At 62.9% G+C, this 55,344-nt stretch carries 54 protein-coding genes and 1 riboswitch (2 of these 55 cut by a window edge); of the genes, 25 read left to right on the top strand and 29 right to left on the bottom strand.

Features of this window, described 5'->3' with window-relative positions:
- The 4 genes from DXT74_RS23110 to waaC all read right to left on the bottom strand — a co-directional run.
- Positions 1-330, bottom strand: the 5' portion of a protein-coding gene (locus tag DXT74_RS23110) for a methylated-DNA--[protein]-cysteine S-methyltransferase (RefSeq protein ID WP_043636484.1). The gene continues 531 nt to the left of window position 1, outside the view; 330 of the gene's 861 nt are visible here — the first part of the coding sequence; it begins with the start codon at positions 328-330; its stop codon lies off the left edge, out of view.
- A gap of 89 nt (positions 331-419) precedes the next feature.
- Positions 420-1,022: a CBS domain-containing protein gene (locus tag DXT74_RS03135; RefSeq protein ID WP_114152857.1), complete on the bottom strand. Its 603-nt coding sequence runs from the start codon at positions 1,020-1,022 to the stop codon at positions 420-422.
- 270 nt (positions 1,023-1,292) lie between these two features.
- A complete protein-coding gene (gene waaA / locus DXT74_RS03140; RefSeq protein ID WP_194427305.1) occupies positions 1,293-2,555 on the bottom strand; it encodes a lipid IV(A) 3-deoxy-D-manno-octulosonic acid transferase in 1,263 nt (420 codons plus the stop codon).
- Positions 2,552-3,523 (bottom strand): lipopolysaccharide heptosyltransferase I, encoded by a 972-nt coding sequence (gene waaC, locus DXT74_RS03145; protein ID WP_370551739.1) that lies wholly within the window; start codon positions 3,521-3,523, stop codon positions 2,552-2,554. Before waaC ends, waaA begins: the two co-directional genes overlap by 4 nt.
- Positions 3,524-4,022: 499 nt before the next feature.
- On the opposite strand from waaC, the gene DXT74_RS03150 reads away from it, so the two are divergent.
- The 4 genes from DXT74_RS03150 to DXT74_RS03165 all read left to right on the top strand — a co-directional run bounded on the left by DXT74_RS03150 (position 4,023) and on the right by DXT74_RS03165 (position 6,826).
- Positions 4,023-4,778 carry a glycosyltransferase family 2 protein gene (locus tag DXT74_RS03150; protein WP_194427306.1) on the top strand — a complete coding sequence of 252 codons (756 nt, stop codon included), beginning with the start codon at positions 4,023-4,025 and terminating at the stop codon, positions 4,776-4,778.
- A gap of 84 nt (positions 4,779-4,862) precedes the next feature.
- Positions 4,863-5,285 (top strand): GNAT family N-acetyltransferase, encoded by a 423-nt coding sequence (locus tag DXT74_RS03155; protein WP_194427307.1) that lies wholly within the window; start codon positions 4,863-4,865, stop codon positions 5,283-5,285.
- A gap of 39 nt (positions 5,286-5,324) precedes the next feature.
- Positions 5,325-6,317, top strand: a complete 993-nt coding sequence (locus DXT74_RS03160) for a S66 peptidase family protein (RefSeq protein WP_194427308.1) — start codon at positions 5,325-5,327, stop codon at positions 6,315-6,317.
- A complete protein-coding gene (locus tag DXT74_RS03165; protein WP_043636648.1) occupies positions 6,314-6,826 on the top strand; it encodes a GNAT family N-acetyltransferase in 513 nt (170 codons plus the stop codon). Before DXT74_RS03160 ends, DXT74_RS03165 begins: the two co-directional genes overlap by 4 nt.
- A 153-nt stretch (positions 6,827-6,979) precedes the next feature.
- On the opposite strand, the gene DXT74_RS03170 is transcribed toward DXT74_RS03165, so the two are convergent.
- The 4 genes from DXT74_RS03170 to DXT74_RS03185 all read right to left on the bottom strand — a co-directional run bounded on the left by DXT74_RS03170 (position 6,980) and on the right by DXT74_RS03185 (position 10,226).
- Positions 6,980-8,299: a hemolysin family protein gene (locus tag DXT74_RS03170; protein ID WP_043636502.1), complete on the bottom strand. Its 1,320-nt coding sequence runs from the start codon at positions 8,297-8,299 to the stop codon at positions 6,980-6,982.
- A 105-nt stretch (positions 8,300-8,404) separates the two neighbouring features.
- Entirely contained in the window at positions 8,405-9,127 is a 723-nt protein-coding gene (locus tag DXT74_RS03175) for a uracil-DNA glycosylase (RefSeq protein ID WP_081556404.1), read from the bottom strand.
- Positions 9,128-9,243: 116 nt separating this feature from the next.
- Positions 9,244-9,567 carry a rhodanese-like domain-containing protein gene (locus tag DXT74_RS03180; RefSeq protein ID WP_019103398.1) on the bottom strand — a complete coding sequence of 108 codons (324 nt, stop codon included), beginning with the start codon at positions 9,565-9,567 and terminating at the stop codon, positions 9,244-9,246.
- Positions 9,567-10,226 carry a protein-L-isoaspartate O-methyltransferase gene (locus tag DXT74_RS03185; RefSeq protein WP_043636508.1) on the bottom strand — a complete coding sequence of 220 codons (660 nt, stop codon included), beginning with the start codon at positions 10,224-10,226 and terminating at the stop codon, positions 9,567-9,569. The genes DXT74_RS03180 and DXT74_RS03185 overlap by 1 nt, the downstream gene beginning before the upstream one ends.
- 93 nt (positions 10,227-10,319) lie before the next feature.
- Positions 10,320-10,470: riboswitch (TPP riboswitch) on the top strand.
- A 113-nt stretch (positions 10,471-10,583) separates the two neighbouring features.
- Between DXT74_RS03185 and thiC the strand changes: the two genes are divergently transcribed.
- Together thiC and DXT74_RS03195 are read left to right on the top strand one after the other, a co-directional pair.
- Complete coding sequence (gene thiC / locus DXT74_RS03190) at positions 10,584-12,464, top strand: phosphomethylpyrimidine synthase ThiC (protein WP_370551753.1); 1,881 nt, start codon at positions 10,584-10,586, stop codon at positions 12,462-12,464.
- A 115-nt stretch (positions 12,465-12,579) separates the two neighbouring features.
- Positions 12,580-12,813 (top strand): DUF2789 domain-containing protein, encoded by a 234-nt coding sequence (locus DXT74_RS03195; protein WP_194427310.1) that lies wholly within the window; start codon positions 12,580-12,582, stop codon positions 12,811-12,813.
- Here DXT74_RS03195 and DXT74_RS03200 read toward each other — a convergent pair.
- Positions 12,810-13,721 (bottom strand): 5'-methylthioadenosine/S-adenosylhomocysteine nucleosidase, encoded by a 912-nt coding sequence (locus tag DXT74_RS03200; protein WP_194427311.1) that lies wholly within the window; start codon positions 13,719-13,721, stop codon positions 12,810-12,812. The two genes, DXT74_RS03195 and DXT74_RS03200, sit on opposite strands and share 4 nt — an antisense overlap.
- A gap of 172 nt (positions 13,722-13,893) precedes the next feature.
- Between DXT74_RS03200 and DXT74_RS03205 the strand changes: the two genes are divergently transcribed.
- Positions 13,894-14,655, top strand: coding sequence for an SDR family oxidoreductase (locus DXT74_RS03205; protein WP_194427312.1), 762 nt, complete (start codon positions 13,894-13,896; stop codon positions 14,653-14,655).
- Here the strand turns inward: DXT74_RS03205 and DXT74_RS03210 are convergent, their stop codons facing one another.
- Positions 14,656-15,225, bottom strand: coding sequence for a PTS sugar transporter subunit IIA (locus DXT74_RS03210; protein WP_052370480.1), 570 nt, complete (start codon positions 15,223-15,225; stop codon positions 14,656-14,658).
- 109 nt (positions 15,226-15,334) lie between these two features.
- Positions 15,335-15,817: a hypothetical protein gene (locus DXT74_RS03215; RefSeq protein ID WP_231138263.1), complete on the bottom strand. Its 483-nt coding sequence runs from the start codon at positions 15,815-15,817 to the stop codon at positions 15,335-15,337.
- Here DXT74_RS03215 and DXT74_RS03220 point away from each other — a divergent pair.
- The gene (locus tag DXT74_RS03220; protein WP_194427313.1) at positions 15,816-16,274 is read left to right on the top strand and encodes a GNAT family N-acetyltransferase; all 459 of its coding nucleotides are present in this window, start codon (positions 15,816-15,818) and stop codon (positions 16,272-16,274) included. The two genes, DXT74_RS03215 and DXT74_RS03220, sit on opposite strands and share 2 nt — an antisense overlap.
- 5 nt (positions 16,275-16,279) lie before the next feature.
- On the opposite strand, the gene DXT74_RS03225 is transcribed toward DXT74_RS03220, so the two are convergent.
- The 3 genes from DXT74_RS03225 to pyk form a co-directional block, all read right to left on the bottom strand.
- Positions 16,280-17,479 carry a winged helix-turn-helix domain-containing protein gene (locus DXT74_RS03225; RefSeq protein WP_194427314.1) on the bottom strand — a complete coding sequence of 400 codons (1,200 nt, stop codon included), beginning with the start codon at positions 17,477-17,479 and terminating at the stop codon, positions 16,280-16,282.
- Positions 17,480-17,594: 115 nt separating this feature from the next.
- Positions 17,595-18,371, bottom strand: a complete 777-nt coding sequence (locus DXT74_RS03230; protein ID WP_114152850.1) for an ABC transporter substrate-binding protein — start codon at positions 18,369-18,371, stop codon at positions 17,595-17,597.
- A gap of 113 nt (positions 18,372-18,484) precedes the next feature.
- Entirely contained in the window at positions 18,485-19,891 is a 1,407-nt protein-coding gene (gene pyk / locus DXT74_RS03235) for a pyruvate kinase (protein ID WP_043636530.1), read from the bottom strand.
- 731 nt (positions 19,892-20,622) lie between these two features.
- Between pyk and glpK the strand changes: the two genes are divergently transcribed.
- From glpK to DXT74_RS03270, 7 genes are all read left to right on the top strand, one after another.
- Positions 20,623-22,128, top strand: coding sequence for a glycerol kinase GlpK (glpK, locus tag DXT74_RS03240; RefSeq protein ID WP_043636535.1), 1,506 nt, complete (start codon positions 20,623-20,625; stop codon positions 22,126-22,128).
- Positions 22,129-22,213: 85 nt separating this feature from the next.
- Positions 22,214-22,915, top strand: a complete 702-nt coding sequence (locus DXT74_RS03245; protein ID WP_039753674.1) for an MIP/aquaporin family protein — start codon at positions 22,214-22,216, stop codon at positions 22,913-22,915.
- 124 nt (positions 22,916-23,039) lie between these two features.
- On the top strand, positions 23,040-24,386 hold the full coding sequence (gene glpT, locus DXT74_RS03250) for a glycerol-3-phosphate transporter (protein ID WP_019100342.1): 1,347 nt from the start codon (positions 23,040-23,042) through the stop codon (positions 24,384-24,386).
- Between the two features lie 402 nt (positions 24,387-24,788).
- Complete coding sequence (gene glpD, locus DXT74_RS03255) at positions 24,789-26,306, top strand: glycerol-3-phosphate dehydrogenase (RefSeq protein WP_081556412.1); 1,518 nt, start codon at positions 24,789-24,791, stop codon at positions 26,304-26,306.
- Between the two features lie 321 nt (positions 26,307-26,627).
- Entirely contained in the window at positions 26,628-28,004 is a 1,377-nt protein-coding gene (locus tag DXT74_RS03260; RefSeq protein WP_337882500.1) for a citrate:proton symporter, read from the top strand.
- Positions 28,005-28,265: 261 nt separating this feature from the next.
- Positions 28,266-28,637, top strand: coding sequence for a hypothetical protein (locus DXT74_RS03265; RefSeq protein ID WP_043636545.1), 372 nt, complete (start codon positions 28,266-28,268; stop codon positions 28,635-28,637).
- A 143-nt stretch (positions 28,638-28,780) separates the two neighbouring features.
- The gene (locus tag DXT74_RS03270) at positions 28,781-29,473 is read left to right on the top strand and encodes a B3/4 domain-containing protein (RefSeq protein WP_194427315.1); all 693 of its coding nucleotides are present in this window, start codon (positions 28,781-28,783) and stop codon (positions 29,471-29,473) included.
- 169 nt (positions 29,474-29,642) lie between these two features.
- Here the strand turns inward: DXT74_RS03270 and DXT74_RS03275 are convergent, their stop codons facing one another.
- The 7 genes from DXT74_RS03275 to DXT74_RS03305 all read right to left on the bottom strand — a co-directional run bounded on the left by DXT74_RS03275 (position 29,643) and on the right by DXT74_RS03305 (position 39,072).
- Positions 29,643-30,755, bottom strand: coding sequence for an ABC transporter ATP-binding protein (locus DXT74_RS03275; RefSeq protein ID WP_194427316.1), 1,113 nt, complete (start codon positions 30,753-30,755; stop codon positions 29,643-29,645).
- 11 nt (positions 30,756-30,766) lie between these two features.
- Positions 30,767-32,254, bottom strand: coding sequence for a beta-N-acetylhexosaminidase (gene nagZ / locus DXT74_RS03280; protein ID WP_194427317.1), 1,488 nt, complete (start codon positions 32,252-32,254; stop codon positions 30,767-30,769).
- Positions 32,251-33,120 carry a carbohydrate ABC transporter permease gene (locus DXT74_RS03285; protein WP_194427318.1) on the bottom strand — a complete coding sequence of 290 codons (870 nt, stop codon included), beginning with the start codon at positions 33,118-33,120 and terminating at the stop codon, positions 32,251-32,253. The genes nagZ and DXT74_RS03285 overlap by 4 nt, the downstream gene beginning before the upstream one ends.
- Positions 33,121-33,129: 9 nt before the next feature.
- On the bottom strand, positions 33,130-33,993 hold the full coding sequence (locus DXT74_RS03290) for a carbohydrate ABC transporter permease (RefSeq protein WP_194427319.1): 864 nt from the start codon (positions 33,991-33,993) through the stop codon (positions 33,130-33,132).
- Positions 33,994-34,096: 103 nt separating this feature from the next.
- A complete protein-coding gene (locus DXT74_RS03295) occupies positions 34,097-35,356 on the bottom strand; it encodes a sugar ABC transporter substrate-binding protein (RefSeq protein ID WP_043636557.1) in 1,260 nt (419 codons plus the stop codon).
- A 190-nt stretch (positions 35,357-35,546) separates the two neighbouring features.
- A complete protein-coding gene (locus tag DXT74_RS03300) occupies positions 35,547-36,929 on the bottom strand; it encodes an OprD family outer membrane porin (protein WP_194427320.1) in 1,383 nt (460 codons plus the stop codon).
- Positions 36,930-37,374: 445 nt separating this feature from the next.
- On the bottom strand, positions 37,375-39,072 hold the full coding sequence (locus tag DXT74_RS03305) for a methyl-accepting chemotaxis protein (RefSeq protein WP_043636564.1): 1,698 nt from the start codon (positions 39,070-39,072) through the stop codon (positions 37,375-37,377).
- Between the two features lie 224 nt (positions 39,073-39,296).
- Here DXT74_RS03305 and DXT74_RS03310 point away from each other — a divergent pair, with 224 nt between their 5' ends.
- The 3 genes from DXT74_RS03310 (at position 39,297) to DXT74_RS03320 (ending at position 42,340) form a co-directional block, all read left to right on the top strand.
- Complete coding sequence (locus DXT74_RS03310; protein ID WP_194427321.1) at positions 39,297-41,276, top strand: U32 family peptidase; 1,980 nt, start codon at positions 39,297-39,299, stop codon at positions 41,274-41,276.
- A gap of 144 nt (positions 41,277-41,420) precedes the next feature.
- On the top strand, positions 41,421-41,828 hold the full coding sequence (locus DXT74_RS03315) for a YkgJ family cysteine cluster protein (protein WP_043636573.1): 408 nt from the start codon (positions 41,421-41,423) through the stop codon (positions 41,826-41,828).
- Positions 41,829-41,872: 44 nt separating this feature from the next.
- Positions 41,873-42,340 carry a DMT family transporter gene (locus DXT74_RS03320; protein WP_043636578.1) on the top strand — a complete coding sequence of 156 codons (468 nt, stop codon included), beginning with the start codon at positions 41,873-41,875 and terminating at the stop codon, positions 42,338-42,340.
- A 73-nt stretch (positions 42,341-42,413) separates the two neighbouring features.
- Here the strand turns inward: DXT74_RS03320 and DXT74_RS03325 are convergent, their stop codons facing one another.
- Both DXT74_RS03325 and DXT74_RS03330 read right to left on the bottom strand, forming a co-directional pair.
- The gene (locus DXT74_RS03325; protein WP_194427322.1) at positions 42,414-42,887 is read right to left on the bottom strand and encodes a Spy/CpxP family protein refolding chaperone; all 474 of its coding nucleotides are present in this window, start codon (positions 42,885-42,887) and stop codon (positions 42,414-42,416) included.
- Between the two features lie 183 nt (positions 42,888-43,070).
- Positions 43,071-43,550 carry a Spy/CpxP family protein refolding chaperone gene (locus tag DXT74_RS03330; RefSeq protein ID WP_052370753.1) on the bottom strand — a complete coding sequence of 160 codons (480 nt, stop codon included), beginning with the start codon at positions 43,548-43,550 and terminating at the stop codon, positions 43,071-43,073.
- 228 nt (positions 43,551-43,778) lie between these two features.
- On the opposite strand from DXT74_RS03330, the gene DXT74_RS03335 reads away from it, so the two are divergent.
- The 4 genes from DXT74_RS03335 (at position 43,779) to gstA (ending at position 47,947) form a co-directional block, all read left to right on the top strand.
- Positions 43,779-46,049, top strand: coding sequence for a TerB family tellurite resistance protein (locus DXT74_RS03335; RefSeq protein ID WP_081556421.1), 2,271 nt, complete (start codon positions 43,779-43,781; stop codon positions 46,047-46,049).
- Between the two features lie 64 nt (positions 46,050-46,113).
- The gene (locus DXT74_RS03340) at positions 46,114-46,398 is read left to right on the top strand and encodes a VF530 family DNA-binding protein (RefSeq protein WP_043640436.1); all 285 of its coding nucleotides are present in this window, start codon (positions 46,114-46,116) and stop codon (positions 46,396-46,398) included.
- A 247-nt stretch (positions 46,399-46,645) separates the two neighbouring features.
- Positions 46,646-47,215 carry a DUF4337 domain-containing protein gene (locus DXT74_RS03345; protein ID WP_194427323.1) on the top strand — a complete coding sequence of 190 codons (570 nt, stop codon included), beginning with the start codon at positions 46,646-46,648 and terminating at the stop codon, positions 47,213-47,215.
- Between the two features lie 120 nt (positions 47,216-47,335).
- Entirely contained in the window at positions 47,336-47,947 is a 612-nt protein-coding gene (gene gstA / locus DXT74_RS03350; RefSeq protein WP_043640429.1) for a glutathione transferase GstA, read from the top strand.
- 82 nt (positions 47,948-48,029) lie between these two features.
- On the opposite strand, the gene DXT74_RS03355 is transcribed toward gstA, so the two are convergent.
- A complete protein-coding gene (locus DXT74_RS03355) occupies positions 48,030-48,569 on the bottom strand; it encodes an NAD(P)H-dependent oxidoreductase (RefSeq protein ID WP_043640426.1) in 540 nt (179 codons plus the stop codon).
- Positions 48,570-48,672: 103 nt separating this feature from the next.
- On the opposite strand from DXT74_RS03355, the gene DXT74_RS03360 reads away from it, so the two are divergent.
- Both DXT74_RS03360 and DXT74_RS03365 read left to right on the top strand, forming a co-directional pair.
- Complete coding sequence (locus DXT74_RS03360; RefSeq protein ID WP_043640423.1) at positions 48,673-48,996, top strand: helix-turn-helix domain-containing protein; 324 nt, start codon at positions 48,673-48,675, stop codon at positions 48,994-48,996.
- A 34-nt stretch (positions 48,997-49,030) separates the two neighbouring features.
- A complete protein-coding gene (locus DXT74_RS03365; protein WP_194427324.1) occupies positions 49,031-50,938 on the top strand; it encodes a bifunctional 2',3'-cyclic-nucleotide 2'-phosphodiesterase/3'-nucleotidase in 1,908 nt (635 codons plus the stop codon).
- A 152-nt stretch (positions 50,939-51,090) separates the two neighbouring features.
- Here the strand turns inward: DXT74_RS03365 and speD are convergent, their stop codons facing one another.
- From speD to DXT74_RS03390, 5 genes are read right to left on the bottom strand one after another with little or no spacing between them, the layout of a single operon-like run.
- Positions 51,091-51,492 carry an adenosylmethionine decarboxylase gene (gene speD / locus DXT74_RS03370; protein WP_043640418.1) on the bottom strand — a complete coding sequence of 134 codons (402 nt, stop codon included), beginning with the start codon at positions 51,490-51,492 and terminating at the stop codon, positions 51,091-51,093.
- The gene (locus DXT74_RS03375; RefSeq protein WP_194427325.1) at positions 51,489-51,659 is read right to left on the bottom strand and encodes a hypothetical protein; all 171 of its coding nucleotides are present in this window, start codon (positions 51,657-51,659) and stop codon (positions 51,489-51,491) included. Before DXT74_RS03375 ends, speD begins: the two co-directional genes overlap by 4 nt.
- Before the next feature lie 6 nt (positions 51,660-51,665).
- On the bottom strand, positions 51,666-53,132 hold the full coding sequence (locus tag DXT74_RS03380; RefSeq protein WP_194427326.1) for a DUF4178 domain-containing protein: 1,467 nt from the start codon (positions 53,130-53,132) through the stop codon (positions 51,666-51,668).
- 8 nt (positions 53,133-53,140) lie between these two features.
- A complete protein-coding gene (locus DXT74_RS03385) occupies positions 53,141-54,184 on the bottom strand; it encodes an SPFH domain-containing protein (RefSeq protein ID WP_196783877.1) in 1,044 nt (347 codons plus the stop codon).
- A 40-nt stretch (positions 54,185-54,224) separates the two neighbouring features.
- Positions 54,225-54,626 (bottom strand): DUF350 domain-containing protein, encoded by a 402-nt coding sequence (locus DXT74_RS03390; protein WP_043640409.1) that lies wholly within the window; start codon positions 54,624-54,626, stop codon positions 54,225-54,227.
- A gap of 92 nt (positions 54,627-54,718) precedes the next feature.
- On the opposite strand from DXT74_RS03390, the gene DXT74_RS03395 reads away from it, so the two are divergent.
- A protein-coding gene (locus DXT74_RS03395; RefSeq protein ID WP_043640407.1) for a polyamine aminopropyltransferase crosses the window boundary here: on the top strand, positions 54,719-55,344 show its start. The gene runs 886 nt beyond the window's last position; the window shows 626 of its 1,512 coding nt (coding positions 1-626); the start codon lies at positions 54,719-54,721; its stop codon lies off the right edge, out of view.

The following is a 55,344-nucleotide window of genomic DNA, read 5'->3' on the forward strand; positions in this document are numbered from 1 at the left end:
GCGGTATTCGCCCGGCGTCATCGCCTCCAGCGTCACGAACAGATCGTGCAGGCGTCCGCCGCCGGACAGACCCAGCTCATGCGACAACGGCAACAAGGCCTGTCCACTCAGTCTCGCCTTGGCCGCCTCGCAAGTCAGATGCTGCAAAAAGCGCTTGGGACTGACCCCGGCCCAACGAGTGAACAGCCGCTGCAGCCTCGACTCCGACAGATGCAGCGCGCCGGCCAGCTCGGCCAGTTCCGGCTGGCGCTCCGCGTTCGCCACCAGGTAGCGGATGGCGTCGCGAATGCGGCCGTAGTCGCGGTCTTCTTCGAGAATTTCGCCGTTCATGGTCTGTTCTCCATTCGATCACAGCGCCAGCATAAGCAGATCGGGCCGCCGCGGCGACCCGATTCTTGCCGACTTGCGCGCAGCGCCCCTCATATCGCGTGCAGCAGGGAATATTGAATTTCCGACAGGGCTTGCGGCACGCGGATGAAGGAAAGCGGCATGCCCAACAGCCTCGCCATATGGGAGGTGGAGAATAGTCCGCACAACTCGTGATGGCCGCTGCTCGGATTAAGCTCCACCACCAGCGCGTGCTGACGCCCCATCTGCTTCATCGTCGCCACCATGTGGCCCACGCTGGCGTGCTCGATATCAATCAGGTTCAAGGCTTCTAGTTGCTTACGCGGCGTCATCACGTCGCCAACGCTGATATCAATATAATGTTTGCCGTGTTCCTTCATGCATTGGATAGGCCGCTCTCCCAGCAAATCGGTGGCCGTGATCAGGCCGGTGAATTGCCCGTCGCCATCATGGACGAACAACAGCCGTATGCCGTGGCTGATCATCCGGTCGTGCGCTTCGCGCAAGCTGGCGCCCTGATGAATACCCACCGGATTGATCAATCGCAAATCGGTCATGACCTCCAGGGCCGAGCTGTTCAGGGTGACGGGCGGGTGCGGGCGCTGATCCAAACGCACTAGGTCGGTGGTGGACGGCAGGCTCATCGTGGGCAACACGCTGTAATTGGCTAACATGGTAGCTCCTTGTCTTGTTAGACAGCGGAGTCGATGCGGCGGCGCGTTGCGCCAGTCATGTTCGATCAGTCCGCTCGGAAGTTTTCCGACGGCGTGGACCGGCCTGGGGCATGACTGGGTTTTGCACGTCCGTCCCGGGCCGGCGGCCTCGGGAGAGCCGCGTCGGCGACGCGGCTCTTGTTTGAAGAGTAGAAGAAGGCGCGGCGCAGATCAGCCGGCGAATCATTAATTTTTTCACACGCGAGGACGCTGAGCTCTCGCCCTTGCGGTTCAGGCCTGCAACTTGCGGCGAAACAGGGCGCTCATGCGCTGGCTGGCCCCGCTATGGGCGCCGCTGAAGGCCAAGGCCGATTCGCGCATCGACTGGCGGCGACCTTCGTCGCCCAGCAGCTCCACCACGGCGCCGATCAACTCCGTAGCGTTGGCCACCTGGCGCGCGGCGCCGGCGGCCAGCGCCAGCGCCGCCGCCTGTTTGAAATTGAAAATGGACGGGCCAAACAACACCGGCACGCCCACGCTGGCCGGCTCGATCAGATTATGACAGCCCAACGGCAGCAAACTGCCGCCGACAAAGGCCAGATCGCCGCAAGCGAAGTAGGCGAACGCTTCGCCCATGCTGTCGCCCAGCCATACCTGGGTGGCGGGATCCACCGCGGCATCGTCGCTGCGGCGCTGTACTTTCAGGCCGCGGCTCTCGGCCAGCGCGGCCACATCGTCGAACCGCTCCGGATGACGAGGCACCAACACCAGCAGCGCGTCGCCCAACGCTTGAGCCGCCGCCCGCCACGCATCAAGAATCAAGGCTTCCTCACCCTCGCGGGTGCTGGCGCAGACCATAACCCGGCGGCGGCCTATCCTGGATTTGAACTCGCCGGCCAGCGCCAGCTGCGCCGACGGCGGCTGAATATCGTACTTGGTGTTGCCGCAGACTTCGACTTCACTTGCGCCCAGTTGTCGCAAACGTTCGCCATCTTCCGGCGTTTGCGCGGCAACAGCGCTCAACGCCGCCACCGCGGGTGAAATCAGCCCGCTGATTTTGAGATAACCGTTCAGGGATTTTTCAGACAAGCGCGCATTGGCCAGAAACAAGGGCACCTTCTGCTCGGCGGCGGCATGAATCAGATTGGGCCACAGTTCGGTCTCCATCAACACGCCCAAGCGCGGCTGATAGGCGGCGAGAAAAGCCTGCGCGGCTTGGGGATAATCGTAGGGCAGATAGCGCACTTCGGCATCGGGATACAGCTGCAAGGCGGTGGCGCGCCCGGTGGGGGTCATCTGCGTCATCAGCAAGGGCGCGTCCGGCCAGACTTCGCGCAACGCCGCCACCAAGGGCTGCGCGGCCCGGGTTTCGCCCACCGATACCGCATGGATCCAAATCGCTCCCTGCGCGCGCGGCTGCAATTGACTGCCGAAACGCTCGTCCCAATGCTCCAGATAGGCCGGCGCCTTGCGCGCCCGCTTCTTCAGGTAGTGCCGCACCAGCGGGGTGGCCAGCAGCCAGGCCCAAGAATACAGTCTGCGTTGCCAATTCATGTCCAGTCCTTGCGCGTGAACAAGGCTTGCAGCGCCTCGTCCACAGACGGGCACAGCCCGATTCCGCCCAAATTGGTGGCCCACGGCGTTTCCACCACGCCCGTGGCGGCCGGATCCGTATCAGTGTAAATCGCCGCCAGGGGCACGTTCAGCGCGTTGGCCAGGTGAGTCAGCCCGGTATCCACGCCCACCACCGCGTTGGCGTGGCCAAGCAGGCCGGCGGCCTCGATCAGATTCATCTTGGGCGCCACCACCGCGGCCGGCATCTGCGCGGCCAGCCTTTCGGCGCGCTGGCGCTCGCGATCATTGCCCCAGGGCAGCACCATCACCAGATCATGCTGCATGGACAAGCGTTTGCCCAGTTCCGCCCAATGGCCTTCCGGCCACTCTTTGGACGTTTTGCTGGTGGCGTGCAGCAATACCGCGTAACGGCCGGACAGCACCCAGCCTGGCCGCTCGCCGGCCGGCACGCCAAAACAAGGCGCGCCCTGCGGCTGATAACCAAATACCCGCGCGAACAACAGACGGTTGCGTTCTATCGCCGACAAGCTCCAGTCCACCTTGTGACGCTTATCGTAAAAACAGCTGGCCAACGATTCCCTCGCGCTGCCCCATCCGTAGCCGGTCAGCGGCGCCTTGGCCCAACTGGCCGGCAAGGCGCTTTTCAACAAGCCCTGGCTATCCACCACCAATTCCCAAGGCGTGTCGCGCAGTTGCCGCCGCAAGGCCCGGATCTCTCGCCAGGTGGACGGCAGCCACCAGCGCTTGCTCCAGCGCCGCCAATTCAAGGCAATCACCCTGTCCACCGCCGGATGCAAACGGGCAATGTCGGCGAAAGCCTCTTCGGCCAGCCAACTGATGCGGAAATTGGGGTAATGCGCTTTCAGCTCGGAAATGGCGGGCCAAGTGTGGATAAGGTCGCCCATCGACGAGGTGCGCACAATCAGCACATTCATCATGGCGCGCATTGTACCCGAGCATGCCTGTGGTTAACCAAGTAAAATCCCTGCAGTTCAATTGTGGATAAACAGCTGTGGACAACTAGGCTCGGATTTATCCACAATTTGCGATGCCGCAGCGCACCCAAACTATCCAAAGCCCATCAACAGGACAAGTAACTGAACCCTTTGAAGTTTTTGTCGCTTATCCACAACAATGGCCAACTATATCAGTTTCATCAATATAAAATTGCGTTAAAGAGTTATCGGTGGCGTAAGAAGGTTCGCAGGCAAATTTACGCCATGCACAAGCAAGTGGGAACAAATGGGATCGGGCCTGTGGACAAGTGGTAGCTTCAAGGAACAGTCAGATTTATCCACAAGTCTTCAGTCTGCAAAAAGATGGATGAACAACAAGATTCCAGCTAATCCAACACCATGAAAACAATGTGAAAAACATAGTTATCCACAGAAAAGAGACGACTTCTACCAGTTTCTTCAAATTACATATGGGAAAACATATAACAAGATGCGTGCGCGAATTAGCGTGGTGCTAATCACCAAGAATGCGGAAACTTCGTTGGAAAAATGTTTGGACAGCGTGGGCTTCGCCGATGAAATCGTGCTTGTGGATTCAGGCAGCACGGACAGGACATTGGCGATAGCTTCCACCTATAAGGCAAAAGTTATCCACCAAGACTGGCTGGGATTCGGTCCTCAGAAGCAATTGGCGGTAGAAGCCGCCAGCCACGACTGGGTGTTGTGTCTGGATGCCGACGAGTGGCTTTCCCCTGATTTGATCAATGAAATCAAAGCCATGCTGGACAATCCACAGGCCAAGGCCTTTCAGTTTCCGCGTTGCAACCGTTTCATGGGCCGTTTTCTGAAACACGGCGAAGGTTATCCGGACTGGTCTTTACGCTTGTTCCATCGCGGACATGCGCGCTGGTCGGATGATCTGGTGCATGAGTACGTGATCTCCAACGGCCCTGTGCATAAGCTGCGGCACGAACTGATGCACGAGTCCGGCGAAGACATCGCACTATATCTGAACAAGCAGAACCGCTACACCAGTTTGCAGGCTGAACGGCTTTTTCAACGGGGAAAACGTGTGGGTATCGCGAAACTTATCCTCAGCCCCTTGCTGCGCTTCATCAAGTTCTACTTTTTCCGCCGTGGTTTTCTCGATGGAGTGCCCGGTTTGGTCCACATCAGCATCGGCTGCTTCAACAGCTACATCAAATACGCCAAATTGATCGAACTACGACGGTTGAAAAGCAAATAGCCGGCTTGCCGGCAGTCTCGCCTTGTGCTGACAATGTCATTTCCTTGAGCAACTGGACGAAGATAGATGGCGGAGATCAGAACAATGCGGGCAGAGGATGCGCTCGCGGTGGCGCGGCTATGCCTGGATCTGGGCTACGAGGCGACGGAGACGGAAATCGGCGAGCGCTTCGTACGGCTGGCAGCGCTGCCGGACAACCAGGTTTGGGTGGCGTTGTGGGAGGGAGCCGTGGTCGGTTGGATCCATGGCCATGGCGTTCGCCTGCTGGAAGCGCCTCCGGCGATCGAAATCGGCGGACTAGTGGTATCGCCGGCTCACCAAGGACGAGGCCTTGGCAAGCAATTGTTGCGCGCTTGCGAAGCCTGGGCGCGGCAATTGGGTTATCCACGTATTCGACTGCGTTCCGGTGTACATCGGGAAGCTGCCCACGCCTTCTATCGTCATCTCGGCTATCAGCAATTGAAAACCAGCCACAGCTTCGCCCTGGATCTGAGGGATGGACAATGATTGACTGCCCATGATGCTTATCCACAGGAGACGCTTTCCATGATGGTTTTTCCCGCGCCGTTGCAGCCGGGGGATCGCATCGCCGTCACCGCCTTTTCCTCCGGCGTGCCCCCTGTCTTGCACGGACAGTTGGATCGCGCTTTGCAGTGCCTGCGAGATCAAGGCTGGCAGGTGGTGGAGGGCGCTTGTCTGCGCGGCGAGTCCCAAGACGCCAGCGCGCCAGCTGTTGAACGGCTGGCTGAGCTGAAACGCTTTCTTTTCGATCCGGACATTCGCGCCATCCTGCCGCCCTGGGGCGGCGAACGGGCGATGGAACTGCTGCCCGGCATCGATTTTGCCGCCTTGGCGCGGCTGTCGCCCAAATGGGTGGCCGGGTTTTCCGATATTTCCACCTTGCTGACGCCGCTGACTCTGCTGGCGGGGTGGGCGACGCTGCACGGTCCGAATCTGTTCGATCTAGGCAATCCGCAGCGGGCGGAGGAGAATTCGGCGCTCTTGCATGCCTTGCACCACGGTTTGCCGCCGCAGCAAGGCCATTACAAGGCGTTTTGGCGTTGGGACGCTCCCGGAGAGCGTTATCCGTCCACGCTGCGCGTGTTGGGCGCGCAAAAGGCCCGCATCGCCGGCAGGCTGATCGGCGGTTGCCTGGATACGCTGAGCCGGCTGCAGGGCAGCCCTTACTTTGATTTGGGCGCGTTTAAACGGGAACCCGCGCTGCTTTACCTGGAAAACTGCGAGTTGAGGCCTTGCGAGTTGATGCGCGCCTTGCTGGGCCTGAGGCTGTCCGGCGCGCTGGACGGCTTGAGCGGGCTGGTGTTGGGCCGCAGCAGCGGACCGGACGCCGCCGACGCCAAGGCCTTGAGCTATAGCGGGGCTCTGGAGGCCGCTTTGGATGGACTGCCATACCCGGTGATCGTGGATGCCGATATCGGCCACGTGCCGCCGCAATGGACGTTGATGAACGGCGCCTGGGCCGAACTGGAAGTAGACGCGGGCCAGGCCACGCTGCGTTTTGAGAAAGGATGCGCATGAGTTGGCAATATCGCTTGGCCGCCGCGGGGGATGTGGACGCGCTGCGGCAACTGATCATGGAACATGGGCCCAATCCGTGGAACTGGCTGCCGGCGGACGGCGTGGAGGAGAGTTTGCGTCAGGTAGCGGCCGGGGAAGCCTGGGCGGCTCTGTTCGAGCGCGACGGCCTGCTGGGCGCGGCCATTTTGTATCGGATGCAGGACCGTTTTCCGCAATATCGTCCGAACGGGGTCGCGGCGGAAGCCGCCGGCTACATCATGGAGGCGGTGGTGCGGCGAGATCAGGCCGGACAGGGTCTGGGCAGCCTGTTGCTGCAACAGGCTTGCGACGATTTGGCCGAGAGAGGCGCGCGCTGGGTGGCGGCGGACAGGCATGAGGAAAACGCCGCGTCCGGCGGCATGATGCGCAAGGCGGGTTTCGCCGAGCTAGCCAGTTTCGACGATTGGGAACGCCGCGCCGGCGGCAGCCGTCGCAGCACGGTGTGTGGACGAGCGCTTACGACCCGCTGAGAAGCTGTTCAAAATCTGCTGCGCTTTCGTGAAGCGTTGCACGGTGAGTTCAAGCTCAAAATGCTCATGTGCAGCTCGACCATTCCGCTTTTTCGCTGGTTTTCGCCTTGTCTCGTCCTTGCTCGCGAGACTTTGAACAGGCTCTTAGCGGCTCTAAATGCCGTCGTCGGCCGGAAGCGCCGTCGGCGGCGCTGGCAGACGGGTCACCAGGATCTTGTCGACCCGGGTCTTGTCCATATCCACCACTTCGAAACCGAAGCCGTTCCAGTCTAAACGGTCGGTGACGCTGGGCACCCGGCCCAACTGGAACATCATCATGCCGCCCAGGGTGTGGATATTGCCGCCGGCTTCGCCCGGCAGCGCTTCGTCGATGTCGAAAAACTCCTTGAAGCGGTCCAGCGACAGCATGCCGTCTATCAGCCAGCTGCCGTCCTCGCGTTGGGCGATGTCGTCGTTTTCCGCGCTGATCGCCGGCATGTCGCCGACGATGGCTTCAAGCACGTCGTTCATTGTCACTAGGCCTTCCAGTTCGCCGTATTCGTCCACCACCAGCGCCATGTGATGACGGGTTTGCTTGAACTGCTCCAGCAGCTGCATCAAGGTGATCTTGGCCGGCACGTACAGCGGCTGGGACAGTTCGGCGGCAACATCGGGCTGCTGCCCGGTCAACATGCGGTCCAGCACGCGTTTGGCGTGCAGCACGCCGACGATTTGCTCTACGCTGCCGCGACACACCGGGAAATGGTTGAAGTGGTGGTTTTGCAGCAGGCGGTGGTTCAGTTCGGGCGCATCGTCCAGATCCAGCGCCACGATGTCTTTGCGCGGCGTCATGACCGCCGCCACCTTGCGGTTGTCCAGACGGAAGATATTGGTCACCAGCTCCTGTTCGGCGCGGTCGAACACTCCTTCGTCCGCGCCTTGTTCCATCAGTACCCGGATTTCTTCCTCGGTGATGGACGGGTCACTGCTCTTTTTGGCGCCCATCAGGCGCAGCAGACCGTCTGTGCAGCGGCTCAGCGCCTGGACCAGCGGCGCGCTGAGCCGCGACAGCAGCAGCATGGGCCTTGCCAGCGTGGTGGCCACCGCCTCGGGGTTTAGCAAGGCCAGCCGCTTGGGCACCAGTTCGCCGAAGATCAGAGACAGCAGGGTGATGATGAAAACCATCAGCGCCACCGACAGCGGCTTGCTGTAGGGTTCCAGCAGGGGATAGTCCTGCATCGTCCGGCGCAGCTGTTCGGACAGCGCCGCCTCGCCGTAGACCCCGGACAGAATGCTGATCGAAGTGATGCCTATCTGCACCGTGGACAGGAAGCGGCTGGGGTCGTTGGCTAGTTTCAGCGCGGCTTGCGCGCCGCGTTGGCCATCGTCCGCGCGTTGCAGCAGGCGGACCTTGCGGGAGGAGACGATGGCGATTTCCGCCATGGCGAACAGGCCATTGAGCAGAATCAGGCACAGCAGGACGAGAATTTCCACGGCGCTAACACGGGATAGAGGCGGGAGCCCTAGCTTAGGGCATGGCGGCGCGGCGGAAAAGAGTCAAACGGGCAGGAACGGGGATGTGTCTGCCCGTGTCCTGAGTCAGAACAAGTTGTTCTGCGGTGTCGGGACGCCCCATTCGATGGCGCCTCGGCCGCGTGACAGCAACCAGGCGTTGACTTGCGAAAAATGGCGGCAACCGTGGAAGCCGCGGCTGGCGGACAGCGGCGATGGATGAGCAGCGTCCAGCACCAGGTGGCGGCTGGCGTCGATGCGCTCGGCCTTGGTTTTGGCCCAATTGCCCCATAGCAGGAACACGCAGCCGGCGCTTTGCGCGTTGACGGCGTCTATCAGCGCGTCGCTGACCATTTGCCAGCCCAGTTTGGCGTGGCTGCCGGCCTTGTCCCGCTCTACGGTGAGCACGCTGTTGAGTAGCAGCACGCCTTGCTGCGCCCAGTGGGTCAGGTCGCCGCTATTGGGCACGCCGCAGCCCAGATCCGCCGTCAGTTCCTTGTACAGATTGCGCAAGCTGGGCGGCACCCGCACGCCTGGCGGCACGGAAAACGACAGGCCCATCGCCTCGCCGTCGCCATGGTAGGGATCTTGCCCCAGTATCACCACGCGGACATCGGCCGGCGCGGTGAAGGTCAGCGCGTTGAAGGTCAACGGCGCAGGCGGGAAGAGGACTTTGCCCTGCGCTTGCTGAGCCTGTAGTTCCCTGTCGATGCCGGCCAGTTGCTGTTGAATGTCCGGTGTTGACAGCACTTGTTCCCAAGCCGGATGAACGCGGGCCAGGGCGGGAGACAGGTAAGACAATGCTTGCATAGAAAATTACGGCTCTTGCTATCGTGAGGGGAATTGGAATCCGGCAAACCGGTTTCGTTCCATGAAAAAGCCGTTCCCTCGGGAACGGCTGGCGATGCGCGCTGATGGCGGGCGTGTCAGTAGCGCGCCATTTGCGGGTCCACTTCCGCAGCCCAGGCTTCCACGCCGCCGGCCAGGCTCAGCACCTGTTCGAAACCGGCGTCCAGCAGGAAGCGCGCCACGTGCGCGCTGCGCACGCCATGGTGGCAGATCACCACAATGGGCGCGTCCGGCAGTTCGCTCATGCGCAGCGGGATCAGGTTCATCGGAATGTGCAGCGAGCCGGGAATCATGCACAGCTGCACTTCCCACGCTTCGCGCACATCCAGCAGCACTGGGGGCTCCGCGGCGGTGTCGGCCAGCGCTGCCGCCAGATCGCGGGCGCGGATTTCCTGGACCATCAAAACGCGAAGCGTTCCGGTTCCACCGCTTCCGCCTTGGCCAGGCGGGCGATACAGGTTTCGAACAAACCGGTTTCGCTGAAGCTGGATTCGGTTTCGCGCTTGATCAGCTTGCAGGTCATCACCGGCAGATCGCCCACCACCATGATCAGGCGGCCGCCCACGGCCAGCTGGTCTTTCAGTTCCTGCGGCACCACCGGCAGAGAACCGCCGACGACGATCACGTCGAACGGCGCTTGTTGCGGCAGGCCCAGCACGCCGTCGCCTTCCACCAGCGTCACATTGGAGATGCCGGCCTGCTTCAGGTTGGCCGCCGCGGTTTCACGCTGGGCAGGGTCGATTTCCACGCTGTAAACGTGTTGGCCCAGCTTGGCCAGCAAGGCGGTCAGATAGCCGCTGCCGGTGCCGATTTCCAGGATTTTGTCCCGGGGCTGGATGGCGGCGTCTTGAACCAGGCGCGCTTCCATTTTGGGCTGCAACATGAAGCTGCCGTTGGGCAGCGGCAGCTCGGTGTCGACAAAGGCCAGGCTGCGTTTGTCCGCGGCGACAAACTGTTCGCGTTTCACGTGAAACAGCAAGTCCAGCACGTTCGTGTCAAGTACGTCCCACGGACGAATCTGCTGCTCGACCATGTTGAAACGGGCATTCTCAAAATCCATCAGCTCACTCCGGAGGGGCTTGTCGCCGCAAGAAAAACGCGGCGGCGTGTCATGACGATAACTTGCGATTATCCCACATTTGCCGTACCTTCACAGCATCGCTAGGGGTCCTGCGCGACGGTCGGCAAGATGATCCATATCCTTGAAAGGATAGGATAATCGTTAAAGATTGTTGCGCGGGTGAGAAACACCCTTGGAACCTGACCCGGATAATACCGGCGTAGGGAAGCGTAAGCTGCTTTCGGCCCGACCTTGTCGGACTGGCCCGCAGCCCGCCCAGGCGGCGGCCCGCTCCTTGCGCCATTCATCGACCAGGAGAACCGCCCGATGAACGCGCCCGCAACACAGAAGCCTTCCATGGTGGTGGATACCGCCGCCATTCAGCCCTTGCCCAATTCCCGCAAGATCCACGTCGTCGGCAGCCGGCCTGACATCCGTGTGCCGATGCGCGAGATCAGCCAGAGCGACACGCCCACCCAGTTTGGCGGCGAAGCCAATCCGCCTATCACCGTCTACGACACCAGCGGTCCGTATACCGACCCGGACGCGCGCATCGATATCCAGAGCGGTCTGGCGCCGCTGCGCGCCGGCTGGATCGCGGAGCGCGGCGATTGCGAGCAGCTTGCCGGCTTGTCCAGCGAATACGGCCGCGCCCGAGAGGCCGACCCCAAACTGGCCGAACTGCGCTTCAATCTGACGCGTAAGCCGCGCCGGGCGTTGCCGGGCCGCAATGTCAGCCAGATGCATTACGCGCGCCGCGGCATTATCACGCCAGAAATGGAGTTCGTCGCCATTCGCGAAAATATGCGGCGTCGTGAATATCTGGATTCGTTGCGCGAAGCCGGCGGCAAGAACAGCCGGTTGGCGGAACTGATGACGCGTCAGCATCCGGGCCAGGCTTACGGCGCGGCGTTGCCGGAGGAGATCACGCCGGAATTCGTGCGCGCGGAAATCGCCGCCGGCCGCGCTATCTTGCCGGCCAACATCAATCACCCCGAATCCGAGCCCATGATCATAGGGCGCAATTTCCTGGTTAAAATCAACGGCAATATCGGCAATAGCGCGGTAACGTCTTCGATCAACGAAGAAGTGGATAAGATGACCTGGGGCATTCGCTGGGGCGCGGATACCATCATGGACCTGTCCACCGGCAAGAACATCCATGAAACCCGCGAATGGATCATCCGCAATTCCCCGGTGCCCATCGGCACGGTGCCCATCTACCAGGCGCTGGAGAAAGTGGGCGGCAAGGCTGAAGACTTGAACTGGGAAATCTTCCGAGACACTCTGATCGAACAGGCGGAACAGGGCGTCGATTACTTCACCATCCACGCCGGCGTATTGCTGCGCTATGTGCCGATGACCGCCGGCCGCATGACAGGCATTGTGTCGCGCGGCGGCTCCATCATGGCCAAATGGTGTTTGGCCCACCATCGCGAAAACTTCCTCTACACGCATTTTGAGGATATCTGCGAGATCATGAAGGCTTACGACGTGGCCTTCAGTCTGGGCGATGGCCTGCGGCCGGGCAGCGTCTGGGACGCCAACGACGAGGCGCAATTGTCGGAGTTGAAAACCTTGGGCGAGCTGACCCAGATCGCCTGGCGGCACGATGTGCAGGTGATGATAGAAGGCCCCGGCCATGTGCCGATGCAGTTGATCAAGGAAAACATGGACAAGGAGCTGGAGTGGTGCCGCGAGGCGCCGTTCTACACCCTGGGGCCGCTGACCACCGACATCGCGCCCGGTTACGACCACATCACCTCGGCGATAGGCGCGGCGCAGATAGGCTGGTACGGCACCGCCATGCTGTGTTACGTCACCCAGAAAGAGCACTTGGGCCTGCCGGACAAGAACGACGTCAAGGAAGGCATCATCACTTACAAGCTGGCCGCGCACGCGGCGGACTTGGCCAAGGGGCATCCCGGCGCGCAGATTCGCGACAACGCCTTGTCCAAGGCGCGGTTTGAGTTCCGCTGGGAAGACCAGTTCAATCTGGGCTTGGATCCGGACAAGGCGCGGGCTTTCCACGATGAAACCCTGCCCAAGGACAGCGCCAAGGTCGCGCATTTCTGCAGCATGTGCGGACCGCACTTCTGCAGCATGAAGATCACTCAGGACGTGCGCGAATACGCGGCCAAGCAGGGCATCAGCGATCAGGATGCCTTGACGCGGGGCATGCAGACCAAGTCGGTGGAGTTTCTGAAAGGCGGCTCCAAGCTCTACGACAAGGTGTGAGTGTGAGCTTATGAGCAAACGGCGGCCGCGGCCGCCGTTTTTGATGGCGCAAGGGACGGAGGCGGCGTTGCTGATTCGGGTCTATCATCAGACATCCCTTCACAGGAGAAGCGTCATGGACACCAGCGAGCACTCTCTGTCCGGCCTGTTCCGCCAGTTGGGCCTGGCCGACGACCCCGCCGCGATTCGCGCCTTCATCGCCAGCCATCCCTTGCCGCGCAGCGCCGTGCTGGCCGATGCGCCGTTCTGGACGCCGGCGCAGGCGGATTTCCTGCGCCAGGCCCTGGCGGACGACGCGGACTGGAGCGAGGAGGTGGATGAACTGGCGGTGTTGTTGCAGCTTGGCTAGTGCTTCAACGCGCGCAGCAGCGCCCGCACGGTATTGGCGGCGTTGTCGGCGGCGATCTGCATGAAGGTGTCCATTTCATTGGCGTGCTCGCTGCCGCCGGCCAGGTCGGACAGGCTGCGGAAGGCGATGAAGGGCACGCGGTTGGCGTGCGCCACTTGTGCCACCGCCGCGGTTTCCATATCCACCACCTGGGCCTGGTAAGTCTTGGCCAGATAGTCGCGGTAGCCGGCGTTATCCATGAAGATGGGGCCGGACAGGCCGTTGCCGCCGGCGACGATGCGCGGCGGCGCGGATAGGCAGCGTTTGGCGGCGTCGCAGCCGCGCAGGATGTCGGCCGGCAAATCTTTGGCCAGCCGCAGCAGTTCCGGGTCCACCTCGAACCAGAAGCGGGTTTCGCTGCCGCCGTCGGCGGTGGCCAGTTTGACGTCGCGCGGGTGGATCATGCCGTAGTTGGCGCGCGCGGCCGGGTCCGCGTAGGGCGGCGGCGCGTAGCGTCCGGGCGCGGTTTCGCGCGCGTAGATCGCTTCCGCGTAATTGCCCCAGCGCCGCGGCACCGCCACGTCGCCGATGCGCAGCCGGTCGTCCACGCCGCCGGCGATGCCGCTGAACACGATGCGGCTCACATTGAAGCGATCCAGCGCCAGTTGAGTATTCATCGCCGCATTGCCCATGCTGACCCCGCTCATGAACAGCAGCACCGGTTGGCCTTCCAGCTGCGCGGTGGTGAAGCGCACGCCGTTGACCCGGTATTCTCGTTTGTCCGAGGCCTGGCTCAGCAGCAGGGTTTCCTCCGGACCGAAAGCCGAAACCACGGCGGTGCGCGTCGTTGCGTCTAGGACGGGGGCGGCGTGAACGGCGGCGCTCAGCGCCAGTAGCGCGGAAACTAACTGAACCTTGAATGATTTCATGACGAAAATTCGAATGGAAATGGAATCGCGTCATGATAAACGGTTTTCGCGTCGAAACCGCGCATCAAGTCAGCAAGAATCGGAATGCCAATCGGGTTGATCGGCCTGAAACTGAAGCTGTAACCGCCCCGAAAACCGGCGCGGGCCTCATTCACTTTCAGGAGGAAACCCAATGAACGCATTGATCAATAAAACCGCCATCGTCACCGGCGCCAGTTCCGGCATCGGCATGGCGGCGGCCAAGCTGTTTGCGCGAGAAGGCGCGCGCGTGGTGTTGGTGGCGCGGCGCGTGGCCAAGCTGGATAGGCTGGTGTCGGAAATCGTCGCCGACGGCGGTCAGGCGGCGGCCTTGGGCGGGGATCTCACCTCGGAGGATTGCGCGCGCGCGGCGGTGGAGCTGGCGCTGGATAGATTCGGCGGCTTGGACATCGCTTTCAACAACGCCGGCAGCCTGGGCGCGTTGGGCTGCCTGGATCAGATTTCCCTGGACGACTGGCGCGCGACGCTGGACGGTAATCTCAGCAGCGCCTTTTTGTGCGCCAAGCACCAGTTGCCGGCCTTGCTGCAAGGCGGCGGTTCGATGATTTTCACCTCGTCCTTCGTTGGCCACGCCATCGGCTTTCCCGGTATGGCCGCGTACGCGGCCAGCAAAGCGGGGCTGGTGGGCCTGGCGCGCACATTGGCGGCGGAATACGGCGCCAGAGGATTGCGCGTCAACGCTTTGCTGCCGGGCGGCACCGATACCGAGATGGGCCGCGCCGCGGCGGCGACGCCGGAGCAGCGCGAGGCGGTGGCCGGCCTGCACGCGCTCAAGCGCATGGCCGCGCCGGAGGAGATTGCGCGCGCGGCCTTGTTCCTGGCGTCGGACGCGTCCAGCTTCGTCACAGGGACCACCTTGTTCGTCGACGGCGGGGTATCGATCAGCAAACTGTGATCAGAAACGCGCCACCATCTTGCGCTTCACCGTGTAATCCGGCCGCAAGCTGGCTTCGCTGTCCATAAAGTAGCGGTTGCTGTCCAGCAGGAAGTGCGGATCGTTCAGCTCTTCCGGATCGGCCCAGTCGCACAGCAGGTGATAGAGCGCCTGCGCGCTGTGGCAGCGTTCCAGCGCTTGGCGGAACGGCCGCTCCGCGAACATGCGCGCGCAGCTGGCTAGCAGATGCAGATGAGCTTCGCGGCTTTGCCGCGGCAAAAGAAGCACCAGCGCTGTATGCACCGGCTGCTGGTCGGGGGCGTCGAAGGCGATGGGGGTTTGCAGTCGCAGCATTAGCGCGCGGGCTTCCGTCAGGCCCTCTATGCGGGCGTGCGGCAGCGCGAGGCCATGGCCAAGCGCGGTGCTGCCGGCCTGTTCGCGCTCATGCAGCGCCGCGGCCAGCGTTGGGCGGTGCAGCGCGTGGCGCTGCGCCAGCTGGGAGGCGGCGTGCTCCAGCAGGGCGGCCTTGTCGGCCAGGGTTTGATTGAGCAGGATGTCTTGCGGGCCGCAGAGGTCGGGCAGGGTCAGCATGGCGGATTTCTCCTTTGGCTAGGGTGCGACCTCATCCTAGTCAGAGGGGGCTAAAGATCCGCTAAAGAAAACGCGCGGCGGCATAAAAATGCCGCCAACGCGGTTGGGCTTATTTTTGCTCGGATTGCGGCTGTTCGGCCTTTTTCTCCTGGGCCTGCAACGCGCCTTTCACGGCGGAAGCCTGCTCTTTCAGCTTATCCACTTGTTCTTTCAGTTCCGGGCTTAACGCGGCGCCGGCTTGTTTGGCCGCGCCGATGGCGGCGCTGGCTTGTTCCTTGAGCTGGCCCAGCGGCGCGCTGCTGTCCTGCAGCGAGTTGTGCACCGTGCCGATGGCGCTGGAGGCGGATTCCTGCAATTGGTTGGTTTGCTTCTCGCTGCAAGCGGCCAGAGCCAGGGCGGAAGCGACGGCGATCAAAAGCGTGGCGCGCATGTAAACGTCCTCGTTGGGGAAAATGCTGTATTGAGCGTCGGCGAAGGCCGAAGTTCCGTCGGTGGCTCCTGGCTGCAAGGCCAAGTGGTTCTTATGACTTCGTCTTGGCTGAGCCACAATGCGCGTATTGGGCGCGTTCGCGCCGCCACTGGAGATCGGCATGAGCAATACGTTTTCCATCCGTCCGCTGCGGGCGGAAGACTACGAGGCCTGGCTGCCGCTTTGGCGCGGTTATCAGCGTTTTTACCAAGTGACGATGGACGAGGCCACCATCAACGGGACCTGGCGGCGTTATGTGCTGCCGGATCACGCGATGCGCGGCTGGCTGGCCTGGGACGGCGAGCGGGCGGTGGGCTTGGTGCATATCGTATTGCACCCCAGCAGTTGGACTCTGGGCGATTATTGTTATTTGCAGGATCTGTTCGTGGCTGAGGATTGCCGCGGCCTGGGCGCCGGGCGGCAGTTGATCGAATGGGTGTACCAGTGGGCGAGCAAACGGGAATGCTCGCGAGTGTATTGGCTGACTCATGAGACCAACGCCACCGCAAGACGGCTCTACGACCAATTGGCGGAGAACCTGGGCTATATCCAGTATCGCAAGCAACTGACGGCCATCTAGGAGCGTCAGGCCATCAGCGCGGCCGCCAGCGCTCCCGGCGCGCGCTCCACGCGCAGCCGCGGCGCGCCGTGCCAGTCCGCCAGTTTTTGCAGCGCGGCCTTAAGGTCCGCTGTGAGCCGGGCACTGTGGCGGACGCCGGGTTCCAGGTACAGCGCCTTGACTTCGAATACGCCCTGGGCGCGGTGGGCCTTGGCGTCCAGCCGGCCCACCAGTTTGCCGCGGTTGAGAATGGGCAGCACGAAATAGCCGTACTGGCGTTTGGGCGCCGGGGTATAGCATTCGATGCGGTAGTCGAAGTCGAACAGTTCCGAGGCGCGCTTGCGGTCCCAGACCAGCGGGTCGAACGGCGACAGAATGGCGGTGGCGCTGGCTTTGAGTTCGCCGGAGGCGGCTTCCGCCAGATCGGCGTCGACGAAGACGTCGTGTTGCCAGCCGTCGATGCGGGCTGGAATCAGTTCGCCAGCGTCGGCCATCTGGTGCAGCATGGCGTCGTAGCGGCTGCGCTTGAGGCGGTAGTAATCAGCTACCCAGCCGGCCTTGACCACGCCCAGCGCGCGGCAGCTGTTGCGCAGCATCCGCCATTGAGCCTGTTCCTCCGTGGGCAGATCGCGCGCGTCATCCCAGCCGGGTTTTACCCGTTCCGCCAGATCATAGACGCGCTGAAAATTGCGCCTTTCCTTGACCATCAGCCGTCCCAGCGTGAACAGGACTTCCAGGTGGCGTTTCTCCGGTTTCCAGTCCCACCAGCCGTTGCCCTTGCCGTCTTTGCGTTCAAAGTCCGCCGAACGCGCCGGGCCGTTGGCGCGGATGCCTTCGACCAGCGCGTCGATGTCTGCGCGGTGTTGCTCCAGCCAGCGCAGAGAGAACTTCCAGCCCATCGCCTCCGGTTTGAGCATGCGGTGACGGAGCAGACCGTAGTCCTCGGAGGGGACGAAACAGGCTTCGTGCGCCCAGTATTCAAATATACGGCCTTCGGCGAGCAATTCGTCCAGCCAGACGGGGTCGTAAGATCCCAGCCGGCTGTGCAGCACTAGATAGGGGCTGCGCGCCACTACGTGGATGGTGTCGATCTGCAATAGCGCCATGCGGCGGATGGCGGCCAGCACGTCGGCCTTGCCGGCTTTGCGGCGCGGCGGGTTCAGCAGGCCTTGGGCGGCCAGTTGCAGATGGCGGGCTTGCTGCGGCGACAGGTGCAAAAGGGACATGGCATAGTCATCGGTAGGACAAGTGGATGACTATAACAAAAACCGTTTTGCTCATGGGGGAGAGAGCGATCTGCCTAGAATTTGTTCCAAGTTTCGCGTGCAAGGGAACAGGTTCTTAGGGTTTGGCGGAGGCGTGGCCGGCGAAGAACTGCTTCACCAACTGTTGATAACTGCCGTCCTGGCGCATTTTCTCCAGTGCCTGATTGAAGCGGTGCAGCAGCGGCAGTTGCGGCGAGGTTTTGTTGATGGCCAGATAAGTGGCTTTGCTGGCCAGGATGGCCGGCGCCACCGCCAGGTTGGAATAGGCGCCGTTTTGCAGCCTGGCGTCCATCGCCTCCTGTATCGCCAGCACTGCGTCCAGATTGCCGCGTTGCAGCAGCAGAAGGTTTTGGCGGTCCGAGTCGCCCTCATAGGCAATGAAACGCTTGTCGGCGCGCGCGCGGTCAAACTCGTCGCCGTAGCTCCAGCCCGCCATCACGCCGACGCGCTTATTGTCCAGGTCCGGCAGGCCTCGGAACTCGATCGGGTGCTGGCGGAGATAGACCACCACGATGTGCTCCTGATAAAGCGGCAGGCTGAAGTCATAGCGCTGCTCTCTGTTGACGGTTTTGTAGATGCCGGCGGCCGCCATCGCGCTGCGGTCCAGTTCGAACAGCGCGCGGCGCCACGTCAAAGCCCGAAATACGTGGGGAATGCCGGCTTTGTCGCAAACGGCGCTGACCAGCCGCGGGTAGAGGCCGCCGACCCGCTCGTTCTCCTCGTACATGAACGGCGGCGCGTTGGCGTCCACCGCTACGGTCAGGGTTTCCGCGTCCTGTCCGCGGCAGGGCCCGGCCAGGCAAGCGCCGAGCAGCAGCAGGGTCAGGCCGAAGCGGCGGATGCTAGCGGTCATCGAGGCGAATCCGGAGCGTGCTGATCAACTAAGCATAGCCGTTGCCGCGGCCGGCGACGGCCAAACAAAAACGGAACCCGCGGGTTCCGTTTGCTTTGACGTTCAGCCTGCGCTCAAGGGTAGACGATGCGCAACAAATTAGTGGTGCCCGGCGTGCCAAACGGCACCCCGGCGATGATCACCATGGGTTTCCCTTGTTCCGCCAGGCCCAGCTTGGTGGCGGCGAAGGTGGTTTTCACCACCATGTCTTCCAGGTTTTCCGCGTCCGGGCCGTTATAAGCCACGACTCCCCAGACCAGGGTCAGCCGGCGCGCGGTGTCCAGCCGAGGAGAAAGGCCGAGAATGGGCGTGTGCGGGCGCTCGCGCGCCAGCCGCAGGCAGGTGGAGCCGCTGGTGGTGAAGGCGGCGGATACGGTGACCGGCAGCAACGAGCCCACCTTGCGCACACAGGCGGCGATGGCGTCCGCGCGATCCGGCGCGTCGGCGGCGCTGTAATCCAGCGCCATGACTCGGCGATAGTCCGGCGCGCCTTCCACGCGGCGGATGACCCGGTCCATGATGCGCACCGCTTCCAGCGGGAACTGGCCGGCCGCGGTTTCCGCGGACAGCATCACGGCGTCGGCGCCTTCGTAAACCGCGGTGGCCACATCGTTGGCCTCGGCGCGGGTGGGCGTGGGCGCGGTGATCATCGATTCCAGCATTTGGGTGGCGACGATGACCGGACGACCCAGGTGACGACATTGGTGAACGATGCGGCGTTGCACCACCGGCACGTCTTCCGGCGGCAACTCCACGCCCAGGTCGCCGCGCGCCACCATGACCGCGTCGGCCAGTTCGGTGATGGCGTCCAGTTCGTCCACCGCCGACGGTTTTTCGATCTTGACCACGATGCCCAGCTTCCGGCCTACCAGTTCGCGTAGTTCGCGCACGTCGTTGGCGGTTTGCACAAAGGACAGCGCCAGCCAGTCCGCGCCTTCCTTCAGAGCGAACTCGGCGTCCACCCGGTCTTTATCGGTGATGGCGGACAGCGGCAGTATGGTTTGCGGCAGGTTGAAGCCTTTGCGGCTGGACAACTCTCCGCCCACTTCCACCCGGGTGGCGATGCGGCGTTCTTCCACCTGTTCCACGTGAAACGCCAGTTTGCCGTCGTTGACCAGAATACGGTGGCCGGGCTTGAGCGCTGCGAAGGCTTCCGGGTGAGGCAAGCTGGCGCGTTGCGCGTCGCCGTCCACCTCGTCCAGCACGAAGTCGAACTTGTCGCCGGTGTTCACGGTAACCGGCGAGGCGAACTGGCCGATGCGCAGCTTGGGTCCCTGCAGATCCACCAGCACGCCCAGCGGGCGGCCGACCACGGCTTCGGCGGCGCGGATGGAAGCCAGGCGCGCGCGGTGGTCGTCGTGATTGCCGTGGCTCATATTGAGGCGGAACACGTTAACGCCGGAGCGGGCCAGTTCCAAGATGATTTCGGGTGTGCTGGAAGCCGGGCCCAGCGTGGCGAGGATTTTGGTGTTGCGAAGCATGACAGTCCTTTATGCCCGATCCAGCCGCGGCGTTGCGCGCGGCCGGACATGGCGGTGTTGTTTTGCCAATCACATCCGTGTGTCTTTCCATCCAGGCTGCGCCGCGCTTGATGGAACTGTCTGTCATGCTGCCACAGTCAGGCTGTAGCGGCTTGACTACGTAAAGCCGGCGGGGCGGAGGGCCGGAAAATGAGCGGCCTTTGTGCGAATCTCGCCACTCGGCTGGGAAAAATGTTCGTTTTTGCGCGTTTTTCCCTCCTCGGCGGCAAACAAGCCAAGCCACCGAAAAGCTGGCCCCGGGTGGGTCCTGGGACCAGAGCATGGTTATTTTATCTCCAGATAAAGACAAAAACTTTGTTGCAACACAGAGTCAGTGGAGAATGACGCGGGTCAATGCGCTGCAGCATAGGGCTTTTACTCGATAACTTACTGAAACAGCACTATTTGTAGTGAGACGCTACAGCCGCTAAACCCTTGTCTTTATTGCCCTGCAGCATGAATTGGGACGGCATGGAAAGTCGCCATATTAAGATTTTTTTACGAAGAACGATTGACAAGCTTTTGCCGGGGCCTAGAATGGCTCGAAAATAAAACGAACGTCATAAGTACAAAAAGAAACATTATCAATAACTTGAGCGATGGAGCACGGTCCGCAACAGGTATCCGTCGCCGCATGCAACGAACGAACATTCAGACATTAGGCCGCCCACCGGCTGAACAGGAGAAACCCCATGCAGGATCAATTCGTGTTGGCCTTGGATCAAGGCACCACCAGTTCTCGCGCCATTTTGTTCAATCGCAGCGGCGACATCGTGTCGTTGGCGCAAAAGGAGTTCCGCCAGATCTACCCGCAGCCGGGTTGGGTGGAGCACGATCCGCAAGAAATCTGGGGCGGCCAGGTGGGCGTGGCGGCCGAGGCGGTGGCCAAGGCCGGCATCGACGGCCGCAGTATCGCTGCCATCGGCATCACCAACCAGCGTGAAACCACCATCGTCTGGGACCGCGAAACCGGCCATCCGGTTTACAACGCCATCGTCTGGCAGGACCGCCGCACCGCGGAGTTCTGCGACGAACTGAAGGCGCGAGGTCTGGGCGAGTTGATCCGCTCCAAGACAGGCCTGTTGGTGGACGCCTATTTCTCCGGCAGCAAGATCAAGTGGATTCTGGACAATGTGCCGGGCGCGCGCGAACGCGCCCGCGACGGCAAGCTGGCCTTCGGCACCGTGGACAGCTGGCTGATCTGGAACTTCACCCACGGCAAAGTGCATGTCACCGACGTGTCCAACGCCTCGCGCACCATGCTGTACAACATTCACACCCTGGAATGGGACGCCGAACTGCTGGACATCATGGGCGTTCCGGCCAGCATGCTGCCGGAAGTGAAAAGCTCCAGCGAAGTTTACGGCCACACCCACGCCGCGCACTTGGGCGTGGAAATTCCCATCGCCGGCGTGGCCGGCGACCAACAGGCGGCCTTGTTCGGCCAGCAGTGCACCCGCCCCGGCATGGTGAAAAACACCTACGGCACCGGCTGCTTCATGATGCTGAACACCGGCGACGCGCCGATCGAATCCAAGAACAATTTGCTGACCACCATTGCCTGGCAGGTGGACGGCAAGGTGCAGTACGCGCTGGAAGGCTCCATCTTCATCGGCGGCGCGGTGGTCAAATGGCTGCGCGACGGCCTGGGCATCATTCGTCATTCCGCCGACGTGGGCCCGCTGGCCCAGGAAGTGGCCGACAGCGATGGCGTCTATCTGGTGCCGGCCTTCGCCGGACTGGGCGCGCCGCATTGGAACCCCAACGCGCGCGGCACCATCGTCGGCGCCACCCTGGGCACCAAGGCGGCCCACATCGCCCGCGCGGCGCTGGACAGCATCGCCTACCAGACCATGGATGTGCTCAAGGCAATGGAAGCCGATGCCGGCCTCGATATTGCCGAATTGCGCGTTGACGGCGGCGCCACCGTCAACGAACTGCTGATGCAGTTCCAGTCCGACATCCTGAGCGTGGACGTGGTGCGTCCCAAGATCACCGAAACCACCGCGCTGGGCGCGGCCTACCTGGCCGGCCTCGCCGTCGGCTACTGGAAGAACATCGACGACGTGCAGGGCCAGTGGCAGCTGGACCACCGCTTCAAGCCGCAGCTGGAAGCCGCGCAAGTGGCCGGCAAGGTCAAGGGCTGGCAGCGCGCGGTGAACGCCGCCAAGGTCTGGGCCGACGACGAACAAGCGTAAGCGGCGCGGGTTTCGCGCGCTGACTGGGCAAGCCCGTCGCCAAAGAGCGGCGGGTGGACGCACTCCTTATCCGGAAGAAACAATCATGAATCCTTTAATGGGCGAATTCATCGGCACCGCCTTGCTGGTGCTGCTGGGCAACGGTGTGGTGGCCAATGTGCTGCTGAAAAACACCAAGGGTCACAATAGCGGCCTCATCGTCATCGCCTTTGGTTGGGCAATGGCGGTCTTCGTCGGCGTGTTCAGCGTGGCGGCGATCAGCGGCGCCCACCTGAATCCGGCGGTATCGGTGGCGCTGGCGGTGGCGGGCAAGTTCTCGTGGGCCAAGGTGCCGGGCTATGTGCTGGCGCAGATGCTGGGCGGCATGACTGGAGCCGGCCTGATGTGGCTGATCTACCGCAAGCACTTTGACAGCACCGATTGCGCCGACACCAAGCTGGCCACTTTCTGCACCGGCCCCGCCATCCGCAGCCTGCCGGGCAACCTGGTGTCCGAGATTGTCGCTACCTTTGTGCTGGTGTTCGCCATCCTCAGCATGGTGGCGCCCAAGATGTCGCTGGGCGCCATCGACGCGCTGCCGGTGGCCCTGCTGGTGTTGGGCATCGGCGTGTCGCTGGGCGGCACCACCGGCTACGCGATGAGCCCGGCCCGCGATTTGGCGCCGCGCATCATGCACGCCATCTTGCCGATCCCCGGCAAGCGCGACAGCGACTGGGGCTATGCCTGGGTGCCGGTGGTCGGCTCCCTGATCGGCGGCGCGCTGGCGGCCTTGGCTTATACCTTGTGATACCTGGCCGGTTCTATGAGACCGGCCGCAGTTTTCGCGCGGCGGCGTTTTGGCCGCCGCGCTTGTAATCCGGAGCCGGCGCAGATCGGACCGTAGTTGCCACACTAAAAAATGAGGTGTTCCCATGATCAGCATGTTCCGTCCGGCGGCGCATCAGCCGCTATTGCCCTCCTCTGAGCAAGATAGTTTGTATCGAAGACTGCGCTGGCAGATCTTCCTCGGCATTTTCATCGGCTACGCCGGTTATTACCTTGTTCGCAAGAACTTCTCGCTGGCCATGCCCTACCTGGTGGAGCAAGGCTATTCGCGCGGCGATCTGGGCTTTGCCATGTCCGGCGTCGCCATCGCCTACGGCATTTCCAAATTCCTGATGGGCGCGGTGTCGGACCGTTCCAATCCCCGCGTCTTTCTCAGCGTCGGCTTGATCCTGTCCGCCGCGGTCTTCCTGCTGATGGGCTTTGTGCCTTGGGCCACCTCCAGCGTCGGCATCATGTTCGTGTTGCTGTTCCTCAACGGCTGGTTCCAGGGCATGGGCTGGCCGGCCAGCGGCCGCACCATGGTGCACTGGTGGTCGCAGAAGGAGCGCGGCGGCATCGTGTCGATCTGGAACTGCGCCCATAACGTGGGCGGCGGCCTGATCGGCCCCTTGTTCATCCTGGGCATGGGCTGGTTCAACGACTGGCGCGCGGCTTTCTACGTGCCGGCTGCCGCCGCCATCGGCGTGGCTATCTTTGCCTTCCTGACCATGCGCGACACCCCGCAGTCTTGCGGCCTGCCGCCGGTAGAGGCCTATAAAAACGACTACCCGGAAGACTACAACGCCAGCCATGAGCAGGAACTGAGCGCTCGCGACATCTTCAAGAAATACATCCTGCCCAACAAGCTGTTGTGGTACATCGCCTTCGCCAACGTCTTCATCTACCTGCTGCGCTACGGCGTGCTGGATTGGGCCCCCACCTATCTGAAAGAGGTCAAGCACTTCTCGGTGGATAAATCGTCGTGGGCTTACTTCTTGTACGAGTGGGCCGGCATTCCCGGCACCCTGTTGTGCGGCTGGATGTCCGACAAGCTGTTCAAGGGCAATCGCGGCGCCACCGGCATGCTGTTCATGGCCCTGGTGACCGTGGCCACCGTGGTGTACTGGCTGAACCCGGCCGGCAACCCCACCGTGGACATGCTGGCGCTGATCGCCATCGGCTTCCTGATCTACGGCCCGGTGATGCTGGTGGGTCTGCATGCGCTGGAACTGGCGCCGAAGAAAGCCGCCGGCACCGCCGCCGGCTTCACCGGCCTGTTCGGCTACCTGGGCGGCTCGGTGGCCGCCAACGCGGTGGTGGGCTATACCGTCGATCATTTCGGTTGGGACGGCGGCTTCATGCTGATGGTGGGTTCTTGCATCGTCGCCATCGTGCTGTTGGCGCTGACCACCTGGCACGGGCGGGGGCAGGACGCCGCCTTGAACCGGGCATAGATCCCGCAGGGCCCGGCGCTGCCGGGCGCTTTCCGAGGCGGCGACTCTGGTTGCCGCCTATTTTTTTGCGTATTTCCGCGTTTAGACGGAAAAATAGACAAAATCACGTTCTAATCACATTAAAACGAAAGCAAAATGTTGTATTTTTGTTCGTTTATAATTATTCTGGGTAGGATGGCATCGTTGGGGCGCTGACGCGCGCCTGCGAGGGAATAACGGCGCTAAGAGCCTGTTCAAAGTCTTGTTGGAAAGAGCGGGACAAGGCGGAAACCGCAGAGAAAGCGGAATGTACATACGGTACATGAGCATTTCGAAGGGGTACTCACCGTATAACGCCCCACGACGCGCAGCAGACTTTGAACAGGTTCTAAGCAGGCCCTTCGGAAGAAAGAGGTAGGGAAAATGGCAGTGGAGATTTACGACCTGATGGTGATCGGCGGCGGCATCAACGGCGCCGGCATCGCGCGCGACGCGGCCGGACGCGGCCTATCGGTGATGCTGTGCGAAAAGGACGACCTGGCCGCGCACACCTCCTCCGCCAGCACCAAGCTGATTCACGGCGGCCTGCGCTACCTCGAATACTATGAATTCGGCCTGGTGCGCAAAGCGCTGCAAGAGCGCGAAGTGCTGCTCAAGGCCGCGCCGCACATCATCTGGCCGCTGCGCTTCGTGATGCCGCACGACAAGAACCAGCGCCCGGAATGGATGATACGCTGCGGCCTGTTTCTCTACGATCACCTGGCGCGCCGCGAAGTGCTGCCCGGCTCCGAAACCGTCAGCTTCGCCAGCCACCCGGCCGGCCGGCCGATCAAGCCGGCGTTCAAGCGCGGTTTCGTCTACTCCGACGGCTGGGTGCAGGATGCGCGGCTGGTGGTGCTCAACGCCAAGGACGCCGCCGAACGCGGCGCGCGCGTGTTGACGCGCACCGCCTGCATCGGCGCCCGCCGCGACGGCGAACACTGGCTGTGCGAGCTGCAGGCCGAAGACGGCAGCCGCAGCCAGGTGCGCGCCCGCGCACTGGTCAACGCCGCCGGTCCGTGGGTGGAAAGCCTGATCAAGGACACGCTGGCGCTGCCGTCCAGCAAGTCCATCCGTCTGGTCAAAGGCAGCCACATCGTGGTCAAGAAATTGTTCGACCACCCCTATGCCTATATCTTCCAGAATCCGGACAAGCGCATCATCTTCGCGATTCCCTACGAGCAGGATTTCACCCTGATCGGCACCACCGACGTGGAATACCGCGGCGACCCGGCCAAGGTGGCGATAGACGATCAGGAAGTGGCCTATCTGTGCCAGATGAGCAACCGTTACTTCCAGACCCAAATCAGCCCGGCCGACGTGTTGTCCACCTACTCAGGCGTGCGCCCGCTGCTCGACGACGAGGCCAGCAACGCCGCCAGCGTCACCCGCGATTACTCGCTGGAAATGGACCTGAACGGCGCGCCGCTGTTGTCGGTGTTCGGCGGCAAGATCACCACCTTCCGCAAACTGGCGGAAGAAGCGGTGGACAAACTGGCGCCGCTGCTGGGCAACAGCAAGACCACCTGGACCGCCGACGCGCCGCTGCCGGGCGGCGACATGCCGGGCGCGGACTTCGAGCGTTTTCTGCTAAGCCTGCGTCAGCAGTACCCGTGGCTGCCGGAAGCGCTGGCGCGGCGTTGGGCGCGCGCCTACGGCACTCGCGTGGCCAGGCTGATCGGCGAGGCCGCCGGCCTGGAGCAACTGGGCGCGGAGCTGCTGCCCGGTTTGTACGAAGCCGAGCTGCGCTACCTGGCGGACGAAGAATGGGCGACGCGCAGCGAGGACATCCTGTGGCGCCGTTCCAAGCTCAAGCTGCACCTGCCGGCGCACGCCGCCGAGGTGATCGACGCCTGGTTGCAGGGCCAGAGCGCCACGCGGGAACAACGGCTGACCGCCTGAGCGACAATGAAGCCGAAGCGGCATTCGCCGTGTAAGGTTCCGCGACGTGAACAGGTTCTGAAGTAGAAGCCCGGCGATGCCGGGCTTTGTCGTTTCCGCGTCTTGCGCCGGGCAAGACGGTGTCAGGACGGCTCGTATCTCCAAGCGCAAATGTATAGACAATAATCCCGCTGTCCGTGTAGGCTTTTCCGCCCAGTCCCTTTGTTTGGCTTTCAACAAGCGGAAGGGCTCCCACAAAAGCTCCGCTCGCTGTGCAAGCAAGTTCGGCCAAAAGTCGAACCATAAAAAAAACCTCATTGCACCCGGTCTGTTCAGCGTCTGATGGAATACGGCGATAGCCAGTCCAGTTGGCGACTGAATTCCGGAATCATCCGATTCAGCCTCCCGGAGAAGCACATGCTTACTTTTGCTGGCCTTGCCATCATCGTCATGGTGGTGTCCCTGTTGATCCTGCGCAAGCTTGCGCCTGTTGTCTGTCTCACCTTGATTCCCTTTATCGGCGCGCTGCTGGCCGGTTTCGGATTCGCCGATATCGGCAAGTTCTATAGCGCTGGCCTGAACTCCGTCATCCAAGTGGCGACCATGTTCATCTTTGCCATTACCTTCTTTGGCGTGATGCAGGACACAGGAGTGTTTCGTCCCATCGTCAACGGCATGGTGGGGATTTCCAGAGGCAATGTCGTTACCGTGGCGGTGTGCACGGCGGTGGTGGGCATGCTGGCGCATCTGGACGGCGTGGGCGCCACCACCTTTTTGCTGACGGTGCCCACGCTGCTGCCCCTGTACCGGCGCTTGGGCATGAATCCCTATTTGATGATGCTGCTGTTGGCGTTGGGCGCGGGCATCCTCAACATGATGCCGTGGGCCGGCCCGCTGGGGCGCGCGGCGGCGGTGACCGATCTGGATCCGGCCGCGCTATGGCAGCCTTTGATTCCCTTGCAGTTGATCGGCGCGGGTTTGCTGGTGGTGCTTGCGGCGGTGCTGGGCGTATTCGAGGCCAGACGTTTGCGCAAGCAAGGCCCCTTGCAGGCGACGGACGATGCGGAGCCGCTGGAAGATCTCAATGACAAGCAGCCGCTGCCCAAACTGTTTTTCGTCAATATGGCTCTGTTTTTGGGGGTGATAGGCACTCTGATTTCCGGCATTCTGCCGTCCGGTTATATCTTCATGATTGGTCTGGGAATCGCCTTGGTCATTAATTATCCGGACGTGGATGAACAGTTGGAGCGCATCCGCGCGCATGCTCCAAACGCCCTGCTGATGGGAGCCATCATCCTGGCCGCCGGCTCATTTCTGGGCGTTCTCAACGGCAGCGGCATGCTCAAGGCGATCGCGGCGGATCTGGTGCGGGTTTTGCCAAGCGAGGCGACGCCCTACCTGCACTTGATCCTGGGCGTGTTTGGTCTGCCGCTGGATCTGGTGTTGAGCACGGACGCTTATTACTTTGCTTTGCTGCCGGTGATCCTGGAAATTGTGTCCGCTTATGGAGTGGAAACCACATCGGCCATTTACGCGCTGCAAATCGGCAATGTGATTGGCACTTTCGTCAGTCCCTTTTCCCCTGCGTTGTGGTTGGGACTGGGTTTGGCCGGCTTGGACATGGGGAGGCACATTCGCTATTCCCTGCTTCCGATGTGGGCCTTCTCGCTGGTTTTGCTTGGGGTGGCTGTTGGGCTTGGGCTGATCAAGATAGGCTGATTCTCAGAGCCTGTTCAACGTTTCGCGAGCAAGGCCGTATCGCCGACGCGCAGCAGGTCGTAAACACGTTCTAAGGAAGGCGCGCGGCGGCCGCTTTATCCGGCGGCTCAGCCGCCGGTTTTGTCTCGCGCGGGCCTTGGTCCGCAAAAACTGTTACCTTATCCGCTCCACGCCTGAAGGCAAGGCACGCTGCAAAAGCCTGTTTACGCCCTTGAGCTTGCGTCAAGACCTGGAACAGGCGCTATGACAATGGGAGGCCTTATGTCCGTAAAACGTCCATTTCGTCGCCATGACGCCGCCGGCCAGGCGGAGTCGGTCCAAGAACCTTCCTTCGCCGTCTGCCTGCCGCCGCGCTTGCGTCTGTACTGTATGGCGGTGCCGGCCAACGCGAGCGATCAAGAGGCTTACCGGATGGGCCGCGAGTTTGCCGGCCATTACATTGCACACGTGGCGCACCATCCCTGCGCTGGGGAGGATTCCCTGCTGGCGCGCATGGCGGAGCATGCCGATTTCACCGCGGAAGGTCTGGAGGGCGAGTATTGGGCCGGTTTCTTCTCCCTGCTGGAAGAAGCGGTGCTTAGCGCCGCCGAGTGCCTGGACGCGGATGACAAGGCGGGCGGCTCCATTCATTGAGCCCGCGTCGATACCGGTGCGAACTGGCCCCATTGGCGGGGCCTAGCGCATTGCCGTGTGGCGATTCAGTCGCGCTAATACCCCAGCAAAAAAACGCGTTTCCCCTTAGTCCGCGGGGGGCCTATGCTGACACGGATTCAACCGTGGAAAACCCGACGATGCAGATTGCCCTGAGCCCCGCCTTATTGTCCCGCCTGCCGCAGATCCAGGTAAGCGGTTTGATCGCGCTGGATATCAACGCCGCCGCTTTGCCCGCGCGGCTGCCGACCTTGCCGGAGCCGGAACGCGATCTGGACGAGTTGTTGCAAGCCTGGAAGCAGATGTACAAGGACTTGCCCGGCGACAAGAAAGCGCGCTGTTCGCTGGAATACCTGGTCAAGGCGGCGCAGAAGGACAAGCTGCGCAGCATCCTGCCGCTGGTGGACTTGTACAACCAGGCGTCCTTGCTGAGCCTGAGTCCGTTTGGCGGCGAGGACATCGCCAAGCTGGGCGGCGTATTGCAATTGGACCTGGCCGTCGGCGACGAGCCTTTTCTGCCGCTGGGAAGGGATCAAGCGGAGACGCCGCAGCCGGGCGAGGCGGTATGGCTGAACGGCGAACGACAGGTGGTGTGCCGTTGCCTGAACTGGCTGGAGTCGGACTTGTTCAAATTGGATGCCGGCAGCCGCGACGTGGTCTTCGTCAGCGAGCGGCCGGACGGCGGTTTTCCTTCCGGCGCGGCGGGCATGGACTGGCTGGCCGAGCAGCTGCGGCCGCATGCCGGGCAGCTGGTTCGTTTCGAGCTGGACGCGGCGCGGACTAGCTTTGAGCTGGTTGCTGTGGATAAAGTAGCGTAAGCAGGCTGGCTTGTGGATAAGCCGCGCTAGCCGCTTGCCGATACGGATGTCATTTAGCGGATGTGTGGCGCGACGGCGAGCTGTGGATAAAAAGGCTGGATAGCTTTTTCTGTGGATAAATGAAAAAGGACGCGATGGCGTCCTTTTTTGCGTCGTGTCTTGCCGCCGCTCACACTGTCTCGGCCTGGGCCTGCGCTTGAATCGCCGGCCGGGACAAGGCTTGCTCACGGGCGTCGAACAGATGACAGTGTTCGGCGTCCAGCGTCAGGCGGCAACCGCTGCCGGCCTGTGGCGCCCTGTCCTGGCCGCCTAGTTTGACGGCGATGGGTTCGGCCACGCCATCGGCCTGGACGTAGACGATTTGCACATCGCCCAGATGTTCGACCAACTGCACCGTCGCCGGCACGCCGACGTCGGCAAAGCGCAGGTGTTCGGCGCGCACGCCCAGGGTGACGGCGTCGCCGGCGCGGCCTTGGAACGGCAGACTCAGCCGGTTGCCGCCGGGCAGTTCCAGCGTCAGGCCGGCCGGAGTGTCCGCAACAATGGCCGCCGGCAGGAAATTCATCTTGGGCGAGCCGATAAAGCCGGCGACGAAGCGGTTGGCCGGGCATTGGTACAGCTCCAGCGGCGTGCCCACCTGCTCGATGCGGCCGGCGTTGAACACGGCGATGCGGTCGCCCATGGTCATCGCTTCCACCTGGTCGTGGGTGACGTAGATCATGGTGCTGCCCAATTCCTTGTGCAGCCGCGCCAATTCGATGCGCATCTGCACCCTGAGCGCGGCGTCCAGATTGGACAGCGGTTCGTCGAATAGAAACACTTCCGGCTTGCGCACGATGGCGCGGCCAATGGCCACGCGCTGGCGCTGGCCGCCGGACAGGGCCTTGGGTTTGCGGTCCAGCAGATGTTCTATCTGCAGCGTGAGCGCGGCGCGGTGCACGGCGGTGGCGATGTCCTGTTTGCTCTTGCCGGCCAGTTTGAGGCCGAAAGCCATATTTTCCCGCACCGTCATGTGCGGGTAGAGCGCGTAGCTCTGGAACACCATGGCCACGCCGCGTTTGGACGGCTGAATGTCGTTGGCGAGCTGGCCGCCTATCCACAGTTCGCCGGCGCTGATGTCTTCCAGGCCGGCGATCATGCGCATCATCGTGGATTTGCCGCAGCCGGAGGGGCCGACGAAGACCATGAATTCGCCGTCGCGGACGGCGAGGTCCACGCCGTGAATGACGGCGTTGCCGTCGTCGTAGACTTTGTGGATATTGCTGAGCTTGAGGTGGGCCATATCGAATCCTTTTATTGCAAGCGCGCCGGCAGTGCGCCCGCGGCTTCTATCTCACCGGCCAGCCATTGGGCGACGGCGTCCAGCGCCGCGTCGGCGAAGCCGTAGCTGATCAGCGCCGGCGCCTCGAGATCGGCGGCGGCGTAGGGGTTCCACAAGGCCAGGTGCAGGTCCGGCCGCCATTCGGCGCGCTCGCGCGCGCCGTAGCGTTCGCGGGTGGTGGAGGCGACCACGGTGTAGCGGCCGTCCTGAGGCAGACGGCGCCAGTCCAGTTCCTCGCGGCTTTGGTAGCGGATCACTTCCAGGCTAAAGTGGCGCGACAGCCGGGCGATCAGCGCGTCGGCGGACAGGCCGGCCTCGGACACGCCGTCGGACGGCGCCTGGTCCTGCACCACCAGGCGCAGCGTGGCGCCCACCGGCGGTCGTTGCGGCTGGCCGTGGGCGGTCAGCGCGCGGCGCCAGGCTTCGGCGAACAATTCGGCGTCGGCGGCGCGCTGCGCCGGTTCGTAATCACGCTGACGGCTGGGGTAGCGCCGGATCAGCGCGTCCACGCGCGCGGCGGCTTCTTGCAGCCGCGCCTCGCTCAGCCGGCCGGCGGCGACGGCGTCGATCAGCGCCTGCTTGCTCTCTTCCATTTCGTCCTGGAATTGCAGCACCAGGCTGAGGTCGGCGCCGGCGGCCAGCGCCTGGGCGCTGCCCTGGGCCTGGCCCCAGCGTTCGCGGATGGCCTTCATATTCATGCCGTCGGTGATCATCACGCCCTGATAGCCCAGCTGCTCGCGCAGCAGTTGCCGCAGGATGGCCGGCGACAGCGTGGCCGGCCAGTCCGCGTCCAGCGTCGGGAAGCGTATGTGGGCGCTCATCATGCCGGGGGCGAGGTCGGCCAGCGCGGCGAACGGCGACAGCTCGTAATCGCGCAGCTCGGCCTTGGGCTTGTCCACCACCGGCAGATCCAGATGGGAGTCGGTGTGGGTGTCTCCGTGGCCGGGGAAGTGCTTGACGCAGCAGGCCACGCCTTCGGATAGATGGCCGCTGATCCAGGCCCGCGCCAGTCTTGCCGCCTTGAGCGGGTTTTCGCCGAAGGAGCGTTCCGAGATCACCGGATTGTCCGGGTTGTTGTTGAGGTCCAGCACCGGGGCGAAGTTCCAGTTCACGCCCAGGCTGGTCAGCCCGCGCGCTACCGCGGCGCCCACTTTCTCGGCTAGTTCCGCGTCGTCCACCGCGCCCAGCGCCATCGCCGACGGCGCCGCCGGCAGAAACAGGGTGCGCATCACCGCGCCGCCTTCCTGGTCCATGCCGATCAGGATGTCCTCGCCCAGCGCGCATTGCAGATCGGCTATCAGCCGGCGGATGCTGGCCTCGTCCGGCACATTTCGGCGGAACAGGCAGATGGCGCGCGCGCCCAGTTGTTGCAGGAAGGCGGCTTCGTCTTCGCCCAGACGCGGGCCGGCCACATCCACCATCAGCGCCTGGCCGGCCAGTTGTTGCAGGGTATCGCTCATTTGACGGCTCCATCGAATCCGCGCAGGAAGTAGCGCTGGGTGAACAGGAAGACCAGCAGGATGGGCAGCACGGTCAGCACCGCGCCGGCGGCCACCACCCGGGTTTTGAAACTGAAGGCGCCGGACAGGTAGAGCACGCCCACCGACAGCGGGAATTTGTCCGGGCTGGACATCACGATGGACGGCCAGATGTATTGGTTCCACGCCGACACCATGGTGAGTATGGTCAGCGCCGCCAGCGCCGGACGAGATAGCGGCAACATGATTTTCCAGAAGATCTGCCAGTCGCCGGCGCCGTCGACGCGGGCGGCGTCTATCAAGTCCTGCGGCACGGCCTCAAAGGCCTGTTTCATCAGGAATATGCCCACCGCGCCGGCCAGCGTGGGCAGCACCACGCCGCTGTAACTGTCGGTGAGCTGCAGTTTGGACACGGTGATGAAGTTGACCAGGAAGTTGACTTCGCTGGGCAGGATTATGGTGGCGAGAATGGCGCCGAACACCAGCTTGCGGCCAGGAAAGCGCATCCGCGCCAGCGGGTAGGCGGCCAGCGCGCTGACCAGCAGGGTGCCGGCCACGGTGGCCAGCGCGATGACGACGGAGTTCTTGTAGAAGGCCAGCAGGTCGATGCTGGACACCGCCTCCTTGAAGTTGTCCAGGCCGGGGGCGCTGGGCAATAAGGGCGGCGGAAAGGCGAACACGTCGCCCTCGGTGGAGAGCGCGGTGACCAGCGTCCACCAGAACGGGTAGACGGTGACGACGGCGATCAGGCTCAGCACCAGATAATGCAGGCAGCGGCCGGCCAGCTTGCTTAGCCGGGCGCTGTGGCTGCGGGCGGCGGGCGCGGCGAGGGTGGCGGTGTTTTGCATGGCGTTTCCTTATGATTCGCGCGGCTGCAGATAGCGGAAGTTCAACCAGGCCAGCGCCACGCAGAACACCGACATCACCAGGCTGGCGGCCAGCGCGCGGCCGAAGTTCAGCGACTTGATGCCGAACTCGTAGGCGTAGAACAGCGCGGTGTAGGTGGATTGCATCGGCCCGCCCTTGGTCATGATCTGCACCTCCTCGAAGGCCTTGACCGCGGCCAGCACCGACATCATCGAGCACAGCAGGATGGTGGGGGCCAGCAGCGGCACGGTGATGCGCCAGAAACGCTGCCAGGCGTTGGCGCCGTCCAGCTGCGCCGCTTCGTAGATGTCGGCCGGCACCGCCTGCAGGCCGGCCAGATAGAGCACCATATACCAGCCCAGGCCGCGCCAAACGGTGATGAACATCACCGCGAACAGCGCGATGCGGTCGTCGTTGAGCCAGCCCACCGGTTCGTTGACCACCCGCAGCCAGTGCAGCGCGGCGTTAAGCACGCCGTCTTCGGTGTACATGAAGTTCCAGATGATGCCGATCACCGATACGGAAGTGACCACCGGCAGGTAGTAGGCGGCGCGGAACCACTTGATGGCGGGAAGCTGGTTGTTGACCAGCACCGCCAGCAGCATGGCGACGATCTGGATCACCGGCACCACCAACAGGTAGATGGCGGAGTTCTTCAGCGAGGCCAGGAACAAGTCGTCTGCGAACAGCTCGCGGAAATTGTCCAGGCCCACCCAGCGAGGGCTGTCGATCAGGTTGTACTGGGTGAAGGCGATGAAGCTGCCGAAGCCCACCGGCCAGAAGGAGAACGCCAGCATCAGCAACAGCGCCGGGGCCAGGAACAGATAGGCTTGCAGCGTGGTCTTGGTGCGCATGGGCAGAACCTTGTGACGTAGCGGCAGGCCGACGCCGGAATGCGGCGACGGCCTGCGGGTTGCGGGAGGCGGCGTCTGAGACTCCGCCGCGGTCAAGCGCGTTTTACAGTTTGCCGCTCCAGAACGCCGCCGCCTCGTCCAGCGCGGCCTTGGGGTCCTGGCGGCCGGTGACGGCTTTTTCCACCGCGGCGGCCAGGCGGGCGGAGAGCACATCCGGGTCCTTGACGCCGGCCAGATAGATGGTGCGGGTCTTGTCCAGGCTGGCGGCGGCCACGCCGACGGCTTTTTCCGCCGCGCCGGCGTTATTGGCCACTTTCTGGAAGTACGGGTCTTGCGCCGCCTTGCGCGCGGTGGGCAGGGTGCCGGCCAGTTTGGCGAAGGCCAACTGGTTGTCGGCGTTGGTCAGGTAGTTGCCGAACTTGCCGATTTCCGGCAGCAGCGCCTTGTTGACGTTGCGCGCCACGCCAAAGTTGAACATCCAGCCGCCGGCGGCGATGCCGGTGGGGCCGATGGGCGCCGGAGCCACTTGGGTGGCTTGGTAAAGTTTGGGTGCTTCGTCGCGCACTCGGGTCAGCGAGGCCGGGGTGGTGACCAGCATGGCCATGCGGCCGCTGTTGTAGGCAGCGATGGAAACCTGGAAGTTGTCCTGGGCGAACAGATTGTCCTTCAGCAGCGCGCCGGACTTGTAGGCGTCGCCCAGTTTTTTCAGCATGGCCACGTGGGCCGGGCTGTTGAACACCGGTTTGCCGTCCTTGAGCAAGGGCAGGCCGTTCTGGATCAGAAAGCCTTCGATCTTGGTGGGGCCCAGCGCCGGGGCGAAGCCGGCGACGCCGGTTTTGGCCTTGATGGTTTTGGCGTAAGCCAGCTGCTCGTCCAGCGATTTGGGCGGCTTGGCCGGATTGAGGCCGGCTTTCTTGAACAGCTCGGCGTTGTAGGCGATGACGTTGGCGCCGTTGTAGTGAGGGAAGGCGTAAACCTTGCCGTCGAAAGTGACGTCCTTGATCGCGCCGTCCACGTACTGACCCTTGTTGATCACGCTGTCCAGCGGCTGTAGCAGGCCGCTTTGCTTGTAGTCGTAAGCCCACGGCACGTTCAGGTTGACCAGAGCCGGGGGCTTGCCGGCGCCCACGGCGGCGGTGAACTTGGACTGGATCACGTCCCAGGGGTAATCGGTCCATTTAACTTCGACATTGGGGTTCTGGGCGTTGTATTTGCCGACCAGATCCTTGAAGTAGCCGTCGAATTTCGGCGACAGGCTCATGGTCCACACTTCCAGCACGGGTTTGTCGGCGGCCAGAGCCGGCAGGGCGACGGCGCAGCCGGCGGCGAGCAGGGCGGCGCGAGCGAAGGCGTTGAGTTTCATGATGGTTTCTCCATGGAGGCCGGCGCTGGCGGGCGGCCAGTCTGACGGCGGGCTTGCTATATTGTTATGCCATTTGATTGACGTTTTGCCGCATTGTGGCATTGAAGTGGTGTCAATGAAAGCGAGACCAGTTCAATGCCAGTGAGCCGGCGGCCGGGCGGACGAGAGGACGCCCGGCCAGCCGCGCGGATCAGAAGGTCTTGCTGTAGGAGGCGATGACTTTCACGTCGTTGCGGTCGGATTTGCCGTAGAAGCCGTCGGTGCGCAGCCACGCCGGATAGACGCCGATGCTGGCGCCCTTGAACATGCCGCTTTGCACGCTGTAGCCGATGCTGAAGTCCACTTCATGGGCCTTGGTGTCGGCCTTGCCCGGGTTTTTCATCCCGGTGGCGTAGTTGCCGGACAGGCCCACGGTCAGGCCGGGCACGCCCACCTTGGCCAGATCGTAATTAACGCTCAGCTTGTAGACGGTGGTGCCGTCCCAGACGAAGTCGTCCAGCTGGCCCCAGGTTTGGATGAAGTTGCGGTTGTCGCTGTTGCCCCACGGCGTCATGCGGAAGTTCAGTTCGCCGGAGTCCGGCGCCTTGGTGTAGCCCAGGCCGCCCATCAGTGTCCAGCCGCCGGTGGCGTAGCTGACGCTGCCGCTGGCGTGGTATTCGTTCTTGGGGTTCTGAATGCCGGAGAGCTGGGTCTGGTACTTGCCGGTGAAGTAGTAGCCGGTGGCGGTCAGCTTGTCGTCGCCGTTGAGCTGCCAGGAGTAGGAGCCGGCGATCTGGGCGTTGCGGCGGTAGTCCTTGCCTTCGCCTACGCCGACGTCGACGAAGCCGTTTTTAGGCGCGTAGCGGAAGCCCAGGCTGTTGACGTAATCGACGCGTTTGGCGGTGCTGCCGTTGCTGCGGCCCTGTTCCCAGGAGTTGGTCATGTCGCGGAAGCGGGTGTCCCACTCATTGCGGAACTGGTCGGCCCAGCCGTAGCCCACTTCGAAGTCGCCGAATTTGTATTTCATTTCCACGCCGCGGTAGGCGTGGGATTGCAGGCCGCCGGAGGTGCCCAGGGTGCCGATGCCTATGGGGGTGTAACCGGCGCGGGCGGAGAAGCCCTGGCCGTCTTCGTGCTGGCGGAATTTCAGCGCCGCCTGGCTCAGCACCGCGGCGCTCTTGTCCACGCCGCCGGGTTGGGAGTTGTCGTTGATGTCGTGGTTCAGCACTTCCGACCAGCCTTTGCCGCTGTCCAGGCGGATGGCGGCGTGGGCGGCGGCGTCGAAGCCCAGCTTGTTCCAGGCGTAGCCGGAACGGAAATTCAGGCCCAGGTTGAGCGCGTTGACGGTGATGTCGTCGCGGTTCTTGCTGTTGGGCGGAGCGGGCCAGTCCGCTTGGCGGTTACGGCCGTAATAGATGGCGCTGACGGTGGTTTCGGACTTGGTGATCAAGTCATAGACGTCCACCGGTTCGAAAGTGGCCGGCGCGCCCTGGGTGGGCGAGGTGTCGTTGGCCGGAATCGAGTCTTCCGCCGCCATGACGACACAGGGCAGGGCGGTCAACAGTAGTAGGGCAAGCTTGGTCGGCTTAGGCATTTCAGTCACTCCAATCACGTGGCGACACCTCTGTTGGATGTCCTGCGCTAAAACTATCTGGTCTTTTACTGGTTCTCAATTGGTATCTCATTGGTATTGCAAAATAATTCGTCATATTGTTGCAATGTTGCCATGCACATGGATTTGCTGGAAATGGCCGCTCATTGGCGTCAGATAGCCGCCAAATGCAAATGAAAGGCATCTACTTTTTGTTTTTCCGAACGGAATTTGGAGTGTTAATGAATGATTGGCCGGGATGACTACGCGTTTTCAACCGCGGCAGCGGCAACACGCGCAGTATTTTTCGCTTATCGACATTGTTGCTATGCAGCATGGTGTTGCAGCGAAGGTAAGCGCCGGCTGACCCATAGGCCATGGGGCATTGCCAGACTAAAAAAAAGCCTGGCAAGCGCCAGGCCAAGTGCGGAGAGGGGGTAAACGGGTTTCAGCTGGCGGCCGCCAACGAACGGCCGGTTTGCAGCGGCGTTTCTTCGTTCTGGCTTTGGCCGGCCTGCGGCAGGGTGAAGTAATTGATGCTGGATTGCAGCTCATGCGACATCTGTTCCATCTGACTGGCGGAGTCCGCTGTCTGGCTGGCGGCGGCGCTGGTTTCCTCGGACATTTGCGCCACTTTCTCCACATTGGCGGCGATGCCGGTGCCGGCGGCCTGCTGCTCGTGCAGCGATACCGAGATCGCGCTCAGCGATTGTTTGACTCTGGCCACCTTGTCGTTGATGCCGGTGATGGCCGAGCGGGCGTCGTTGGCTTGCTGCAAGCCCACTTCCATATGGTCCACGGTGTGGTGGATGTTCTGCACCACATGGGCGCTGCTATCCAGCATCTCGCGGATGCTGGTGCTGATTTCGGCGGTGGACTGGGCGGTGCGCTCGGACAGCTTGCGCACTTCGTCCGCCACCACGGCGAAGCCGCGCCCCTGTTCGCCGGCGCGCGCCGCTTCTATCGCCGCGTTCAGCGCCAGCAGATTGGTCTGGTCGGCCACGTCGCGTATCACCTGGATCACATTGGAGATCTGCTGCGAGCGGCTGCTCATCAGGTCGGCTTGCACTTGCGAGGTGCGCGCCATTTCCGCTACCGACTCTATGGTGTGCAGAGTCTGGTCGATGATGGATTCGCCACGGGTGGCCAGTTCGCCGGTGGAGACGGATTCGGTGGCCACATCGGTGGTGTTGTCGTCCACCGAGCAGATGCTGACCGACAATTGCTCCACCGAGGCCGACATCGACGAGGCGGCCCGGGTTTGCTCCTCGGCGCTGGCGGCCACCTGTTCCGCCGCCGCCGCCAGCTCGGTGGCATTGGCGCTTAGCTGGCTGATGATCTGCTGCATGGCGCGCACCATCTGGATGAGTCCGCTCTGCATCCGCGCCATCGAGGCGACGATGCTGTGTTGGTCGCCGGCCTTGGCCTGTAGTTTCTGGCTGAGGTCGCCGTTGGCGATGCGCTCGGTCAGCGCCACCACGTCGCGCGGCTCGCCGCCCAGCTCTGCCATCAGCGAGCGGATGATGATCAGCGACAGCAAGGCGCCCAGCGCCACACCGCAGATCAAGAGCGCAATGGCGACGGCGCGGCTGGCGGCGGCGCGTTCCTGCGCCTTGGCGAACTCTTCCGCCGCCACTCGCAACTGCAAGTCGATCAGCGCGGCGATGCGGTTGGCGATGGGATCGATGGCCGGGTACATTTCCTTGTCCAGAAAGAGTTGCATCGCGGCGCGGTCCCCGGACTGGGCCAGGCTTTTGAGCCGGGCCACGCTGGCGTCGGCGTGGCGCATTGCCGCCTCGGCCTGGTCGGCCAGGGTTTTTTCCTCATCGGTCAGATAAGTGGCGCGGTAGTCGCCCCATTGTTTTTTCAGCGCCACTTGCGCGGCGTCGATGCCGCCTATAAACCCGGCCGCGTCGATGGCGCCGGCATGCAGTTTGTGCGCGCCATCAACGATGCCCACCGCATAGCTGTCGGCCACGGTTTTCAGCTGTTTCAGGCACACCACTCTGTCGTTGTAAGTGGTGGCGAAGTCGTCGAGTATGCCTTTTTGCGCATGTTGGCCAAACAGGCTGATCAAGACGGTGATGGCCAACAGGGCAGCGACGAGCGCGCTTAAGCGTTGGGCGATGGTCAGGCGGTTGAACATGACGCTCTCCGAATTGGTTTTTACACATATAAAACCGATTTTGACTATTTGGAGGTGTAGTCGCGGCATGTGACAGTGGCATGGCAAGGCCGTGGTCCCAGGGCTGAACTTAAAAGCCGCTGCTGCAAATTGCTACCTATAACTCCATGATTCCGTTATAATTCCGCCCCTTTGCGGCCGCCATCGCCCGACGCGGCCACCTATACTAAATGTCAGGAAACGCCATGAGCCTGTTGCCGCACCAGATCGAGTTGCTATCGCCCGCCAAGACCGCCGAAATCGGCCGCGAGGCCATCTTGCACGGCGCCGACGCGGTGTACATCGGCGGGCCCAGCTTCGGCGCGCGCCACAACGCCTGTAACAGCGTGGAGGATATCGCCGGCCTGACCGCGTTTGCGCACCGCTACTACGCGCGCATCTTCGCCACGCTCAACACCATCTTGCACGATGCCGAACTGGAGCCGGCGCGCAAGCTGATCTGGCAGTTGTACGACGCAGGCGTGGACGCGCTGATCATTCAGGATATGGGCATCCTGGAACTGGACCTGCCGCCCATCCAGCTACATGCCTCCACACAGTGCGACATCCGCACGCCGGAGAAAGCGCGTTTCCTGTCCGATGCCGGTTTCTCCCAAGTGGTGCTGGCGCGCGAGCTGACGATTCCGCAAATCCGCCAGGCGGCCGACGCGGTGGGCGACGCCGCCACCATTGAATACTTCATTCACGGCGCGCTGTGCGTGGCCTTCTCCGGCCAGTGCTATATCAGCCACGCCGACAACGGGCGCAGCGCCAACCGCGGCGACTGCTCGCAAGCCTGTAGACTGCCGTACACGCTGACCGACAAGGACGGCGGCGTGGTGGCTTTCGACAAGCATTTGCTATCGATGAAGGACAATAATCAGAGCGCCAATCTGGAGGCGCTGCTGGACGCCGGCGTGCGTTCGCTGAAGATCGAGGGCCGTTACAAAGACGTGTCCTATGTGAAGAACATCACCGCCCATTACCGGCTGCTGCTGGACGAGATCATCGAACGTAGGCCGGAGCTGGCGCGCGCCTCCAGCGGCGACAGCGAAATCTTCTTTGCGCCGGACCCGGACAAGACCTTCCACCGCGGCGGCACCGATTACTTCGCCACTGGCCGCAAGATCGACATCGGCGCTTTCGATTCGCCCAAGTTCGTCGGCGTCGGCCTGGGCGTAGTCAGCAAAGTGGGGCCGGACTGGCTGGAGATCGCCACCCGAGAAACCATGAGCAACGGCGACGGCATCAACTTCATGAAGAAGCGGGAAGTCGTGGGCGTTCAGGCCAATACCGTGCAGCAAGTGGGCAAGACCGCGGACGGCGAGTTGTTGTGGAGGGTGTTTCCCAACGACGCTTCAGTGTTGGCCGGCCTCAAGCCGGGCGTGGACATCAGCCGCAACCGCGACCACGCCTGGGAACTGGCGCTGCTGAAAAAGTCCGCCGAGCGCAAGGTGGGCGTGTGGATGACGCTGGCTGAAAACGCCGACGGCCTGGAACTGAGCATCACCGACGAGGACGGCGTCAGCGCCGTCGCCCGCAGCCCGCTGGCGCTGGAGCCGGCCAAGGACGCGGAGAAGGCGCTTGCAGGTTTGCGAGACAATCTGGCGAAGCTGGGCAACACCATGTTCGTTGCCCACGATGTAACGCTGCAACTCTCTCAGCCGTGGTTCGCGCCGGCCTCGGCGATCAACGCCTTGCGCCGAGACGCCATCGCCCGGCTGGAGACCGCGCGCTTGCAGGCCTGGCCGCGCCAGCCGCGCAAGGCGGCGTTGGAGCCGCCGGCGCCGTATCCGGAAAAGACGCTGAGCTATCTGGCCAACGTCTACAACAATCTGGCCTGGCAGTTCTACCGCAAGCACGGGGTGGAGGTCATCGACGCCGCCTACGAGGCGCATCAGGAAGAGGGCGAGGTCAGCCTGATGATCACCAAGCACTGTCTGCGCTTCTCCTTCAACCTGTGCCCGAAGCAGGCCAAGGGGGTGAAGGGCGTGATGGGCCAGGTGCGCGCCGATCCGATGACGCTGAAGTCCGGTAACGAAACCTACACATTGAAGTTCGAATGCCGGCCTTGCGAGATGCATGTGATGGGCAAGATGAAAAAGCACATCCTGAAGGCCCCGCCGCCAAGCGAGGAGCCGTACACCGCGCCCTTGACCTTCTTCAAGCAGCGTCCGCGGTCTTGAGCGCTAGATTGCCGATCTGAGGCGGGGAGTCGATTGCGGCGGCGGCGGAGAGGCGCGTAAAATGCGCCTCTTTCCTTTTTTCCTATCCGGAACAATCCTTTAATACATTATCGCCGGCCACGCCGGCATCACGGGGAATCAAACGTGGCCGACATCGAGCGCCTGGACACCTGGGTCAAATACAAGAACGGTTTGTGCGAGGACTGCATGGGCAGCTGCTGTTCCATGCCGGTGGAGGTGCGGCTGCCGGATCTGGTGCGCATGGGTGTGGTGGACGAGTTCGAGCTGGAAGAGCCGATCAAGAACATCGCCAAGCGTCTGGAAAAGCAGCGGTTGATCCAGCACTTCAATTTCAAGCGCGAGCTGTTTACGTTGGCGCGGCGTGCCAACGGCGATTGCATGCACCTGGATCAGAAGACCCGTTTGTGCGGCATTTACGAACGGCGCCCCAATACTTGTCGCAACCATCCCAAGGTGGGCCCCAAGCCGGGCTTCTGCGCGTATACCCGCAATCCGCAGAAGATCGTTTTCCTTCGCCATTCCGCGGCGTGAACGCTGTTTCACGTGAAACTCTCCGTTGACTCGACTGGATCGTCATGAACCCCATTTATCCTTTATTCGCTTTCGCCATTGGCGTAGTGGTGCCGCTGCAGGCCGCCATCAACAACCAGCTCAAGGGCGTGCTGGGCAACAGCACGCTGCTGGCGGCGCTGGTGTCGTTCTCCGTGGGCAGCCTGTGTTTGGCCGGCCTGGCTGTCGCCACCGGTCAGAAATGGCAGGATCTGGCGCAGTTGGGCCGGGTGGAGTGGTGGATGCTGTTGGGCGGCGCGATGGGGGCGATGTTCGTGTTCGGCACCACCTTGCTGGCGCCGCGGCTGGGCGTGGCGGCCATGCTGTCCCTGGTGATCGCCGGCCAGGTGTGCGTGTCGCTGCTGTTCGACCGTTTCGGCTGGCTGGCGATGCCGCTGCGAGAGGTGAATCTGCCTCGGCTGCTGGGGGCGGCGCTCGTGGTGGGCGGAGTGTTGTTGGTTAACTTTGGCGATAAGTGGTTTGGACGCGTTTGAGCGATAGGCGCAGGGCCGCCACGCTAAAAACGGCAGCCAGAGGCTGCCGTTTTTGCTGTCAAACGCGCGGCGTTTATTTGGGCTGAGGTTTGGACATCGGGCTCATGTGGCGGCCCATCTGGCCGTGCCATTGGTCCATCACTTTCTGCTGCTCCGGCGTTAGCTGAGCATAGAAAGTTTTCAGCGCGTCCAGGCGTTTCTGCATCGCGTCCTGGTGCTGCTTCATCATGTCCAACATGCGTTCCATGCGTTGCGGCGCGGTTTCGCCGGCCTGCGGTTTGGGCGGCATCGCTCGTTCGCCCGGCTTCATCGAGGCGACGAAGGTTTTCCAGGCGCCTTCCTGGCTGGCTTGCAGCTTCAGTTGGTCATGCAGTCCTTGCAGATGGCGGGCGGCCATGGCTTCGCGCTGGGCCGGGTCCATGTGGCGGCCTTTTTCCATCATCGGCATCGGGCTTTGCGACGGAGCGTCGCCGGCGGCCAGCGCGGAGCCGGTGACACCGGCGGCCAGCAGCACGGCGATCAGCATGGGCTTGAACAGCTTGGTCATGATTGAAGACTCCTATGGAGGTGGATCATGCAAGCAGTATTGAGCATGGGTGTCTGGCAAGTGTTGCGGGTAGGGCGGGGCTTGTTACCGAGTGTTAACCGGGCCGGCCCGCTTAGCAGTTTGCAACAATGCGCGGGGCTCGCCGCGCCACGGCTCACGAATCGTCGCAGATCGTAACGGGTTTTAGTTGTGAGGCTCGTTGCCTTGGCCTGCCTGCAGTTTGCGCATTGGCCCCTGGCCCCGGCCGCCCATTAGCGGCGGGCTGTCCTGGTCCATGATTTTTTGCTGCTCTGGCGTGAGCTGGCCGTAGAAGGATTTGAGCGCTTCCAAACGCTTTTGCAGATTCAGCAGGTGGCGCTGCGCCATCAGCACGCGCTGTTCCATGCGTTCCGGCGCGGTGGACGCGTTTTCGCAGGGCGGCATCGGACCGGGGCGGGTGGCGCTGGCAAAGGCCAGCCACGCGGCTTCCTGGGCTGGCTGGATCTTGAGCTTGTCGTGCAGCGCTTTCTGATGTTGGGCGATGAAAGCGTCGCGCTTGGCCGGGTCTATCTTCCACGGGCGGCCGGCGAAATTGCCCATCGGCGGGCATGCGGGTTCCGGCGGCGCGGCCAGAGCGGCGCCGGCGGCGAGGCTGGCGAATATAAAGGGTATCTGCGGTTTCATAGGCGGGCCATTCCATTGATGGCTGTGATGCGGGCGGACGACATCGGCAGGATCACTCCATTATTCTGGATGGCGACTGTCAATTAAGTGTGAGTTGGCCGGGGTCAATTGTTACCAAATGTAAAGCCCGCCGGCAAGCGTTTTGCCGATGGGCTTTTTCCCGACCGGGGCGGGGATTTGGACTAGAGTGAATTGCGGCATTCCCTTATCGTCGCCGGAGCGTTTCGCATGAGCCTGCCTGATTCTTCATTTCCTTGGTTCTCCGCGCTGGGCGCCGGGGGTTTGAACGGCGCCTTGGTGGAGTATTGGATCGACGCCTGGCAGCGTTCGGTGCTGTATTGCGACATTCTGCGCCAGCGCGGGGACACCTATCTGGAGCACGCCGCCTCCGGCCATCCGCCGGTGTTGGTTTTCGACTACGACATCATCGTGGATGGCCGTGAACTGGAGCAGCCGGTCAATTACGCGCTGTCGGCGATCCGCCCGCCGGACGGTTGTCCGAAACCTGACCCGGCCAAACGGCCCTTCGTGGTGATAGATCCGCGCGCCGGCCACGGCCCCGGCATCGGCGGCTTCAAGATGGATAGCGAGATCGGCATCGCGCTGCGCCAAGGCCATCCTTGTTATTTCGTGATGTTTTTCCCGGTGCCGGAGCCCAAGCAGACGATTGAATGCGTGTGGCGCGCCGAGAAGATCTTCCTGCAAAAGGTGAACCAGCTGCATCCGCACAGCGCCGGCAAACCCTTCGTCATCGGCAATTGCCAGGGCGGCTGGGCGCTGGCGATGCTGGCGGCCACCGCGCCGGAGCTGGTGGGCCCCATCCTGCTGGCCGGCTCGCCGTTGTCTTACTGGGCCGGCGTGGCCGGCAAGAATCCGATGCGTTATTCCGGCGGTTTGTACGGCGGCACCTGGATGGCCTCGCTGGTGGGCGATCTGGGCCACGGCCAGTTCGACGGGGCTCATCTGGTCAGCAATTTCGAACAGCTGGACCCAGCCAACACCTACTGGAAAAAGCCTTACTCTTTGTACGCCAAGGTGGACACCGAGCGTGAGCGTTTCCTGGAGTTCGAGCGCTGGTGGGGCGGCCACTATCTGCTCAACAAGGCCGAGATGGAATGGATTACCCAAAACCTGTTCGTCGGCAACCGGCTGAGCCATGGCGAGGTGACGCTGGAGCAGGGACGGCAGGCGGTGGACTTGCGCAACATCCGCTCGCCCATCGTGGTGTTCGCCTCCTGGGGCGACAACATCACCCCGCCGCAGCAGGCGCTGTTCTGGATCGCGGACCTGTACCACAGCGTGGAGGACATCCGCGTCAATGAGCAGACCATCGTCTATTGCCTGCACGAGCAGGTGGGCCACCTGGGCATTTTCGTGTCCGCCGGCGTGGCCAACAAGGAACACAGCGAGCTGGCCAGCGCGCTGGACTTGATCGATGTGCTGCCGCCCGGCTTGTACGAAGCCATCATCACCGATACCCACCCGGAAATGGCCGGGCTGGAATACTTGCAAGGCCGCTACGTGATCCGCTTCGAGCCGCGCGACATCGACGATATTCTGGCTTTGGGCGACGGCCGCCAGGGCGAGGCCGCCTTCGAAGTGGTGCGCCGGGTGGGAGAGGTCAACCAGCAGCTGTACGATACCTTCGTCTCTCCCTGGCTGCGCTTATACGGCAACGAGCATACCGCGCGCTGGTGGCGTGAAATGCATCCGTCGCGATTGGAGCGACGCTGGTTTTCCAGCCGCAACCCCTGGCTGGCCGGGCTGCGGCAATGGGCGGAGAAGGTACGCGACGAACGGCGGCCGGCGGCGGAGGACAATCCGTTCTGGCAATGGCAGCAAAGCTACGCGCAGTGGATGGAGACGGCGCTGAACGGTTGGCGCGACGGTCGCGACGCCTGGCAGGAGCTGAGCTTCCGAACTTTGTTCGAATCGCCGTGGAGCGCGGCGCTGACAGGTTTGAAACCGCAGCGCGAATACGGAGTGCGCAAGGCGGACGGCAGTTGGGAGCGCAGCGAGATGCTGCGGCTCAAGCGCCAGGAGCTGGAGGCCCATTACGCCGAAGGCGGGCCGGTGGACGGCTTTTTGCGGTTGTTGATCTATGTCGCCATCGGCAACGGCGTGGTGGACGTGAGGCCGTTCAACGCTATTCGCCGGGTGATGCAGGAAACCGCCTTGGGCGAGGATTTGACGCTGGAGCAGTTCAAGCAGGCGGTGCGGCGCCAGACTTGGCTGGTGCGCAACGACGAGAAGCGCGCGCTGGCGACGCTGGAACATTTGTTGCCCACCGAGCAACAGCGCCAGTTCGCACTGGAGCTGGCGATTCTGCTGCTGCAAGCGGCGGGGCCCATCAGCGGCGAGAAGCAGCAGCGCCTGGGCCGGCTGGCGCTGGCGATGGGCTTGGCCCAGCGGAACAGCTCGCCTCCGGAGGCTCCGGCGCCGGTCAAGCCCGCGCCCAAACGCGCGCCGCGGCAACGCAAGCCCAAGCCGGCCGCGTGAGCACGGCTTTGCGGCGCGGCGGGCGCAAGGTACACTGCGCCCGCCCAAGCCAGAAAACACGACCATGAGCGCACCGCAACCCAAGAATCCCACCCACGGCGTCACGCTGGAACAGATGCTGAACCAGTTGGTCGGCCATTACGGCTGGCCCGAGCTGGGGCGGCGCATCCAGATTCGCTGCTTCAATCATGACCCCAGCGTCAAATCCAGCCTGGCTTTCTTGCGGCGCACCCCGTGGGCGCGTCAGCAAGTGGAAGACTTGTTCGTGGCGTTGAAGACCCGGCCGCAGACGCCGGCTGGTTCGGGAGTGGACTCCCGCCCGCGGTTGTTCGCCAAGAAGTCATCCTGATGGCCATTGCCATTGTCCACGGAAGCAGGCAGCCTTGCGTTAAGGCTTAAGCACCTGTTTACGATCCGCTGCGCGTCGGCATACAGCGTTGAAAATTCCTGCGAAATGCTCATGTACCGCTCGTACATTCCGCTTTCTCAGCGGTTTTCGATTTGTCTCGCTCCTGCTCGCCAGGTTTTGAACAGGCCTTAAAACCTGCCCGTCCGCCGGGCCGGCGGCGATGATGTTCTCACTGTGGAGCGGGAATATGGAATTGGAAATCAGCGTGGAAGCGGAGAAGAAGTACCTGAACAGCCTGGTGGCGCTGACCGTGGTGCTGCTATCGGTGTTCATGGGCCTGGGCAAGCTGAAGGACGACAATATCGTGCAGGCGCGTCAGCTATTGAAGACCGACGCGGTGGACAGTTGGTCCGAATACCAGTCCAAGAAGATCAAGCAGCATCTGGCGGAAAGCAGCCAGCGTCAGGCGCGCTTGCTGGAGTTGGCCAATCCTGCGGCGGCGGCGGCCTTGCGGCCGGAGCAGGCGGCGATCCAACGCGACATCGCTCACTACGCCGCGGAGGCGCAGGCTTTGCAACTCAAGGCCAAGACCAAGGAGCAGGGTTTTGAAGAGTTGAACGCTCGCCATGAGCTGTTCGACGTCAGCGACGCCGGCCTGTCCATCGCCGTGGCCTGCGCCGCGGTGGCGGCGCTGGCCGCCAATTTCATTCCTTTGCTGTGCGCCTGGGCTTTTGGCGCGTTGGGCGTGTTTTTCTGGCTGGCGGGTTTTGCCGGCTGGAATATTCATCCGGGCTGGATCGTTTCTCTGTTGGGCTGAGGGGCGCGGGAGCGGCCCTATCGGCGGCAGGGTTGCAACTGTCATCGATTTGGCTCAGGCTGTCCGGGTTTTCCGCATTCCTGCGTTTTGTCCCGAGACATTCTGAACTGGAGAAAAGCGATGAAACTGTATTTTTCCCCCGGCGCCTGCTCGCTGTCCCCGCATATCGTACTGTTCGCCAGCGGCTTGCCGTTCGACACCGAGAAGGTGAATCTCAAGGTCCAGCCGCATCTGACCGCGGGCGGGGTGGACTTCTCCACCATCAATCCGCGCGGCTATGTGCCGGCCTTGCAGCTGGATAACGGCGAGCTGCTGACCGAGGGCGTGGCCATTGTGCAATACCTGGCGGATCAGGCGCCGGCCAAACAGCTGGCGCCGGCCAACGGCACGTTGGAGCGCTACCGGCTGCAAGAATGGCTGAACTATATCGCCACCGAGGTGCACAAGGGCTTCTCGCCGCTGTTCTATCCCAATAGCGACGAAGTCAAGCAGCAGACTTGGGACAAGCTGACCCGTCGGCTGGCGCTGGCGGAAGAGCAGCTGGCGAAAACGCCCTATCTGCTGGGCGAGCGTTTCAGCGTGGCCGACGCCTATCTGTTCACCTGCCTGAACTGGGCGCAGTTCGTACAGCGTTCGCTGGGCGATTTCCCGGCGTTGATCGACTTCCAGAAACGCGTGGCGGCCTTGCCCTTCGTGCAACAAGCGCTGAAGGCGGAAGGCTTACTGGAATAATTCCACTGGAACGGGAATACGTTCTCCGTTCCAGACAAGATCATGCCCGGCTCCGGCCGGGCATTTTTCATGGCGAGTGGATTTATACTGCCTCGGCCTGCAGGTGCCGCAGATAAGCATCCGCGCTGGCCTCGATCTCGGCGTCGCTCAGATCGTGCTCGGCGCCGTGCAACGCGAAGCCGGGCAGCCATTCGGCGCGGATGTAGCGGCAGGTCAGTTCGAATGGCCGCAACACTTCCTCCATCCGGTACAGATAACGGCCGTCCGCCGCGAAGTCCCGCTCGCGTATGCCGGTGGACACCGCCACGCTGATGCGCTTGTCCCGCATGCGCCAATCTTCCGGCCGCGCGCCGATGGCGAAGCCCTCGTCCAGCACCTGGTCCTGCCAGGTTTTCAACAGCGGCGGCGAACTGAACCAGTACAGCGGAAACTGCAAGACGATGCGTTGGTGGCTGCTCAGCAGCGCCTGTTCGCGCGCCACGTCGATCTTCCCGTCCGGATAAGCCTGGTATAGCGCATGCACGGTGTAGTGTTCCGGATGCCGGCGCAGCGCGGCCATCCAGCGGCGGTTGATTCGGGATTGCTCAAGATCGGGATGGGCAACGATGATCAGGGTTTTCATGGCGCTTCCTGTAAAATGGGAACGGCCATGCTATCAATGGATCAAGTTGTTGATAAGTATGCACTTTTTTGTTTCATAAGCACCAAAAGGTAACTGTGTCCGCATGAGCGAACTGAATTTTCCCATCGACGCCACCGTGCGGCTGGTGGGCGGCAAATGGAAGTGCGCGATACTGTGCCACTTGTCCGAAGACAGCCGGCGCACCGGCGAACTACGCCGTTTGCTGGGCGGAGTGTCGCAGAAGGTGCTGACCGAGCAGCTGCGCGAACTGGAGCGCGACGGCCTGATCGCGCGCACGGTTTACGCGGAAGTGCCGCCGCGGGTGGAATACCGCTTGACCGAGCTGGGCGACACGCTGCGGCCAGTGATAGACGCGATGTGCGCCTGGGGCGCTTTCTACCTGGAGCGGCCGGCGGCGGGCGTATAATGCGGGCGCGATAAAACCAGAAAAGGGCTGTCCCGTGAAACTTGCGCCTCTCCTCGTCACCTCCCTGCTGGCCGCGACGGCCGTCAACGTTTGGGCCGCTCCGCTGAAGCTGCGGGTGCTGGAAACCTCCGACGTGCACATGAACTTGCTGGATTACGACTACTACCAGGACAAGCCGACGCAGGACTTCGGCCTGGCGCGCGCCGCGACATTGATCCGCGCGGCGCGGCAAGAGGCGCCCAACAGCCTGCTGATAGACAACGGCGATCTGCTGCAGGGCAATCCGTTGGGAGACTTGGTGGCCAAGATCCAGCCGCTGCGCGCCGGAGAGGTTCATCCCGCCTATAAAGTGCTCAACTGGCTGCGCTACGACGCCGGCAATATCGGCAATCACGAATTCAATTACGGTTTGCCCTTTCTGGGTCAGGCGCTGAAGACGGCGGCCTTCCCCTACGTTAACGCGAATGTGGTGGACGCCAAGACCGGCCAGCCGTATTTCCAGCCCTATGTGTTGCTCAAGCGGGAGTTCAAGGACGAGGACGGCCAGCCGCAGACGCTGAACATCGGGGTGATCGGCTTTGTGCCGCCGCAGATCATGCAGTGGGACAAGGCCAATTTGCAGGGCAAGGTGGAAGTGCGGGACATTGTCGACACCGCGCGCCGCTATCTGCCTGAACTCAAGCGCAAGGGCGCCGACATCGTGATCGCGGTGCCGCATTCCGGTTTTGAAAAAGGCGAGAGCGCGCGCTTTGCCGAGAACTCGGTGGCTGGTCTGGCCGAGGTGGCCGGCATCGACGCCATTCTGTTTGGCCACGCCCACGCGGAGTTCCCGTCCGCCGCCTTCGCCGGCTACCCCAAGGTGGACCTGGCCGCCGGCACCATCAACGGCGTGCCGGCGGTGATGCCGGGACGCTGGGGCGACCATATCGGCGTGGTGGATCTGGTGCTGGAGCGTGGCGACGCCGGCTGGAAGGTGAGCGGCAAGCAGGCCGCCCTGCGGGCCATCTACGACAAGAAAGCCAAGCGGCCGCTGGCGGCCGCCGAGCCCAAGGTGGCCGAGTTGATCGCCGCCGAACACCGCCGGACGCTGGATTATGTGCGCGGCAAGGTGGCGGAAACCCGCGCGCCGATTTACAGCTACTTCGCCCAGGCGGCGGACGACCCGTCGGTGCAGATCGTGGCCGAAGCTCAGGCCTGGTATGTGAAGAACGCGGTCAAGGGCACCGAGTACGAAGGTTTGCCGGTGTTGTCCGCGGCCGCGCCGTTCAAGGCCGGTGGCCGTCAGGGCTGGAATTACTACACCGATATCCCGGCCGGCCCGCTGGCGATCCGCAATCTGGCCGATCTCTACATCTACCCCAACACGCTGAAGGCGGTGAAGGTCAGCGGCCGCGAAGTGCGCGAATGGCTGGAAATGTCGGCGGGGCAGTTTCTGCGCATCGATCCCAAGGGCCCCAAGACCCAGCCGCTGTTGAATCCGGAATTCCGCTCCTACAACTTCGACAGCATCGCCGGTGTCAGCTATGAGATCGACGTCAGCCAGCCGGCGCGCTACGACGCCGACGGCAAGCTGGTTGCGCCGAACAGCCGCCGCATCGTCAAGCTGAGCTATCAGGGCAAACCGATAGACGAGGACGCCAGCTTTTTGGTGGCCACCAACAATTACCGCGCCTCCGGGGGCGGCCATTTCCCCGGTATAGACGCCAGCCGCGTGGTGGTGGATTCGCCGGACGAAAACCGCGCGGCGGTGGCGGCTTATCTGGCCGAGCGCAAAGTGGTGGACCCGGCGGCCAAACCTGCCTGGCGCATTCAGCCCGTGGCCGGCGTCGCGATGCGCTTTGACACCGGCGCAGGCGCGCTGCGCTATCTGGCGCGCCAGCCGCAGTTCCGCCTGGCCGCGGAGCATGGCGATGGTTCGGTTAGCCTGGAATTGGTGGAATAAGAGAAAGGATCAAGAACCTGTTCTTAGTCTGCTGCGCTTCGTGAGCCGCGACCCGGCGAGTACGGTTTCGAAATGCTCAACCGTAAGCGCACTTCGCTGTCTCAGCCGTTTTCGCCCGGTCTCGCCTTGGATCGCGAGACTTTGAACAGGCTCTAAGCCTGTTCCCGAGTCGTGCCGTTGGCAATATCGGGAATGGGCGATACCGTCAGTTCCCCGCGTCGATGCAGCTGGCTGCGGACCTCGGCCGGCTGCAGCGCCTCCCGCAGCCGCGCCAGCGCGGCGTCGATGCGGGCTTGACCGCACATGAACAGGTCCAGCGCGGCGTAGCCGTGTTCCGGCCAGGTGTGGATGCTGAGGTGGGACTCCATCAGCAACAGGATGCCGGTGACGCCCTGAGCCTCGCCGAAGTGGTGGACGTGGCCGGCCAGCACGGTGGCGCCGGCGGCCTGCGCCGCCTGGCGCAGCGCGTGCTCCACCTGGGCCGGGTCGCTGAGGCGCTGCGGCGGACAGCCGTGAAAATCCGCCAGCAGGTGCCGGCCAATCGCCGCTTTCATTTATGGCCGCCGCCGCCGCTGCCCCAGCCGGAGGAGCCGCCGCCGCTACCGCTGCTCCAGCTGCGCGAGCCGGTGCCGCGGTTAGTGTTGTCCATATTGGAGAAATTGATCATGGTGGTGATTGCGATCACCAGCAGGCAAAAGGCTTTATAGAGTCCTGGCGACATCGGCTTTCATTCCTTCTGCTTGAGCGGGATCGCCAGCACGCAGCAGGCGAAGAAGCAGATCAGCAGTCCATCGCCGATATCCTGGCTCAGCAAGGCCAGCGGCAGGTTGATCAATAACAGCACCAGGCCGAACTTGACGGCGATGGCCTTCAAGTCTTCGACCTCGCCCTCCGTGGCGGAGAATCCCGATTCTATCGGCGTCGCGCTGCCAAACCAGCGGCCCACCTCGACCGAGGTGGCCAGGCTGCTGCAGCTCCAGGTCAGCTCTTGCGCCGACAGCTCGCGCGACAAGCGCTTTTGGCCGCCGGAGATCTGGTATTCGCTGAGCTCAACCTTGTCGCCCAGCTTGGCGCGCCAGGGAAAGGCGCCGGCGGCGTAGACGATGCGGGCCGCGTAGTCGGGATAAGCGCGCTGATAGGCTTTGTTGCCCAGCATCGCGTAATCGGCGCGCAGGCTGTCCACCCACACATCCATCAACTCGCCGATAAACCAGCCGTCGCCGCTCTCCACCAGCCAGCGGAAGCCCTTGTCCACGTTGTAGAGCAGGTATTCGCACCAGCGGCTGTCCGGGTCTTCCTCCTCCGCCCACACCAGCGCGCCGGTCAGCGTCCACGGCAGCTTGTCTATGGTGGCGGTCTTGCCCAGTTCCAGCGTCAGCGGCGTGTCCAACTGCTGTTGCGCGGCGCCCAGCGCCAATGCGCGGTCGCCGCTGGCGTCCACCTGGGTGTGGCAGTGGCCGCACACCAGTTGGGTGGCGGTGCCGGCGCGGTAGCTCAGCGGCGCGGCGCAGGAGGGGCATTCCAGCGAGGCGATGCTGCCTTTCAGCTTGCCGGTGGCTTCTTCTATCATCCGCGTGTCGCGCAGCCGCTCCATGTGCAGCTGCGGCAGCGTGACGGCGTTGCCAAGGAAAAGCTGAGGCTTTTGCGGGTCGTCGGAGTAGTCCAGCGTCAGGAATTGCGCCTGGCGGCGCGCGTCCACCACCTTGGCTTGCCAGCCGGCGCCCACCTGGAACGGCAGTTCGCCTTCGCCGGCGGTGCATGCGGCGGTGCGCACATCGGAAATCACGAAGTCGGCGTCGCCGTGGCGGAAGACGGCGCCGGGACGCTGGCTATCGAAGCCGCCGGCTTCCTGTGTCGCGCCGCCGGCCAGCGTCAGCGTGTATTGGCCGACGCTTTCCGACAGCCAGCCGTCGCCGCCGTCGTCGAACAGCAAATACCATTCGTTCCACAGGCCGGCGTCGTAGCGCAGCTGGATGCGGCCGACGACGTTGAAGCCGCGGCCCAAGTACTGGCCGCAGCTGGTGATTTGCAGCGGCGAATAATCATTGAGCAGCGCCGCCATCTTGCCGATGTCGCGCACGCTGTCCGCGTCGCGGAGCAGCGTGCTTTGGCAGTAAGCGCACACCGCCATGGCGGAGGCTTCGGACTTGAACTCGACATCGGCGCCGCAGGAGGGGCAGGCAATACGGTACATGCGCTAGCTTAACCCACCAGTTTTTTCAGCACGTCGGCCTTGGCCGCGTCGTAATCCGCCTGTGTAATCAGCCCCTGGTCCAGCAGGCCCTTGAGCTGAGCCAGCTTGGCTTGCGGATTGTCCGCCGCCGGGGCGGCGGCCGGAGTCTGCGGCGCGGCGGCCTGGGCTGTCTGCGCGGCGGGCGTGGCCTCCGGCTGCACAACTTGTTGCATGGCCTGACCCATTAACTGGCCGACGCCTACGCCGGCCGCCAGCCCGGCGCCAAGGCCGGCGATGCCGCCCTCGTTCTGCGCCGCCAGCGGAATGCTTTCCGCCGCCTGGTAGCGGGTGTACTGATTGAGGTCGCCGGCCATGCCCATGGCAATGCGCTTGTCTATGGCTTTTTGCAGCTCTTCCGGCAAGGAGATGTTTTCCACCGCGAAGCTGTCCAGCGCCAGGCCCAGGCGCTGGAAGGCCGGGACCAGCGCCTCGCGGATCTTGTCCGCCATCAGGCCCTGATTGCCGGCCATGTCGAGGAAGGGCACGCCGCTGCCGCCCAGCACGCTGCTCATGGTGGCCACCACCTGATTGCGCAGCTGCAGCTCCAGATCATCGCGGGTGTAGCTGTCGCGGGTGCCGCTGACCTCGGTGAAGAACAGGCGCGGATCCGCGACGCGGTAGGAATAAACGCCGAAGGCGCGCAGCCGAACCATGCCGAAGTCCTGATCGCGTATGGTCACCGGCTGGGCGGTGCCCCATTTGCGGCCCAGTTGCAGCCGGGTGCTGAAGAAGTGCACGTCGGATTTGAAGGGGGATTCGAACAGCTTGTCCCAGTTCTTCAGATACGTCAGCACCGGCAGGGTCTGGGTGGTCAGCTTGTACATGCCGGGTTCGAACACGTCGGCGATCTTGCCTTCGTTGATGAACACCGCCGCCTGCGACTCGCGCACCGTCAGGCTGCCGCCGTACTGAATCTCGTTGTCCTGCATCGGATAACGCCAGGCCAGCACGCCGTCTTCCTGCTCCTGCCATTCCAGAATGTCGATGAACTGCTTCTTGATGAAAGACATCAGGCTCATAGTGTTTGCTCCAGTTGAAGAGGCGCGGCCGGGTTCAGGACAGGCTGCCGGCGTTGATCAGGCCCACGGCGAGGTGGATGGAACCGGCCAGGATGCCCATTGCCAGATTGTTGTCTATCAGCGCGCGGCTCAGATCTTTCAGGCAGCGCGCCACCACCATGTGGACGACGATCTGCACCAGCATGGCCAGCAGCGCCCACAGCATGAAGCTGTTCCAGTTGTTCAGGTGCCAGGCGCTGGAGGCCAGCGTCAGCGAGAAACCCAGCAGCGCGCCGGCGAAGGAGACGGCGGCGGCGTGGCCGTTGTCGCGGATCAGCTTCAATTCGTCTATCGGCGTGATCCAGCAATAGAGCACCGCGAATAGCGCCAGCAGCGCGAGGCCGCTGCCCATATAGGTCAGGTAGGCGAGCAGGGCGGGCAGGAAGGCGGCAATCATGGTCAGGCGTCCTTTGTCGATGCGGTGTGCGGGCGGCGGTTGGCCGCGGGCTGGGGCATAATGGCGGCTATTTTACCCACAATGACAATCCAATGCGAAATCGCTTGCTGATAGTATCAGTGTTTATCGTGGCCTCCTGCGGCTTGGCCTACGAGCTGATCACCGGCGCGCTGGCCAGTTACTTGCTGGGCGACTCGGTGTTGCAGTTCTCTTCCATCATAGGTTGTTACCTGTTCGCCATGGGCGTGGGCTCCCACTTGTCCAAGTATGTGAAGGACGAGCGGGTGCTGGACGCCTTCATTGAAATCGAGCTGTTGGTCGGCCTGATCGGCGGCATGTCCGCCGCCGTGTTGTTCTTGGTGTTCGCCTGGGCCGGCGAACCGTTCCGGCTGGTGCTTTACGGCCTGGTCTTCGTGATCGGGGTGCTGGTGGGCATGGAGATCCCGCTGGTGATGCGGGCGATGAACCAGCGCCAGGCGAGCTTTTCCGAACTGGTCAGCCAGGTCTTGACCTTCGACTACCTGGGCGCGCTGGCGGTATCGCTGCTGTTTCCGCTGGTGCTGGCGCCCAAGCTGGGCCTGTCGCGCAGCGCACTGTTGTTTGGCTTGCTCAACGCCGGCGTGGCGCTGTGGGCCTGTCGCGCTTTCCGCCATGAATTGCGTCAGCCCGGCCTGCAGCTGGCGCGCAGCGGCGTGGTCTTGCTGCTGCTGGCTGGCGG

This window comes from Chromobacterium sp. Rain0013 (assembly GCF_015291765.1).
In the GTDB taxonomy this organism is placed as follows: domain Bacteria; phylum Pseudomonadota; class Gammaproteobacteria; order Burkholderiales; family Chromobacteriaceae; genus Chromobacterium; species Chromobacterium haemolyticum.

Excerpts from the sequence above, each read along its gene's own strand:
- DXT74_RS03355 (WP_043640426.1), bottom strand. The coding sequence starts at position 48,569 with ATGAAAACCCTGATCATCGTTGCCCATCCCGATCTTGAGCAATCCCGA.
- DXT74_RS03265 (WP_043636545.1), top strand. The coding sequence starts at position 28,266 with ATGTCCGTAAAACGTCCATTTCGTCGCCATGACGCCGCCGGCCAGGCG.
- DXT74_RS03360 (WP_043640423.1), top strand. The coding sequence starts at position 48,673 with ATGAGCGAACTGAATTTTCCCATCGACGCCACCGTGCGGCTGGTGGGC.
- DXT74_RS03260 (WP_337882500.1), top strand. The coding sequence starts at position 26,628 with ATGGAATACGGCGATAGCCAGTCCAGTTGGCGACTGAATTCCGGAATC.
- DXT74_RS03185 (WP_043636508.1), bottom strand. The coding sequence starts at position 10,226 with ATGGATTTTGAGAATGCCCGTTTCAACATGGTCGAGCAGCAGATTCGT.
- speD (WP_043640418.1), bottom strand. The coding sequence starts at position 51,492 with ATGAAAGCGGCGATTGGCCGGCACCTGCTGGCGGATTTTCACGGCTGT.
- DXT74_RS03285 (WP_194427318.1), bottom strand. The coding sequence starts at position 33,120 with ATGCAAAACACCGCCACCCTCGCCGCGCCCGCCGCCCGCAGCCACAGC.
- waaA (WP_194427305.1), bottom strand. The coding sequence starts at position 2,555 with ATGAATTGGCAACGCAGACTGTATTCTTGGGCCTGGCTGCTGGCCACC.
- DXT74_RS03310 (WP_194427321.1), top strand. The coding sequence starts at position 39,297 with ATGAGCCTGTTGCCGCACCAGATCGAGTTGCTATCGCCCGCCAAGACC.
- DXT74_RS03390 (WP_043640409.1), bottom strand. The coding sequence starts at position 54,626 with ATGATTGCCGCCTTCCTGCCCGCCCTGCTCGCCTACCTGACCTATATG.
- thiC (WP_370551753.1), top strand. The coding sequence starts at position 10,584 with ATGGTGGTGGATACCGCCGCCATTCAGCCCTTGCCCAATTCCCGCAAG.
- DXT74_RS03375 (WP_194427325.1), bottom strand. The coding sequence starts at position 51,659 with ATGTCGCCAGGACTCTATAAAGCCTTTTGCCTGCTGGTGATCGCAATC.
- glpT (WP_019100342.1), top strand. The coding sequence starts at position 23,040 with ATGATCAGCATGTTCCGTCCGGCGGCGCATCAGCCGCTATTGCCCTCC.
- DXT74_RS03220 (WP_194427313.1), top strand. The coding sequence starts at position 15,816 with ATGAGCAATACGTTTTCCATCCGTCCGCTGCGGGCGGAAGACTACGAG.
- DXT74_RS03225 (WP_194427314.1), bottom strand. The coding sequence starts at position 17,479 with ATGTCCCTTTTGCACCTGTCGCCGCAGCAAGCCCGCCATCTGCAACTG.
- DXT74_RS03345 (WP_194427323.1), top strand. The coding sequence starts at position 46,646 with ATGGAATTGGAAATCAGCGTGGAAGCGGAGAAGAAGTACCTGAACAGC.
- DXT74_RS03200 (WP_194427311.1), bottom strand. The coding sequence starts at position 13,721 with ATGAAATCATTCAAGGTTCAGTTAGTTTCCGCGCTACTGGCGCTGAGC.
- DXT74_RS03180 (WP_019103398.1), bottom strand. The coding sequence starts at position 9,567 with ATGGTCCAGGAAATCCGCGCCCGCGATCTGGCGGCAGCGCTGGCCGAC.
- DXT74_RS03300 (WP_194427320.1), bottom strand. The coding sequence starts at position 36,929 with ATGCCTAAGCCGACCAAGCTTGCCCTACTACTGTTGACCGCCCTGCCC.
- gstA (WP_043640429.1), top strand. The coding sequence starts at position 47,336 with ATGAAACTGTATTTTTCCCCCGGCGCCTGCTCGCTGTCCCCGCATATC.
- DXT74_RS03155 (WP_194427307.1), top strand. The coding sequence starts at position 4,863 with ATGCGGGCAGAGGATGCGCTCGCGGTGGCGCGGCTATGCCTGGATCTG.
- DXT74_RS03135 (WP_114152857.1), bottom strand. The coding sequence starts at position 1,022 with ATGTTAGCCAATTACAGCGTGTTGCCCACGATGAGCCTGCCGTCCACC.
- DXT74_RS03210 (WP_052370480.1), bottom strand. The coding sequence starts at position 15,225 with ATGCTGACCCTGCCCGACCTCTGCGGCCCGCAAGACATCCTGCTCAAT.
- nagZ (WP_194427317.1), bottom strand. The coding sequence starts at position 32,254 with ATGAGCGATACCCTGCAACAACTGGCCGGCCAGGCGCTGATGGTGGAT.
- DXT74_RS03330 (WP_052370753.1), bottom strand. The coding sequence starts at position 43,550 with ATGAAACCGCAGATACCCTTTATATTCGCCAGCCTCGCCGCCGGCGCC.
- DXT74_RS03245 (WP_039753674.1), top strand. The coding sequence starts at position 22,214 with ATGAATCCTTTAATGGGCGAATTCATCGGCACCGCCTTGCTGGTGCTG.
- DXT74_RS03305 (WP_043636564.1), bottom strand. The coding sequence starts at position 39,072 with ATGTTCAACCGCCTGACCATCGCCCAACGCTTAAGCGCGCTCGTCGCT.
- DXT74_RS03230 (WP_114152850.1), bottom strand. The coding sequence starts at position 18,371 with ATGACCGCTAGCATCCGCCGCTTCGGCCTGACCCTGCTGCTGCTCGGC.
- DXT74_RS03290 (WP_194427319.1), bottom strand. The coding sequence starts at position 33,993 with ATGCGCACCAAGACCACGCTGCAAGCCTATCTGTTCCTGGCCCCGGCG.
- DXT74_RS03295 (WP_043636557.1), bottom strand. The coding sequence starts at position 35,356 with ATGAAACTCAACGCCTTCGCTCGCGCCGCCCTGCTCGCCGCCGGCTGC.
- DXT74_RS03380 (WP_194427326.1), bottom strand. The coding sequence starts at position 53,132 with ATGTACCGTATTGCCTGCCCCTCCTGCGGCGCCGATGTCGAGTTCAAG.
- DXT74_RS03205 (WP_194427312.1), top strand. The coding sequence starts at position 13,894 with ATGAACGCATTGATCAATAAAACCGCCATCGTCACCGGCGCCAGTTCC.
- glpD (WP_081556412.1), top strand. The coding sequence starts at position 24,789 with ATGGCAGTGGAGATTTACGACCTGATGGTGATCGGCGGCGGCATCAAC.
- DXT74_RS03150 (WP_194427306.1), top strand. The coding sequence starts at position 4,023 with ATGCGTGCGCGAATTAGCGTGGTGCTAATCACCAAGAATGCGGAAACT.
- DXT74_RS03325 (WP_194427322.1), bottom strand. The coding sequence starts at position 42,887 with ATGACCAAGCTGTTCAAGCCCATGCTGATCGCCGTGCTGCTGGCCGCC.
- DXT74_RS03160 (WP_194427308.1), top strand. The coding sequence starts at position 5,325 with ATGATGGTTTTTCCCGCGCCGTTGCAGCCGGGGGATCGCATCGCCGTC.
- DXT74_RS03195 (WP_194427310.1), top strand. The coding sequence starts at position 12,580 with ATGGACACCAGCGAGCACTCTCTGTCCGGCCTGTTCCGCCAGTTGGGC.
- DXT74_RS03165 (WP_043636648.1), top strand. The coding sequence starts at position 6,314 with ATGAGTTGGCAATATCGCTTGGCCGCCGCGGGGGATGTGGACGCGCTG.
- DXT74_RS03320 (WP_043636578.1), top strand. The coding sequence starts at position 41,873 with ATGAACCCCATTTATCCTTTATTCGCTTTCGCCATTGGCGTAGTGGTG.
- DXT74_RS03340 (WP_043640436.1), top strand. The coding sequence starts at position 46,114 with ATGAGCGCACCGCAACCCAAGAATCCCACCCACGGCGTCACGCTGGAA.
- DXT74_RS03335 (WP_081556421.1), top strand. The coding sequence starts at position 43,779 with ATGAGCCTGCCTGATTCTTCATTTCCTTGGTTCTCCGCGCTGGGCGCC.
- DXT74_RS03215 (WP_231138263.1), bottom strand. The coding sequence starts at position 15,817 with ATGCCGATCTCCAGTGGCGGCGCGAACGCGCCCAATACGCGCATTGTG.
- DXT74_RS03275 (WP_194427316.1), bottom strand. The coding sequence starts at position 30,755 with ATGGCCCACCTCAAGCTCAGCAATATCCACAAAGTCTACGACGACGGC.
- waaC (WP_370551739.1), bottom strand. The coding sequence starts at position 3,523 with ATGCGCGCCATGATGAATGTGCTGATTGTGCGCACCTCGTCGATGGGC.
- pyk (WP_043636530.1), bottom strand. The coding sequence starts at position 19,891 with ATGCTTCGCAACACCAAAATCCTCGCCACGCTGGGCCCGGCTTCCAGC.
- glpK (WP_043636535.1), top strand. The coding sequence starts at position 20,623 with ATGCAGGATCAATTCGTGTTGGCCTTGGATCAAGGCACCACCAGTTCT.
- DXT74_RS03175 (WP_081556404.1), bottom strand. The coding sequence starts at position 9,127 with ATGCAAGCATTGTCTTACCTGTCTCCCGCCCTGGCCCGCGTTCATCCG.